The organism is Snodgrassella alvi, from assembly GCF_002777425.1.
Classification (GTDB): domain Bacteria; phylum Pseudomonadota; class Gammaproteobacteria; order Burkholderiales; family Neisseriaceae; genus Snodgrassella; species Snodgrassella alvi_B.
In genome coordinates this window covers 57,672-115,342 of the sequence record NZ_MDVC01000054.1, presented here as the reverse complement: position 1 = coordinate 115,342, position 57,671 = coordinate 57,672, and the positions used below count along the sequence as shown (strand labels likewise).

General features: G+C 44.7%; 48 protein-coding genes, 2 tRNA genes and 1 pseudogene (2 of these 51 cut by a window edge). 19 read left to right on the top strand and 32 right to left on the bottom strand.

The features are described from left to right. Positions 1-823 carry the 5' portion of a tRNA pseudouridine(55) synthase TruB gene (truB, locus tag BGI33_RS04240; protein WP_100090078.1) on the bottom strand. It extends 101 nt beyond the left edge of the window, so only the first 823 of its 924 coding nucleotides appear in the window; its start codon is at positions 821-823; its stop codon lies beyond the left edge, outside the window. Between the two features lie 583 nt (positions 824-1,406). Here truB and adhP point away from each other — a divergent pair. Then, positions 1,407-2,420 carry an alcohol dehydrogenase AdhP gene (gene adhP / locus BGI33_RS04235; RefSeq protein WP_100090077.1) on the top strand — a complete coding sequence of 338 codons (1,014 nt, stop codon included), beginning with the start codon at positions 1,407-1,409 and terminating at the stop codon, positions 2,418-2,420. A gap of 68 nt (positions 2,421-2,488) precedes the next feature. On the opposite strand, the gene nagZ is transcribed toward adhP, so the two are convergent. The 11 genes from nagZ to BGI33_RS04180 all read right to left on the bottom strand — a co-directional run bounded on the left by nagZ (position 2,489) and on the right by BGI33_RS04180 (position 14,738). Then, positions 2,489-3,586 (bottom strand): beta-N-acetylhexosaminidase, encoded by a 1,098-nt coding sequence (gene nagZ, locus BGI33_RS04230; RefSeq protein ID WP_257378961.1) that lies wholly within the window; start codon positions 3,584-3,586, stop codon positions 2,489-2,491. Between the two features lie 187 nt (positions 3,587-3,773). Next, entirely contained in the window at positions 3,774-5,246 is a 1,473-nt protein-coding gene (locus BGI33_RS04225; protein WP_373885195.1) for a DegQ family serine endoprotease, read from the bottom strand. Between the two features lie 86 nt (positions 5,247-5,332). Beyond that, the gene (gene nth / locus BGI33_RS04220) at positions 5,333-5,974 is read right to left on the bottom strand and encodes an endonuclease III (protein WP_100090076.1); all 642 of its coding nucleotides are present in this window, start codon (positions 5,972-5,974) and stop codon (positions 5,333-5,335) included. A gap of 9 nt (positions 5,975-5,983) precedes the next feature. After that, complete coding sequence (locus tag BGI33_RS04215; RefSeq protein WP_180297004.1) at positions 5,984-6,619, bottom strand: thermonuclease family protein; 636 nt, start codon at positions 6,617-6,619, stop codon at positions 5,984-5,986. A 202-nt stretch (positions 6,620-6,821) separates the two neighbouring features. Continuing rightward, on the bottom strand, positions 6,822-7,490 hold the full coding sequence (gene rpiA, locus BGI33_RS04210) for a ribose-5-phosphate isomerase RpiA (protein ID WP_100090074.1): 669 nt from the start codon (positions 7,488-7,490) through the stop codon (positions 6,822-6,824). Positions 7,491-7,572: 82 nt separating this feature from the next. Continuing rightward, on the bottom strand, positions 7,573-8,055 hold the full coding sequence (gene ispF / locus BGI33_RS04205) for a 2-C-methyl-D-erythritol 2,4-cyclodiphosphate synthase (protein ID WP_100090073.1): 483 nt from the start codon (positions 8,053-8,055) through the stop codon (positions 7,573-7,575). Further along, complete coding sequence (ispD, locus tag BGI33_RS04200) at positions 8,052-8,759, bottom strand: 2-C-methyl-D-erythritol 4-phosphate cytidylyltransferase (protein WP_100090072.1); 708 nt, start codon at positions 8,757-8,759, stop codon at positions 8,052-8,054. Before ispD ends, ispF begins: the two co-directional genes overlap by 4 nt. Then, positions 8,756-9,502 carry a DNA polymerase III subunit epsilon gene (dnaQ, locus tag BGI33_RS04195; protein ID WP_100090071.1) on the bottom strand — a complete coding sequence of 249 codons (747 nt, stop codon included), beginning with the start codon at positions 9,500-9,502 and terminating at the stop codon, positions 8,756-8,758. The genes ispD and dnaQ overlap by 4 nt, the downstream gene beginning before the upstream one ends. A 611-nt stretch (positions 9,503-10,113) precedes the next feature. Continuing rightward, positions 10,114-11,502: a TolC family protein gene (locus BGI33_RS04190; protein WP_100090114.1), complete on the bottom strand. Its 1,389-nt coding sequence runs from the start codon at positions 11,500-11,502 to the stop codon at positions 10,114-10,116. A 98-nt stretch (positions 11,503-11,600) separates the two neighbouring features. Further along, positions 11,601-13,538: a MacB family efflux pump subunit gene (locus BGI33_RS04185; protein ID WP_100090070.1), complete on the bottom strand. Its 1,938-nt coding sequence runs from the start codon at positions 13,536-13,538 to the stop codon at positions 11,601-11,603. 3 nt (positions 13,539-13,541) lie between these two features. Further along, a complete protein-coding gene (locus tag BGI33_RS04180) occupies positions 13,542-14,738 on the bottom strand; it encodes an efflux RND transporter periplasmic adaptor subunit (protein WP_373885186.1) in 1,197 nt (398 codons plus the stop codon). 366 nt (positions 14,739-15,104) lie between these two features. Here BGI33_RS04180 and coaD point away from each other — a divergent pair, with 366 nt between their 5' ends. Then, the gene (coaD, locus tag BGI33_RS04175) at positions 15,105-15,620 is read left to right on the top strand and encodes a pantetheine-phosphate adenylyltransferase (RefSeq protein ID WP_100090069.1); all 516 of its coding nucleotides are present in this window, start codon (positions 15,105-15,107) and stop codon (positions 15,618-15,620) included. Between the two features lie 539 nt (positions 15,621-16,159). Beyond that, positions 16,160-17,530 (top strand): NAD-dependent succinate-semialdehyde dehydrogenase, encoded by a 1,371-nt coding sequence (locus BGI33_RS04170; RefSeq protein ID WP_100090068.1) that lies wholly within the window; start codon positions 16,160-16,162, stop codon positions 17,528-17,530. A gap of 106 nt (positions 17,531-17,636) precedes the next feature. Here the strand turns inward: BGI33_RS04170 and BGI33_RS04165 are convergent, their stop codons facing one another. The 9 genes from BGI33_RS04165 to gluQRS all read right to left on the bottom strand — a co-directional run bounded on the left by BGI33_RS04165 (position 17,637) and on the right by gluQRS (position 26,916). Further along, positions 17,637-18,122 carry a hypothetical protein gene (locus BGI33_RS04165; RefSeq protein ID WP_143557264.1) on the bottom strand — a complete coding sequence of 162 codons (486 nt, stop codon included), beginning with the start codon at positions 18,120-18,122 and terminating at the stop codon, positions 17,637-17,639. A gap of 29 nt (positions 18,123-18,151) precedes the next feature. Further along, positions 18,152-18,514 (bottom strand): DUF423 domain-containing protein, encoded by a 363-nt coding sequence (locus tag BGI33_RS04160; RefSeq protein ID WP_100090066.1) that lies wholly within the window; start codon positions 18,512-18,514, stop codon positions 18,152-18,154. Positions 18,515-18,794: 280 nt separating this feature from the next. Next, on the bottom strand, positions 18,795-19,076 hold the full coding sequence (locus BGI33_RS04155) for a hypothetical protein (RefSeq protein ID WP_100090065.1): 282 nt from the start codon (positions 19,074-19,076) through the stop codon (positions 18,795-18,797). A 264-nt stretch (positions 19,077-19,340) separates the two neighbouring features. Further along, positions 19,341-19,457, bottom strand: coding sequence for a cytochrome bd-I oxidase subunit CydX (gene cydX, locus BGI33_RS04150; protein ID WP_100090112.1), 117 nt, complete (start codon positions 19,455-19,457; stop codon positions 19,341-19,343). 59 nt (positions 19,458-19,516) lie between these two features. After that, positions 19,517-20,665, bottom strand: a complete 1,149-nt coding sequence (gene cydB / locus BGI33_RS04145; RefSeq protein WP_100090064.1) for a cytochrome d ubiquinol oxidase subunit II — start codon at positions 20,663-20,665, stop codon at positions 19,517-19,519. A gap of 9 nt (positions 20,666-20,674) precedes the next feature. After that, a complete protein-coding gene (locus BGI33_RS04140; RefSeq protein WP_100090063.1) occupies positions 20,675-22,219 on the bottom strand; it encodes a cytochrome ubiquinol oxidase subunit I in 1,545 nt (514 codons plus the stop codon). A gap of 407 nt (positions 22,220-22,626) precedes the next feature. Beyond that, a complete protein-coding gene (locus BGI33_RS04135) occupies positions 22,627-24,279 on the bottom strand; it encodes an amino acid ABC transporter ATP-binding/permease protein (RefSeq protein WP_100090062.1) in 1,653 nt (550 codons plus the stop codon). Next, positions 24,276-25,976 carry a thiol reductant ABC exporter subunit CydD gene (gene cydD / locus BGI33_RS04130; RefSeq protein ID WP_100114229.1) on the bottom strand — a complete coding sequence of 567 codons (1,701 nt, stop codon included), beginning with the start codon at positions 25,974-25,976 and terminating at the stop codon, positions 24,276-24,278. Before cydD ends, BGI33_RS04135 begins: the two co-directional genes overlap by 4 nt. A 46-nt stretch (positions 25,977-26,022) precedes the next feature. Continuing rightward, positions 26,023-26,916: a tRNA glutamyl-Q(34) synthetase GluQRS gene (gluQRS, locus tag BGI33_RS04125; protein ID WP_100090111.1), complete on the bottom strand. Its 894-nt coding sequence runs from the start codon at positions 26,914-26,916 to the stop codon at positions 26,023-26,025. A 242-nt stretch (positions 26,917-27,158) separates the two neighbouring features. Here gluQRS and tsaB point away from each other — a divergent pair, with 242 nt between their 5' ends. The 8 genes from tsaB (at position 27,159) to BGI33_RS04085 (ending at position 33,610) form a co-directional block, all read left to right on the top strand. Next, the gene (tsaB, locus tag BGI33_RS04120) at positions 27,159-27,842 is read left to right on the top strand and encodes a tRNA (adenosine(37)-N6)-threonylcarbamoyltransferase complex dimerization subunit type 1 TsaB (protein WP_100090060.1); all 684 of its coding nucleotides are present in this window, start codon (positions 27,159-27,161) and stop codon (positions 27,840-27,842) included. After that, positions 27,839-28,270, top strand: a complete 432-nt coding sequence (gene rimI, locus BGI33_RS04115) for a ribosomal protein S18-alanine N-acetyltransferase (protein ID WP_100090059.1) — start codon at positions 27,839-27,841, stop codon at positions 28,268-28,270. Before tsaB ends, rimI begins: the two co-directional genes overlap by 4 nt. Further along, on the top strand, positions 28,264-29,133 hold the full coding sequence (locus tag BGI33_RS13715; RefSeq protein ID WP_306807414.1) for a uracil-DNA glycosylase: 870 nt from the start codon (positions 28,264-28,266) through the stop codon (positions 29,131-29,133). The genes rimI and BGI33_RS13715 overlap by 7 nt, the downstream gene beginning before the upstream one ends. A gap of 100 nt (positions 29,134-29,233) precedes the next feature. Beyond that, the gene (locus BGI33_RS04105) at positions 29,234-31,207 is read left to right on the top strand and encodes a cation:proton antiporter domain-containing protein (protein WP_180297629.1); all 1,974 of its coding nucleotides are present in this window, start codon (positions 29,234-29,236) and stop codon (positions 31,205-31,207) included. A gap of 65 nt (positions 31,208-31,272) precedes the next feature. Then, positions 31,273-31,348, top strand: a tRNA-Val gene (locus tag BGI33_RS04100). Between the two features lie 32 nt (positions 31,349-31,380). Beyond that, a tRNA-Asp gene (locus tag BGI33_RS04095) sits at positions 31,381-31,457 on the top strand. A 410-nt stretch (positions 31,458-31,867) separates the two neighbouring features. Further along, positions 31,868-32,806 carry an ABC transporter ATP-binding protein gene (locus tag BGI33_RS04090; RefSeq protein WP_100090057.1) on the top strand — a complete coding sequence of 313 codons (939 nt, stop codon included), beginning with the start codon at positions 31,868-31,870 and terminating at the stop codon, positions 32,804-32,806. 3 nt (positions 32,807-32,809) lie between these two features. Next, positions 32,810-33,610: an ABC transporter permease gene (locus BGI33_RS04085; protein ID WP_100090056.1), complete on the top strand. Its 801-nt coding sequence runs from the start codon at positions 32,810-32,812 to the stop codon at positions 33,608-33,610. 300 nt (positions 33,611-33,910) lie between these two features. On the opposite strand, the gene BGI33_RS04080 is transcribed toward BGI33_RS04085, so the two are convergent. Then, on the bottom strand, positions 33,911-38,824 hold the full coding sequence (locus BGI33_RS04080) for a DEAD/DEAH box helicase (RefSeq protein WP_100090055.1): 4,914 nt from the start codon (positions 38,822-38,824) through the stop codon (positions 33,911-33,913). A gap of 255 nt (positions 38,825-39,079) precedes the next feature. On the opposite strand from BGI33_RS04080, the gene BGI33_RS04075 reads away from it, so the two are divergent. The 3 genes and pseudogenes from BGI33_RS04075 to BGI33_RS04065 all read left to right on the top strand — a co-directional run. Then, the gene (locus BGI33_RS04075; protein ID WP_180297006.1) at positions 39,080-39,244 is read left to right on the top strand and encodes a LysR family transcriptional regulator; all 165 of its coding nucleotides are present in this window, start codon (positions 39,080-39,082) and stop codon (positions 39,242-39,244) included. An 87-nt stretch (positions 39,245-39,331) separates the two neighbouring features. Beyond that, a complete protein-coding gene (locus BGI33_RS04070; protein ID WP_100090053.1) occupies positions 39,332-39,967 on the top strand; it encodes a LysR substrate-binding domain-containing protein in 636 nt (211 codons plus the stop codon). Positions 39,968-40,066: 99 nt separating this feature from the next. Beyond that, positions 40,067-40,344: pseudogene (locus BGI33_RS04065) on the top strand (S24 family peptidase); the annotation flags it as partial. A gap of 339 nt (positions 40,345-40,683) precedes the next feature. Here the strand turns inward: BGI33_RS04065 and BGI33_RS04060 are convergent. The 4 genes from BGI33_RS04060 to BGI33_RS04045 form a co-directional block, all read right to left on the bottom strand. Further along, positions 40,684-41,337 (bottom strand): protein-L-isoaspartate(D-aspartate) O-methyltransferase, encoded by a 654-nt coding sequence (locus BGI33_RS04060; RefSeq protein WP_306807480.1) that lies wholly within the window; start codon positions 41,335-41,337, stop codon positions 40,684-40,686. Between the two features lie 17 nt (positions 41,338-41,354). Then, the gene (surE, locus tag BGI33_RS04055; RefSeq protein ID WP_100090109.1) at positions 41,355-42,107 is read right to left on the bottom strand and encodes a 5'/3'-nucleotidase SurE; all 753 of its coding nucleotides are present in this window, start codon (positions 42,105-42,107) and stop codon (positions 41,355-41,357) included. Positions 42,108-42,613: 506 nt separating this feature from the next. After that, positions 42,614-43,750 carry a polyamine ABC transporter substrate-binding protein gene (locus BGI33_RS04050; RefSeq protein ID WP_100090052.1) on the bottom strand — a complete coding sequence of 379 codons (1,137 nt, stop codon included), beginning with the start codon at positions 43,748-43,750 and terminating at the stop codon, positions 42,614-42,616. A 173-nt stretch (positions 43,751-43,923) separates the two neighbouring features. After that, positions 43,924-45,501 (bottom strand): inorganic phosphate transporter, encoded by a 1,578-nt coding sequence (locus BGI33_RS04045; RefSeq protein WP_100090051.1) that lies wholly within the window; start codon positions 45,499-45,501, stop codon positions 43,924-43,926. Between the two features lie 661 nt (positions 45,502-46,162). On the opposite strand from BGI33_RS04045, the gene BGI33_RS04040 reads away from it, so the two are divergent. After that, entirely contained in the window at positions 46,163-47,806 is a 1,644-nt protein-coding gene (locus BGI33_RS04040; RefSeq protein WP_100090050.1) for a lactate permease LctP family transporter, read from the top strand. 64 nt (positions 47,807-47,870) lie between these two features. On the opposite strand, the gene moaA is transcribed toward BGI33_RS04040, so the two are convergent. Then, the gene (gene moaA, locus BGI33_RS04035) at positions 47,871-48,845 is read right to left on the bottom strand and encodes a GTP 3',8-cyclase MoaA (protein WP_100090049.1); all 975 of its coding nucleotides are present in this window, start codon (positions 48,843-48,845) and stop codon (positions 47,871-47,873) included. Between the two features lie 196 nt (positions 48,846-49,041). Here moaA and BGI33_RS04030 point away from each other — a divergent pair, with 196 nt between their 5' ends. The 4 genes from BGI33_RS04030 to BGI33_RS04015 are packed head-to-tail and all read left to right on the top strand — an operon-like array spanning position 49,042 to position 51,542. Continuing rightward, positions 49,042-49,290, top strand: coding sequence for a MoaD/ThiS family protein (locus tag BGI33_RS04030; protein WP_037406207.1), 249 nt, complete (start codon positions 49,042-49,044; stop codon positions 49,288-49,290). A 1-nt stretch (position 49,291) separates the two neighbouring features. After that, positions 49,292-49,753, top strand: a complete 462-nt coding sequence (locus BGI33_RS04025) for a molybdenum cofactor biosynthesis protein MoaE (protein ID WP_100090047.1) — start codon at positions 49,292-49,294, stop codon at positions 49,751-49,753. Then, a complete protein-coding gene (gene mobA / locus BGI33_RS04020) occupies positions 49,744-50,355 on the top strand; it encodes a molybdenum cofactor guanylyltransferase (protein ID WP_180297007.1) in 612 nt (203 codons plus the stop codon). The genes BGI33_RS04025 and mobA overlap by 10 nt, the downstream gene beginning before the upstream one ends. Further along, positions 50,352-51,542 carry a molybdopterin molybdotransferase MoeA gene (locus BGI33_RS04015; protein WP_100090045.1) on the top strand — a complete coding sequence of 397 codons (1,191 nt, stop codon included), beginning with the start codon at positions 50,352-50,354 and terminating at the stop codon, positions 51,540-51,542. The genes mobA and BGI33_RS04015 overlap by 4 nt, the downstream gene beginning before the upstream one ends. Positions 51,543-51,582: 40 nt before the next feature. On the opposite strand, the gene BGI33_RS04010 is transcribed toward BGI33_RS04015, so the two are convergent. The 5 genes from BGI33_RS04010 to BGI33_RS03990 all read right to left on the bottom strand — a co-directional run. Continuing rightward, complete coding sequence (locus BGI33_RS04010; protein ID WP_100090044.1) at positions 51,583-51,768, bottom strand: hypothetical protein; 186 nt, start codon at positions 51,766-51,768, stop codon at positions 51,583-51,585. 66 nt (positions 51,769-51,834) lie between these two features. Then, positions 51,835-52,938, bottom strand: coding sequence for a hypothetical protein (locus BGI33_RS04005; RefSeq protein ID WP_100090043.1), 1,104 nt, complete (start codon positions 52,936-52,938; stop codon positions 51,835-51,837). 61 nt (positions 52,939-52,999) lie between these two features. Further along, positions 53,000-56,080 carry a type I restriction endonuclease subunit R gene (locus BGI33_RS04000; protein WP_100090042.1) on the bottom strand — a complete coding sequence of 1,027 codons (3,081 nt, stop codon included), beginning with the start codon at positions 56,078-56,080 and terminating at the stop codon, positions 53,000-53,002. A gap of 13 nt (positions 56,081-56,093) precedes the next feature. Continuing rightward, on the bottom strand, positions 56,094-57,296 hold the full coding sequence (locus BGI33_RS13050) for a restriction endonuclease subunit S (RefSeq protein ID WP_100135668.1): 1,203 nt from the start codon (positions 57,294-57,296) through the stop codon (positions 56,094-56,096). Continuing rightward, on the bottom strand, positions 57,293-57,671 hold the 3' portion of the coding sequence (locus tag BGI33_RS03990; protein ID WP_100090041.1) for a type I restriction-modification system subunit M. The gene runs 2,201 nt beyond the window's last position; only the last 379 of its 2,580 coding nucleotides appear in the window; its start codon lies beyond the right edge, outside the window; it ends in the stop codon at positions 57,293-57,295. Before BGI33_RS03990 ends, BGI33_RS13050 begins: the two co-directional genes overlap by 4 nt.

The following is a 57,671-nucleotide window of genomic DNA, read 5'->3' as shown; positions in this document are numbered from 1 at the left end:
TACGCAAGGGGCACATTGTGCCATAATTTTGCTCGGAATGCACGGCCACACCGTGCTGTAACTGCAAAATATCCTTATCTGTCAAGGTTACAGCCGGAAAATGTTGCACCAGTACATCACACGGTAACAGCCAGTTATCGCGCGCTATTTCATCCATGCTGCTGATGGCGGCCAGTGAATGTGTTTCTTCAATCGCAAAGCCGGCCGTTGCGGTACGCCGCAGTGCGGTCAGATGCGCTACTGTGCCCATGTGTTTGGCCATATCTTCGGCAAGGGTACGGATATAGGTACCCTTGCTGCAACGCACACTTATTATCAGTCTGGGAAAGGCAAATTCCAGAATATCTATCTGGTAAATAGTTACCTGCCGGCTTTTACGTTCGATGGTGATGCCGGCACGGGCATATTCATACAGGGGTTTACCCTGATGTTTGATGGCAGAGTACATGGGCGGGGTTTGGGTAATTTCACCGCTAAAGGCTGCGATTGCTGCCTGTACCTGCGCCAGCGTGATACTGGTATCAGCAGTGGCCACAATTTCACCCTCAGCATCGCCGGTACTGGTGGCTACTCCAAGCTGCAAAGTGGCTATATAAGCTTTGTCGGCATCCAGTAAATACTGGGCAAATTTGGTGGCTTCGCCAAAACATACGGGCAATAGGCCAGTAGCCAGCGGGTCGAGTACGCCGGTGTGCCCGGCCTTGGCGGCACCATATAGAAATCGCGCCCGCTGTAACGCGCTATTACTACTCATACCGCTGTCTTTATCCAGCAGCAGCACTCCATTAAGGGCGCGTTTGCGCCGGCTAATCTGAGTATTCATGATGATTCTGATGTAATCCGGTTTCAGAGTAATTAAGCGTGCGCATCATAACATGCTTTATATGGCTGTTTGTGCAGACGGGGATGATAGACGCTTCTTGTGCTTAGATTGGGTTAATTTTGCATATTGCCTTATTTTCTTAATTTTGGTGTAGCTCTCGTTATGCTGGTTCTAAACCATATTGGCTGATTTTTTACTTTGATGCGAATCAATTGGAAATGAATAATTGAAATTTATCATAAATTCGTGTGCACAAATTGGTTCCGGTAGTAATTAACTCTTACGTAAATGCTTTGTTAGCGTTACAATTATTTAAGTTTTACTGCTGGTATTGCACTAATACATCTGTCAGAATAACTGCCGGTGTATGACTGCACTCAATCCTGACTTAAACGACAATTAGCCTGTGTGATGGGAAGATTCACACTATTAAATAACCTATTTGTCATTTTTATTCGGGATGATGTTAACACTGGCATTGATTCTGGCCAGTGATTGATTTTTTGTTGTACCGGTCTGACTGTCTGATAACAGAAATAAACAGACCAAACACTTCTATCTTTACTGATGAAAAGGGTTCATTATGAAAGCAGCCGTAGTAACAAAAGATAAAAAAGTTGCCATTCAGGACAAAGCTGTACGTCCGCTGAAAGCCAATGAAGCGTTACTGAAAATGGAATGTTGCGGGGTTTGCCACACTGATTTGCATGTTAAAAATGCAGATTTTGGTGACGTTACCGGTGTCACTCTGGGGCATGAAGGTATCGGGGTGGTTACTGCTGTAGGTGAAGATGTTACTTCTTTAAAAGTAGGCGACCGCGCCAGTGTTGCCTGGTTCTTTGAAGGCTGCGGACATTGTGAATATTGTAATAGCGGCCGTGAAACGTTCTGCCGTGAGGTTAAAAATGCCGGTTATACCGTAGATGGTGGCATGGCAGAAGAATGTATTGTGGTTGCAGACTATGCAGTTAAGGTACCGGATGGTTTGAGTTCTGAGGCAGCCAGCAGTATTACCTGTGCCGGTGTAACTACATACAAGGCAATTAAGGTATCTCATATTCAGCCTGGCCAGTGGATTGCGATTTATGGCTTGGGCGGTTTGGGTAATCTGGCTTTGCAATACGCCAAGAATGTTTTCAATGCCAAAGTGATCGCCATTGATGTAAACGATAAACAGCTAGAGCTGGCACGGGAAATGGGTGCAGATATGACTCTGAATCCGGCCAAAGAAAAAGTTGAAGAAATCATTCAGGAAAAAGTGGGCGGTGCTTATGCTGCTGTGGTTACTGCGGTAGCCAAATCAGCTTTTAATTCTGCTGTAGCCGCTGTACGCGCTGGCGGACGTATTGTTGCTGTGGCTCTGCCAGTAGACACTATGGATCTGAATATTCCACGTCTGGTACTGGACGGTATTGAGGTGGTAGGTTCTCTGGTAGGTACACGTGAAGATTTGCGTGAAGCATTCCAGTTTGGTGCTGAAGGTAAAGTGGTACCGAAAGTAACCTTACGCCCTCTCGAAGACATCAATGATATTTTTGATGAAATGACTGCCGGTAAATTCACCGGCCGTATGGTGATTGATTTCAAAAATGCCTGATTTAAGCTAATCAACAAAAAAGCCATAGTTTTACTATGGCTTTTTTGTTAACAATAATTCAAATGAGATTAACAGGCTTCTCCTACCTGTACGCCGTTGAAAGTATCCTGCGCAGAGGCGAGACTGGCTACTAGCTGCTGTGCTGCCTGAAATTCGGGGGTTTGCATAGTGGCACAGTACTGTGCTGCTGTACCGCAGCCGGCAATCATTTGCCAGCGTTGTGCCAGCCGGCTGGTATCCGGCCAGACAAAACCATCCAGCAGGTTATCTACCCAGTCTGGCCTGTTACATACCAGCGCAATATCGCAACCAGCAGCAAAGGCATGTGCTGTGCGCTGTTGAATATTACCAGCGCTACTGGCACCTTCCATGGTAAGGTCATCAGAAAAAATTACGCCATCAAACTGCATTTTGTCGCGCAGAATTTCTTCTAGCCAGATAGTGGAGAATCCTGCCGGTTCGGTTGGGTCAATTCTCGGATACACCACATGTGCCGGCATCAGTGCCGGCATGCCATGATGAATCAAATCATTGAATGGCTGAATATCATCAGCCCATAATTCTTCCCAGCTGCGGTTATCCTCAGGCATAGTAAGATGGCTATCACCACTGGCCGCTCCATGTCCGGGAAAATGCTTACCACAGCAAGCCATGCCACCACGTGCCAGTCCGCGCTGCAAGGCAATCGCCAGAGCGCTGACCACGGCAGGCTGCTGATGAAAACTGCGATTACCGATAACGGGACACTCGCCCCAGTCAAGGTCCAGCACTGGGGTAAATGACAAATCTATACCACATGCACGTAATTCAATGGCCAGTACCCAGCCCACTGTTTCAGCCATTTTATCGGCCATTGCTGCGCCATGCTGTTCCCAGCACTGTCCTAGAGTACGCATTGCCGGTAATCGGGTAAATTCCGGAATAAAGCGTTGTACCCGCCCGCCCTCATGATCAACAGCTACAATTAGTTCTGGGGTTCGTAAAGCCTTGATTTCTGCAACCAGTCTGGTTAGCTGTGCACGGGACTGATAATTGCGCCGGAATAAAATGACTCCGCCGATTGCTGGATGGGATAAACGTTCACGTTCTGCGGCACTGAGCTGAAACGCTGCTACATCAGCCATAACTGGGCCACGTGCTAATGCTTTGGGTGGTGCTGACAACATAAATTTATTCCAGAAAAATATATAAATGAATTAACTGTCCAGCCAGATTAGGTGTTAATTTCTCACCATGATTGAATCATTTGAATACAGAAAGACCTGTATATTGATGTGAATTGACCGCCTGATTAAACCTGTAGCCAGACAGGCAATAAGACATTGCAACCAGATATCCATTTTATGCCGCATATCAGGGTAGCATCAGGGCAACAAACAGGGTGTTACTGGCACGTCTGATTAACAGTGGTACACTTTTACCACTGGCTGCTACCGCCTGTTCGAAATCATTTTCGTCATGCACCAGTTTTTGTCCGACTGCCACGATGATATCGCCACGGCGTAAATCTACCTGTGCAGCCAGTCCGCTGACTTCTTCTATCACCAACCCTTTGGTTGTTGCCTGTAAAGTCAGGCCTAGATTCTGCTCGGTAAAATTGGTGCCGTCGGTGGGAGTAACGGCACTGGCGGGAGTGGATGGATTAGTAATGGCCGGAGACATATTATCCAGTACGACTTTGATTTCTTCTTTTTTGCCTTTACGCCAGATACCCAGAACAATCTGTTTACCCGGTTGCAGCAAACCAACTCTAACTGGTAAATCACTGGAATTATCTAGCTGTTCACCATTCACGCTTTCCACAATATCGCCTATTAACAAACCGGCTTTGGCTGCCGGTCCGCCGGCAACAACCTGAGTAATCAGTGCTCCGTTGGCTTTATCCAAACCAAAAGATTTCGCCAGATTGTAGTTAACTTCCTGAATGACTACGCCCAGACGGCCGCGCTGTACTTTACCTGTTGTTTTCAACTGTTCAGCCACATTCATGGCTACATCAATCGGAATGGCAAAGGAAATGCCCATAAATCCGCCGCTGCGACTGTATATCTGTGAATTAATCCCGACTACCTGCCCTTTCAGATTAAACAGTGGCCCACCCGAATTGCCCGGATTGATGGCCACATCAGTCTGGATAAACGGGGTGTAATTTTCTTCTGGCAGGCTGCGCCCTTTAGCAGAAACGATACCGGCAGTCACGCTGTTATCAAAACCAAACGGTGCCCCGATTGCAGCCACCCATTCCCCTACTTTCAGGTCTTTGGGATTACCCGGCTGCACTACGGGTAATCCATTGGCACTGATTTTTAATAATGCAACATCAGACTGGGTATCAGCACCAATCAGTTTGGCCTGAAATTCACGTTTATCATTCAGTAATACCTTGATGTTGTTCATGCCATTGACGACATGGGTATTGGTGAGGATATAACCGTCTTTGCTGATGATGAAACCGGAACCAAAATTGAATTCATCATCATTTGCCTGCGGTGTTTGCGGCACCTTGGGTAAAAGATATTTGAAGTATTCGTAAAATGGGTCGTTATCAGGCAAAGCATCCGAGCTGATTTCGCTGTCACCATCAATATTACGATTGTCACGCGTTGCCTGAATATTCACTACCGCCGGCCCCTGCTGATCAACCAGCTGGGTAAAATCAGGCAATAACATGGCTACCTGATTACTGTTGCCATCAGCGCCAGCAGGTATTTCCTTCACAAAACCCTGATTAGTATTTTCTTTACCAAACCAGTGTTTGAGTCTGTCACAACCAGCTACCGCCAACAACATCAGCATAATTGCGGTCAACATATATTTGCGATTTATCCGCATCAACTTCCCTATCTTGTTTGTTTTCTTACACAAGCGGTTATCAATAATATTGTAGCGAAAAGAGCCGTTAAATTACACAATCAGACAGTTAAAGTTGTCTTTGCCGGATATTCGCACAAATCGTTAATCAAACAGCGCTCGCACATAGGTTTACGCGCTTTACATATGTAACGTCCATGTAAAATTAGCCAGTGGTGCGCATCTACCCTAAATTGTTTGGGTACTACCTGCATTAATTTATCCTCAACTTCACGCACGGTTTTGCCCGGTGCAAGGGCTGTGCGGTTACATACCCGGAAAATATGGGTATCAACTGCAATCGTTGGCTGGCCAAAAGCTGTATTGAGCACCACATTAGCGGTTTTGCGCCCCACACCGGGCAAGGCCTCCAGTTGTTCCCGGGTTTGCGGCACTTTACCATCATACTGCTGCACCAGAATCTGGCAGGTTTCCAGCACATGCTTGGCTTTGGTTTTGTATAAACCAATAGTGCGAATGCAATCCATGATTTTATCTATACCTAAGGCCAGCATGGCTTCTGCCGTTGGTGCCAGCTGAAACAGATGCACAGTGCATTTATTCACAGACACATCCGTGGCCTGAGCTGAGAGCATCACTGCAATTAATAATTCAAAGGGCGAGTGGTATATCAGCTCTGTGGTCGGATGCGGACAGGCCGCCTGCAAACGGGTAAAAATTTCCTTGCGTTTATGTGCATTCATGAGATTCGACTATGATCTGTTTTTTTGTTGCTGACGAAACTGCCAGGGTGCAATTGCTCGCGCATTGTGCCACAAACCAAGCCGTTTTTGGCGTGCCTGAAGCTGGGCATCCTGATAACGGCTAAAACCTAAGCGATCCTGCTGTTTTTTGGCAATCGAGGTGTAATGCCAGGCATACCCCTGTTGCACCATCCATAAATTAATATCCACATTATTCAGCATAATCTGGCCAACTTCACGCTGATACTGGTCGACGGCAACAACATTGACAACCACAGGCTGGCCTTCAATGCGTGCTTTTAAGGCATCACGACTGGCTATCCCGTAGGACTGTTTGATTTCCGGTGCATCTATATTAGCCAGACGTACCTTATGCATGTGTCCATCCTTATCCCTGATATGTACTGTATCTCCATCATGCACGCTATCAACGCTACCAGAATATTGTCCTTTACTGGCTGCTGCCCATTTTGTACCTCTGTTCCCTGCTGGTCTGCCATTGAAAATGTCCTGCACAGAACGCACTATGCTATCGGCTTTATGGATCCAGTTTTCTAGTGGCGCAATCATGCTGTCCGGTAACCAGACTTTAGCTATCGTCAGAATAACTGCTATCCACAATAGAATTTTACGCCATTTGGTCAAAATTTTTTGCCTTTTATGCATTTATCAGAAAACCATATCTTGAATATGTTTGGCCAGATTAACAGGCTGCCACCAGTTGTTGCCGACTATGCTGCCAACAGGACAGGCGCTTCAAACAACAGCAGCCAGTCACCCTTTTTAAGGCAACTGGCTGCGCAGATATTAATCCAAACTATTAGTACACACTTCTGCCGCAGCAAATTCAGACTTTGGCCGTTAATACCTGAACGCCACTGCTGCAACCAAGCACCAGCAAATCAGCTGCGTGATGGGTAAACAAACCATTGTCTACCACGCCAGGTATACCGTTAATCGCATCTTCCATTTTAATCGGTTCGTTCAGATTCAGATGAGCCACATCCAGAATCTGATTGCCATTATCGGTGGTAAAACCCAAACGCAACTCCGGCTCGCCGCCCAGTTTCAACAGTCTGCGTGCTACCAGTGAACGTGCATTTGGCCTGACCTCTACCGGCAGCGGAACATGACCAAGGCGGCTAGTGTACTTGCTTTCATCGGCAATACAAATGAATTTTTCAGCAGCGCTGGCCACAATTTTTTCATTTAACAATGCGCCACCGCCGCCTTTAATCATCTGCAATAAATGATTAATTTCGTCTGCGCCATCAACATACAAGGGCAAACCATTGACTTCATTCAGAGTTACTTCAGGAATGCCAAAGCTTTTCAGCGCTTCACTGGTCTGGACAGAAGTGGAAACCGCACCTTTGATTCTTTTTCTGCTTTGCGCCAGCGCTTCAATAAAGAAACGTACAGTCGAACCAGTACCCACCCCCAAATATTCGTTTTCCTGTACATATTCCACTGCTTTTTCAGCGGCCTGACGCTTCAGCTCATCTTGTGCTGTCATACTTACTGCTCCTTCTTTACTCTGTTCAATACTCAAACAATATTTATCTGCATAAAAAATTATAGCTCAAGCGCATACCAGATTAAACTGCTGTCAGTAAGACAATGGCCTGAGCTTCAATAGCTTCTTCCCGTCCCAGATAACCCAATTTCTCATTAGTTTTTCCCTTAATATTCACTGATTCAAGGGGCAGATTCAGGTCGGAAGCAATGTGCATTCGCATCTGATCTATATAAGGACGCAATTTTGGCTGCTGAGCAATCACCGTACTGTCGACATTGACTACCCGCCAGCCAGCAGCCTGCACAGCGGCATAAGCACCACGCAACAGCACGCGACTGTCTGCGTCTTTATTCGCAGCTGCGGTATCTGGATAAAGTTTACCGATATCACCTAAAGCCGCTGCACCCAGCAGCGCATCGGTAATGGCATGCAATAGCGCATCGGCATCAGAATGACCAAGCAAGCCTTTATCAAAGGGAATATTTACCCCGCCCAGTAACAGCGGCCTGCCAGCTACGAGCTGATGCACATCATAGCCCTGTCCGATTCTTATCGAATTCATTCAACGGTTTCCTGCTGTAAAAAATAGGTGGCTAATAAAGCATCCTGTGCGCTGGTTAATTTCAGATTACAGACATCGCCTGGTACCAGCAGCGGCGCCAGACCAAGTGCTTCCACAGCGGAAGATTCATCTGTTATCACATCCAGATCCGCCTGTGCCAGTGCTCTGGCCAGAATACCGGCACGGAACATTTGTGGTGTTTGCGCCTGCCACAAACCTGCTCTACTCACCGTACAGCATACATGCTGTGTTGCATCAGCCTGCTTCAGGGTATCGGCCACTGGCAGCGCCAGCAACCCGCCTACGGTATGATTGTGTACGGCTGCAAGCAGACGCTGTACCGAATCAGCACTCACACAACAACGTGCAGCATCATGTACCAGTAGCCAGTCATTATCCTGTAAGCCAAACTGCTGCTGTGCATGCGTAATACCATTACGCACAGTCTGCGCACGCGTAGCACCGCCACAACGCAGAATATGGACATTCGGCGGTAACGCTGCTGCTGGATAGATGGCATCGATATAAGCATCCTGTTCAGAGACCACAATCAGCAGTAAATCAATTGCACTGATTTGTGCCAGTCGCGACACGGTATGTTCTAAAACAGTTTTACCAGCCAGATTAACATACTGTTTCGGACACGCAGCACCAAAGCGTGCACCGATACCGGCGGCGGGAATCAGCACCACATGGCGAGTCATGCAGGTTTATCCTCAGTATCCTGCTGCCACTGCCGCCAGACACAGGGCGCGCCAACAATTTTGTCCAACTCCTGCAAATAGGCTTCATGCTCTGCCAGCTCTTCGCTGCTGGGTGTGACCACTGGTAGTGCCGCGTGTTTAATCTGATACTGGCTGCCGGCTGCCTGATTATTGCTGGCAGTGGTTGTAGCCATCAGTTCATCCACCAGACTGAACTGGCTACGCGTCATGGCCAGATAAACTTCACCCAGTAGTTCGCAGTCAATCAGTGCACCATGCAGTACACGCTTGCTGCGGTCAACTTCCAGACGCGTACACAATGCATCCAGCGAATTCTTCTGCCCCGGATATCTGTCCCGTGCCATTTTGAGGGTATCAGTGATATCGCTGGTAATACTTTCGACATCGGGCATGCCCAGATGGCTAAACTCCATGTTCAGAAAACCAACGTCAAACGTGGCATTATGAATAATCAGCTCGGCACCACGTATATAATCGGCAATCTGCTGTGCTACTTCAGCAAATACCGGTGCATTCATTTCGTGCAGCTTTTCCAGCGTAATCCCGTGCACAGCCACAGCTTCCTCCGGGATATCACGCTCAGGATTAACATATAGATGCAGGTTGTTACCCGTAAGACGCCGGTCTATCATTTCCACGCCGGCAAACTCAATCAGACGATCGCCATTGCTTGCCGACAGGCCAGTGGTTTCAGTATCGAGAATAATTTGACGCATATTGATGCTATAAGCGGTTGAATACCGCAGACCTAAAACAACGATAATACTAAAAATCTATTACTGCGCATACCTGCCAGTAACAGCCAGCAGCAGATTTACTTTTCGACCCAGCCGGACTTAGCGCAGTAACAGGCTGCATAATCACGAAAGTGAAATTTTAGCAGCATATGCAGGCAAAACCAGCGCATGTTCCAGATAAACGTCATATTAGCGGTTAACCAACAACCATAACACTATTTTTATTACCATTAAAATCAAATATATAAATATAAATCAGTGTTATTTTCATAAATAAAAATAACTATCATTTGCAATTAGAAGCTAATTTGTTTATGATGCACTTATGTTCACGCAACAACATAAATATTGACAGATAACGTGTTGAAGTAGCTGAACATGTAAACCGATTTTAAAATGAATTGTTACCATCGCAATGATTTATTATGGCAGTTAATTATTGGTAGTGGTTTGTGTTCCTTTTTGCGCCCCTTTGTTTTTCAGGGGCGATTTTTTTCTGACTATTTAATCAAATACAGAGCCCGATTAATCAGTAGCTGCGCAGTCATAGGCCAGCTTTCACAGCCAGCACATAAGCAGATAAATCAGCACCGGTATTACTGCGGCTGATAGCGCCCGGCCATGGCTTGATAAATCAGATTTTCATTCTGCAAAACATTATAACGGTTATTCAATACATTCTGTGCCGAAGAATATTGCGTATTCAATGCATCCAGCCAGTCACTGAGCGGATTGCTACCGTACTGATAGCGCGCATGGTAATAGCGGCTGTTTTTCAAATCGTACTGAAATTTCTGCTCAGTATTGGCCAGAGTGGCGCGGCTAAGCGTGTATTGCTGGTAATAGCGCGCCACTTCATTAAGCGCCGTAGTTAATGATTGTTCGAAAGTTAATTTCGCACTTTCAAAATCAGCCTTGGCCTGTTTATTTTGCCAGTAGAGGGTTTGCCAATCCAGAAACGGCAGATTCACATTAACACTTGCTGTACCGACAGGAAAATGCAAAGCTGAAGTAGCCGTATCAGAACGTGAATTAACCACAGTACTCAAGCTGATACCCGGATACCAGCTTCGCCGCGTAGCCTGTTGACTGGCATAGGCAGACTGTAAACGATACTCGGCCGCACGTAAATCAGGGCGATTGGCCAGTACAGATAACGGTACGTCCAGATTCACCTCACTAAAATGAATCTGATTTAATGGTGTCGGCCGGATATCTGTTGCTTCATTCGGGCGCTGATTCAGTAAATTATGCAAATTTTGCACGACTTCTACTCGGTTTTGTTGCAGTGAAGTCAGACTGTTTTCGGCATTGAGTAACGATTGTTTGGCATTGGTGGCATTGATACTACTCACCTTGCCCACTTGATACTGTGCCTGAGCAATACGCGCAATCTGCCGGTACTGCTCAATAGTGTCTTTAGTAAGGCTGATGGCACCATCGATATAAGCCAGATGAAAATAGTTATCCACTACACTGTTAATCAGCGACAGCCGACTGGCGGCCATATCCTGCTCACTGGCATGATAACGCCAGATGGCCGCATTGGTATTGGCTCGCATTTTCTGCCACACATCCAGTTCATAGCTCAAGCCAAGCTGTCCGCTAAAGTTACGGCTGGACTCACCGCCATGTTTCAGGTCTTTAGAGCTGCTGGCACCAAGTGAACCATTGGCTTTGGGAAATAAATCCACGCCAGTCAGCCGGGCACTGTAGCGTGCTTTTTCTGCGGTTAACGCCGCCTGACGTAAATCAGTATTATTGGCCAGCGCCGTGCTGATCAACTGATTCAATGTGGCATCCTGATAGATTTCCCACCAGTTTGCATTAACCTGATATTGCGCAGCAATTTCTGCACTGCTTAGCATTCCGGCTTTACGCAGGCTTTGCTGCGGATAGGAAGTATGCGTAGCACAGCTAGCCAACAGTACGCTTAAACTGAGCACCAATACAGCGGTGCTGCTTTTCACAGAAATATTTTTCATCATGGTTACTTTAAATTCTAGCGGCCACCGAACCCAGCCCGATAATTCCAGCCACCGCAAACATCCACCTACAACTGCCACTGTCGGAAAAAGCAGACTTAATCACGAGACAATGCATCAATCGGATTCAGTTGCGAAGCCCGTTTGGCCGGCATAAAACCAAACAATACCCCAATCACAGTGGAACACAGTACCGCCATTACAATAGAAAGCGTTGAAAACGACATGGCAAAATCGGTGGCCACAAGATTAAACAGCATACTGATGGCAAAAGAAAACAATACGCCTACCACCCCGCCAATCAGACAAATCAGCACCGCCTCAATCAGAAACTGCTCAAGAATATTGTGCTGACGCGCCCCGATGGCCATACGGATACCAATTTCCTTTACCCGCTCAGTTACCGACACCAGCATGATATTCATCACCCCGATACCACCCACTACCAGTGAAATCAGGGCAATACTGGAAATCAGTAAAGTCATGGTACCGGTGGTGCTTTCAATGGTTTGCTTGATGGTATCGCTGTTACGGGTAAAAAAGTCTTCCGTACCATGACGGGCTTTCAGCAACTCAATAATGCCTTTTTCGGCCGTTTGCGAATTAACATTATCTTTTACCTTTACCGTTACCGAAGTAATGTATTTCGAGCCGGAAATCCGATTCATCAGCGTAGTATAGGGGGTATAGAGTTGCAAACTGTCACTATCCATAAAGCTATTATTGTTCGGTGCCGTCACCCCTATCACCCGTAATGGCCGTTTATTAAACAAAATCACCTGCCCCAGTGGATTAGTGCCATCAGCAAACAGCTTGTTTTTGGTGTTGTTATCAATCACCACCACCTGACCATTCTGAGTAACATCATCTTCATTAAACAGGCTGCCAACAGCAATTTTAATACCGCGTACATCGAAATACTGGTCACCGACTCCATATAGCTGCGCAGAAAGTGACTGATTATCATATGTTAACGTGCCACTGGTACTTACTCCCGGAGTAACACTGTCAACATAATCCTGCTGTTTCAATGTTTCCGCATCGCCCACAGTCAGGGTTTTAATCCGGGATGAACGGCGATCGCCAAATCCATAGCCCGGATAAACCGTAACCGTATTTGTGCCCATAGCATTAATGTTTTCCAGAATTTTTGCCTGCGAGCCTCGTCCCAGCGCCACCACTGAAACCACCGAAGCAATACCGATGATAATCCCGAGCATGGTGAGAAAGGAACGCATCTTATGCGCCATAATTGCCTGAATGGACATGCGAAACGACTCAAATAGCTGGTCGCGGTAAAAATGCCAGGAGTTATGCTCTGCAATACTTTCAACGTTGCTGGGGGGAATGCTTGTATTTTTGCTGTGGTCGGCAATAATGCGCCCATCGCGTATTTCAATCACCCGATTGGCATTGGCAGCGATAGTTGGATCATGGGTTACCATTACAATGGTATGGCCTGCATCATGCAGTTTATGCAGAATTTCCATCACATTTTGCCCGCTGCCGGTATCCAGTGCACCGGTAGGTTCATCCGCCAGGATGATTTCACCACCATTCATCAGCGCCCGGGCAATACTAACCCGCTGCTGCTGACCACCAGAAAGTTCGCTGGGGCGATTTTCTTCCTTACCGGCCAGTCCGAGCTGCGCCAGCAATTCATCTGCCCGTTTCAGCCGCTCGCCATGTTCCATACCCGCATACACAGCAGGCAAGGCTACATTTTCGCGGGCAGTTAACGAACTGAGCAGGTTATAACGCTGAAAAATAAAACCAAAGCTACGACGGCGCAAAGCGGCCTGCTCGTCCGCAGTCATGGTCGCGGTTTCCACGCCATCAATCCTGTATGAACCGCTGGATGGCACATCCAGACAACCAATGATATTCATCAGAGTAGATTTACCGGAACCAGACTGGCCGATAATGGCCACAAAATCGCCTTTTTCGATACTCAGGTTGATATCCTTAAGCACCTGTACCCGGTTTTCACCATGGCCAAACCAGCGATTGATGGCCTTAATTTCCAATAAACTCATGACTTACATTCTCGAGCCGCGCATTTTCGGGTCTCTGCTAACGCCATTTCTGGCTTCAGCACTGCTTAGTGCCGATAACACCACCTGATCACCTGCATTCAAACCAGATTTCACTTCCGTACGCATCCCATCAGTAATACCGGTCTGAATCTGTTTTTCCTGTACCTGCTGGTCATTGCCCAATACCTGCACTACTTTTTTGCCTCGTCGATGCTTGATAGCCTGATTGGATACTGTGAGCACATTAGTGGCAGATTTCACCAGTATATTATTCTGAGTAGTCATACCAATATGCAGCGCACCGTCATCATTCGGAACCAGTGCGCGGGCATAGTAATAAATAGCCGTATCGGTGGTGTCAGTACTGGTGTTGTAACCGCCTTGCGACATTTTGGTTAAGCCCGGGTCTACTGCTTCGAGCGTAGCATTACGCACCTTACTGTTATCCGCCAGCGTAGTGAAAGTTAAATGCATGCCCGCTTTAACCTTGTTCATGTCTCCCTCTGCAATCTGCATTTTATTCAGCATTTTGCTCAAATCGGCCAGCTGAACAATAGTCGGCGTATTCTGGCTGGAATTTACCGTTTGCCCTTCTTCTACCGGAATGGAAACCACTGTGCCATCCATCGGCGCAGTAATACGCGTATAGCCCAAATCTGCTTCGGAAGTATTAATCGCAATCTGGGTTTGCCGAATCTGAGATTTCAGCTCGGCCACATTGGCGCGTGCCGCGGCCAGATTGTCTTGCGCATTATCAAAGTCTGCTTTGGATGTAGCATCCTGAGCCATTAGAGCCTGTTCGCGCTCAAATGCCCGCTTCTTCATCTTCAAGGCGATTTCAGCCGATACCAGCTGTGCCCGGTAAGTATCCAGCTTGGCTTTATTGGTGTTGAGCGTGTTTAACTGAGTAGTTGAATCGATATCCGCAATCAAATCACCCTTTTTCACCTGCTGCCCCAATTTGACATACAATTTTTTAATCTGGCCTGACGCCTGTGCACCCACGTCAACTAGCTGAGCTGCGGCAATTTCACCGGTAGCATTGACCGTCTGGCTTATATCACTGCGGCGCACCTCATCAGTAACAAAATTCATCTGGTTTTTAGGTTTGAAAAACAGGCTCCACAATACTGCGGCCAGCAGCACCAAAACCAGTAACCACACTACCCTTTTAACCCATTTTTTTTTCATCTGCTTCATTATCCGTATAACACTCAAGCATTTTTGCCCTAATTAATACATGGTGGCAAAAGATTAAAATTGTAAAGGATGCAAACCATTCTCATCAACATATCTTTCAGATATAACCATAAGTCTGCTATAAGACAGATAAAATACAGTGTTTATTAACCATTATTTACCTTAGCCGAAATTTTTCTCATTCTGCACAGAATTAAAACCTATTATGCTTTGACAACGCCAGCACAACTGATTAAGCTGCGCAGCTTTGTGTTCATAGTATTGAAAAAAAGCACTAACGGTTTACAATCAAAACAATAATGTGAGCATCAGCGTGCCGATAAATCATTCTGGCACCCACAAGAAAGCAGTTTGGAACATACCATAATGACTAATTCAACCATTCGCCGGGCAGTGTATGCTGGCAGTTTTGACCCGCCCACCAATGGCCATTTATGGATGATTCGTGAAGCCCAGCCATTGTTTGATGAACTGACTGTTGCTATCGGGGTTAATCCGGAAAAAACCACGACGTATTCAATCGAAGAACGCAAGCAAATGCTGCGGGCAATTACTGCCAATTTTCCCAATGTGAAAATCTCCTGCTTTGAGAACCAGTATCTGGTTAATTATGCGCGCAGTATAGGGGCGGATTTCATCGTGCGCGGCATTCGTACCGCCTCAGACTATGAATATGAGCGCTCTATGCGCCACATCAATCATGATTTACAGCCGGATATATCCACTATTTTTCTGATGCCGCCACGTGAATATGCCGAGGTTTCCTCAACCATGGTTAAAGGCATGGTAGGCCCGCAAAACTGGCAAGCAATGATACGCCGCTATGTACCTGATGCTGTTTATGAAAAAATCATGCAGGATCATATGTACCATGAGCGTTGAACATTGCCCTACCATCAAAATTCATAACCATCAGAACCACAAAACCATAGCTTAAATGCTGGCTTAGCATTTGGTTCCTATAATATACAGAGCTTTAATAATGGCTTCTAATCCAGAGAAGGAGCCATTATTCGCAGACAGGATTTTTCATAACATTGCTTTCTGCCCATCTATTTTCCATGTAAGTGGGGCAACCGTGCTGTACGCACTAGCTGAAAAATGCTATCGTGCCAAATCCACATTCTGTTGTTACCTTTAAGTGTATTAATATAGCTGTAATGCAGTGGCTTAACACCAACTATGCGGAATATCATCAATACACGTACTATATTTTCGCCCCGTTCGGCTCATAGTCGGGTTATAAAATCAGTGCGCCACTTTACAAAATCTTTACCGCTACCGTACAATCATTTTAGTATCTGATTCTATTCCTTATTTCGTTACAGTCGTACAAACCTGAACCGTATGACAAGTTTCTTCTGTCTTACGTATTAGCAGATAAATATTCTTACCATCACATCTATAAGGAGTAGCAGCACATGGCTTACCAATCTATTAATCCGTTTAATAACGAACTCATAAAAACCTTCACCAATCACACTGATGCTGAAGTAGAAAGCGCACTGACGCAGGCCTATGCCTTGTATCAGTCTGCATGGGCACAACCAGAAAACATTGCCGACAGACAGGCCTTACTGCGCCGTCTGGCTGATGTCATGACCATGCATCAGGACAAAATTGCCCGTACCATCACACTGGATATGGGTAAACGTCTGGCTGAAAGCCGCAATGAAGTTGCCTGTTGCATTGACATAGTACAGTACTATGCAAAACAGGCTGCCGAACTACTTAAACCAGTAGCCTATCCTAGCAAACTGGGCAAGGGCTGGGTAGAACATCATCCTATTGGCATTATTCTGGCTATCGAACCGTGGAACTTTCCGATTTATCAACTGATTCGCGTGATTGCTCCGGCAATAGCAGTGGGTAATCCGGTAATGGCCAAACATGCCAGCAATGTACCGCAGTGTGCGCAGCTGGTAGAAGATTTACTGCGCGAAGCCAATGCACCGGCTGGCGCCTATACCAATCTGTTTGTCAGCCCAGACCAGATTGCCACCATCATCAGCGACAAACGGGTACAGGGTGTTGCTCTTACCGGTTCCGAAGGTGCCGGCAGCGTTGTGGCCGGACAGGCCGGCAGCAAGCTGAAAAAAGCCACCATGGAACTGGGCGGCAATGATGTATTCGTGGTTACAGATGATGCAGATGTGGTAGCTGCTGCACATACCGCAGTAGGCGGCCGACTGTATAACGCCGGACAGGTATGCACTGCGGCAAAACGTTATATCGTGCACGAAAAAGTGGCGCAGCAGTTTATTCAAATTGTTCAGGACGACTTTGCCAAAGTAATAATGGGCGATCCACTGGATGAAAATACTACTCTGGCTCCGCTTTCCTCACGTAAAAGCAAAGAAAATTTGCAGAAACAGCTTGATGCAGCCATTACCCATGGTGCTAAAGTATTGTGTGGTAATCAGCCAGCCGATGGCAACTTCTTCACTCCTACCCTGATTACCGATATCAGCCGTGATAATCCAGCTTATTTTGAAGAATTTTTTGGCCCAGTAGCTCAGTTATATGTGGTTAAAAATGACGATGAAGCCATTGCACTGGCTAATGATTCCAACTTTGGCCTGGGTGGCACCGTTTACTCAAAAGATATTGAACGGGCGAAAAAAATAGCTTCCCGAATTGAAACCGGGATGGTATTTATCAACCGCTTTGGCGATTCAGTAGCTGAATTACCATTTGGCGGAGTAAAGCGCTCCGGTTTTGGGCGTGAGCTGAGTGATTTAGGTATAAAAGAGTTTGTTAATCACAAACTGGTAGTTATTGGTCAGGAATAATTTTTCCTGTTTGCCTGTTAAAAAAGCAGTCTGGAACCTCAGACTGCTTTTTAGCAAATGAAAATACTGCTTTATCATAACCAGCAGCAACAGCCATGCCGGCTAATCACTTCTGTATATTGAATTCCACCTGCTCAGGTAAACCTTTTGGCACAATCAATAATACAAACGGGCGCATCTGATAGCCCAGCACCGCGCCAGAGCGGATACGCAGATTTAATATCAACCTGTCCTGCACACGGTTTAGTGCCAATGGCATAATATCCAGTTGCTGCTGCACTATTCCTGCATCAAATACCAATACATCCTGAGTGGTAAAATCGATTGGTGTTGGATTTCCGGCTTTACCCATGGTAGCAGCCATAGCAAAATAACGGGCAAACTCTTCTGCGGAGGTAATATGCCGTGGTACTGACTTGGTTACCGTATTTTTAATAAAGTAATTTTTGGCCTGCTGGTAAGAAACCGGTATGGCTAATTGATTCCGTACCTGAGCAGAAGCATTGGCTGCCATGGCCGTTGAATAACTACAACCACTCAGCGAGCCAGCCAGCAACAGACCAAACAACATAGAGTAAACATGACAACGCACGGCATACCTCCTGTCAGGTTCAGTAAAAACTACTGCTGCTTAAAGGCCAGCCATGCCAGAATCAGCCAGCCAATAATCATCAACACCCCGCCCACCGGCGTAATTGCACCCAGCCAGCGTGGCAAGCCCAAAGCCATCAGATACAGCGAGCCACAAAAAATAATCAGTCCCAACTGTAACAGGCAAAACGGTATTTTTACCGCAAAAGACGGCACAGCTTTTGCCAGCACACCCAGCGCCAGCAAACCGAGTGCATGCCAGAAAAAATATTGTGTGGCCGTATGCCACCATTGCAGTTGCTGCTCACTGGCCATGTGTTTTAACCCATGTGCACCAAATGCACCCAACATTACCGCCACAGCCAGATTAAACGCTGCCATACCTAACCACATAAATATCTCCCATCATTAACATAACCAGTAAGTCTGTTCAGCTTACTGCTGATTAGCTGTACAGCCACATTATTCAACCAGACAATCACAGTATAAAGGCCACAATTTCGGATAACAAATCACTTTACCAGCCAGCTCCTAAATCATTCAGCAACAGCCACTGCAAATCAGTACTATTCATAGCCGCTTTCAGATTGTCTTAACAACCAATAAAAAAACTGACCAATCTACCAGATTAGTCAGTTTTCAGCATTCAAACTTACATTAACTTTTTATCATATTATTTACAGCTGATACCAGCAATTTGCGGCGCTTTCGCCGTACCTACCTTAATGACACAGCTAGTAGTGCCGCTGCCAGATACAGTCAGATTACCGGCAGCCAGATTCATATTCAAAGGTTCTTTCACACCCATTTTCACCGCAGTGCTGGCCAGCTTCTGCACATCTTCCGGCTCATAAGCAGTATTATTGGCCGCTATCTTGATATCCTTGGCACCAGCACTTACCGCTACCAGCAGCCCTAAAGAAAGCATCAGGCCATTACGTATCAATTTATTCATCGGACTCCTTTCCGAAGAGAAAATCCACTAAACATACTAAAACAAAAGCGTAAGATTTTCCAGTAAAATTATTGTAACTTACCTCAAGCAAACAGCAATTAGCTTACTGCGACAATAAATGTTCTGGTTAATACCAGTATTATCACTCTGGCTACAAATAAAAAGGCTGTATACCCAACTTGCAGTATACAGCTAACTAAAGAAACTTTTAAATCAAATAAATAGTGTATATCGGCGCAAACCAAATCAGCATACTATTCTCTGTTAGTGTGATTGATGGTCTAGTGCATCTCTGTCCTGCTGATATTCACCCCACAAAGCATTTACCACTCCCAACAGTATGGCAAAACCAATTCCTAAACACCAGGCAAAATACCACATAAATACTCCTTGATTTGTGCTTTTCCTGCCAGCCACAGCGCCGGCAGGAAAAGCCATTTTTAATATGCACTGTGATCGTTCTTGCGAATCAGCTCACTAGTTACCTTGCCGCGCATTACCCGATAACACCAGCTGGTATAAAACAAAACAATCGGCACAAAAATAATTGCTGCTACCAACATCACGGTTAAGGTAAATTCACTGGAACTGGCATCCCACACCGTCAGGCTGGAACGCAGATCAGTACTGGACGGCATGATAAAGGGAAACATCGCCACACCGGCTGTACCGATTACCCCGGCCAGCCCCAGTGCAGACGACCAGAATGCTACAAAATTTTTGCCATTCTTGGCCAGCAACCACGCCAGAATAAAGCCTACATACGCCAGTACCGGAATCAGCAATAACAGCGGGTATTGCTGAAAATTATGCATCCATGCACCAGCAGCAGTCACCACCTGCTTATGCAATGGATCAGGAGAAGCAGCCGGTAAATAGCTTCCAGCCACAAGGCTATAACCCTTGATGCCCAAATCAATCCAAATACCGGCCAACGAAAACGTTATTACTACCACAATCAACGCAATTGTACTGGCTCGCAGCGCACGTTCTCTCACCACATCCTCAGTACGCAAAGCCAGATAAATTGCACCATGGAAAATAATCATCGCCGCAGATACCACACCACACAACAGACTGAACGGGTTGAGTAGCGCCCAGAATGTGCCGGTATAGAAAGAACGCAAATCATCATCAAAATGAAACGGCACCCCCAGCAGCAAATTGCCAAAAGCTACACCAAAAATCAGCGGTGGCACAAAACTGCCGACAAACAATAACCAGTCCCAACTGGAACGCCACAGAGAATTATTGATTTTACTGCGATAATCAAAACCTACTGGACGAAAGAACAAGGCCCACAACACGGCCATCATTGCCCAGTAAAAACCAGAAAAGGCTGTTGCATAGGCATAAGGCCAAGCTGCAAAAATAGCCCCGCCACCGGTAATAAACCATACCTGATTTCCATCCCAGTGCGGGCCTACCGTATTAATAATCACACGGCGTTCATTATCGCTTCTGCCTACAAACGGAAGCAGAGCACCTACGCCCAAATCTTGTCCGTCCATAATGGCAAAACCAATCAGCAAAACACCCAGCAACAGCCACCAAATGAATTTCAATACCGGATAATCTAAGAATTCCATGGTCTACTCCTAATGCTCTGCTTCATTGGCATAACGTCCCGTGCCCAGCGAGCCCGGCCCCTGACGCGAAAATCGTACCATCAGATATACTTCGACAATCAGCAATATCGTGTACAGCGTCACAAACCCAAAAATCGATCCCCAGATATTGGCTGCAGTTAACGAAGAAACAGAAAGATTGGTTGGCAGTACCCCATATACCGTCCATGGCTGGCGGCCATATTCCGCCACAAACCATCCGGCTTCACAAGCTAGCCAAGGTAATGGCAAACTCCAGAAAGTCCACTTGAGCAGCCAACGTTTTTCAGCAAAATTATTTTTAACCGAAGCATAAAAGGTCACAGCCATCAACAACAGCATCAGAAAACCACACAGTACCATGATGCGGAAACTCCAGAACATTGGTGTCACACGCGGAATGGTTTCTCGTGCTGCATGTGCAATATCCATTTCTGTAGCCTGACGCACATCCGGTACATAAGATTTCAGCAACAAACCAAAACCCAAATCATTACCATATTCTTTTAGAGTGGCCTGTGCCTGTGCATCAGTACGATTTTTCCGCAATGCTTCCAACGCAATTACCGCTTCACGACCATTGTGGATACGCTCAATATTTTCGGCAATAATTTCTTTAATCCCTGGAATCTGCTTATCCAGCGACCGAGTACCAATTAATCCCATTGCCCACGGAATTTTTACCGCAAAATCATTTTTCATTGCCTGCTCATTTGGTATAGCAATCAGATTAAATGAAGCCGGAGCCGGTTCGGTTTCCCACATGGCTTCCAGCGTAGCCATTTTGGTTTGTTGCGATTTACCAACTGTATAGCCAGACTCATCACCGAGCACAATCACCGACAGAATCGAAGCCATACCAAAAGCAACAGCAATACGGAAACTTTTCTTGGCAAATTCCACATCCTGACGTTTTAACAGATACCAAGCAGAAATAGACATCACAAAAATCGCACCGGTTACATAACCCGCAGAAACCGTATGTACAAACTTGTTCTGCGCCACCTCATTGAGAAAAATATCCGCAAAACTAGTCATTTCCATACGCATGGATTCAAAATTGAAATGTGCACCTATCGGTTCTTGCATCCAGCCATTAGCCACCAGAATCCATAATGCAGACAGATTAGTGCCCAAAGCCATCAGCACGGTAACCATAAGATGGCCGGGGCGACTTAGTCTCTCCCAACCAAAAAAGAACAAACCCACAAAGGAGGATTCCAGAAAAAAAGCCATCAGCCCTTCAATCGCCAACGGCGCACCGAATATATCACCCACATAATGAGAGTAATACGACCAGTTAGTGCCAAACTGGAATTCCATCGTAATTCCTGTGGTTACCCCCAGAGCAAAGTTGATACCGAATAACTTACCCCAGAAGCGCGTCATATCCTTATAAATCTGTTTGCCAGTTAACACATAAACCGATTCCATAATTACCAGAATCCAAGTCAGCCCTAGTGTCAGCGGCACAAACAAAAAATGATAAAGCGCAACCAGCGCAAACTGCAGTCTTGACAGTTCTACCAAATCCATAGCTTTGTTCCCTGTTCTATATTAAAAACTTTTATTCAGTTATTACACTTGCAGTGGCAATTACCAAATCATCCTAGTTTAATATAACAAAATGCTCTATCTAAATCGGGAAGATTAAACTTGGAATAAAAATTTCCTCATACAAATCTATATTCAAGCTTACAGCAAAAAAGCAAAAATCAAAATAAACACAACACCTATTGCCTATAGATAACTAATTTTTTACATTAACAATACAAATACCACATACATATAAGTATAAATTATAAAACAACGAGTTTCTTAATATTTATCCATACATAATTAACTTGATTTAAATCAAACTACACTCTCTTTTTCAAAAAAAAACAGCCACAATGTGGCTGTCAGAAAAATTAAATCAGCTAAACAGTTTATCAGGGTTAACTTCAACCCACATCCAACACCTGCGCATCCGGCCATGGATTCACCTGATGGCTGGCCACAATCAGAATCCCATGCTGCTGATGTCGCCTCAGCATTGCAGCCAGCGCCGTTTGAGTCTCTTCATCAATACCGGCAAAAGGTTCATCCAGAATCATCAGCGCATAAGGCCGCAACAACAGACGCGCCAGTGCAATCCGCCGTGCCTGCCCGCCAGACACCGCCGCACCATATTCACCCAAGGGCGTATCCAGCTTTTCAGGCTGATTTTCAGCCCATGCTGCCAGCCCGACACTGGCTAATACCGCCCATAACTCATCCTCAGTGGCCTCAGCCTTACCCAAACGCAGATTTTCAGCCAAAGTTAAATCAAATATATCAAGCTGCTGCGCCAGGTAGGCTACCTGTCCCTGCCATTGCCAAGCCGCAAATGGCTGCTGATTGCAGTACAGCTCACCACTTTCAGGTTGCAGCTCATCTGCCAAAACCGCCAATAGCGTTGATTTCCCCGCACCCGATGCTCCCTGTAACAGCAGAATATCGCCATTAATCACCTCAAAACTGATATTTTCGGCACCATTCAACGCACCTGGCCAGCGCGCGCATATTCCCCGCGCCTGCAAATGTAGTACTACCGGCAAGGCTGGTTTGGCAAATTCCGGTAATACCTGAGCTGGCACAAGAGCATTCAGACGCGCACAGGCTGCTCGACACAAGCCATATGTCATCATATTCATACCCAATAGCAGTACCAGTTCCGCAAACCCAAACACAGCCAGCAACAAAGCCAATAACATCGCTACTGATAAGCCGCCATGACCTAACTGCACACTTCCCTGCCACAACAGAATTGCCGCCGCTACAGCCAGACATACTTGCTGTAACAGCACTACCTTACCTGCCAGCCGCTGCTGGCGTAACTGGCCACTGACATAAATCCCGTCTTCAGCAAAAAAAGCAGTAGCAAAACGCGGCCATTGCTGCCACTGCAACAGTGCGGTTAACACTTCCAGTGGTTGCAGCAAAGCTGCACGTCGCTGCTCAGCCTGTGCAGCCTGCTGCCTGCCCCAGTTTTGTCCGCACCAAGCGGCCACGGCGGGAATAACGACTGTGGCCAGTAATAAGGGAACGCCCAGATACAATGCCAGCAACCCATTGGCTACAATCGCGGTCAGGTCAAGAATGCACAGCAGCACAATTAGTGCCCATAACCATGGCAGTACCACATTCAGCGGCCAGTTATTAAGAAGTTCAATATCACTGAGCAAACGATGCATCTGGCGAACAGATGCCGATTGCTGCTTACCTGCTGCCAGACGGGCAAACAGGCCACTGCGCAAATCAGCCAGCAAACCCAGTACCGCATCATGCGACCCCAGACGCTCCCCATAGCGGCCGGCAGTACGCACAATGGCCAGCAAACGGATAATCCCTGCCGGCGTAAAATAATTAAATGTATAGGCTGTAGCCAGACTCAGCAGCCCGGCCAGTCCGGCAGCAGTAATAAACCAGCCGGATAAAGCCAGCAAAGCAATACTGGCAATAGCCGTTGCCTGCCCTAACACCCACGCCAGTATCCAGGCGCCCTTGCGGCTCAATAAAAGATTCGATAATTTTAACTGCTGACCCGCCCACAACAAATGGTAACTCTTCATCATAATTGCTCCTGCTGGCCAGACAACACAATCTCTCGATCTACCCACCTCGCATAACTAACATCATGACTCACCAGCAACACCGTTTTGCCGATACTCAAGCGCGCCAGCAACTGCATAATATCTGCCGCAGTCTGTGCATCCAGATGAGCCGTTGGTTCGTCCAGCAGCCACAATGGCGCATTGCGCAACAGCATTTGTGCCAGTGCCAACCGCTGTAATTGCCCCCCAGACAAGCCCCGGCCGCGCTCCCCCAGTAACGTGGACATCTGTTTGGGTAAACGCTGTACCAGTTCCCACAGCCCTACCTGCTGCAACACCTGCTGCAACTGCTCATCAGTAGCAGCAGCACAGGCCAGACGCAGATTTTCCGCAATCGATAACGGCAGAATCGGCGGCGTTTGTGCCAGATAAGCTACTGACTGCCGCAACAGCGGCAAATTCAGATCAGCATAATTATGCTGATTAATCCACAAAGTACCCGAGTAAGGCGCAAACCCCAGCAAAGCCTGCAACAGACTGGACTTACCACTGCCACTTGCTCCGCTAAGCAGAACACGTTCGCCAGCTTGTACACTGAAACTGAATTGTGGCACACGAATACGCTTATCCCGTCCATACACCACTAAACATTCTGCCCGCAAGCACGGTGGAGTCTGTAACACAAAATCCACCTCAGCAGAAACGGCAGCCACATTATTTGCCACCTCACACAACGGAATTAATGCTTCTGCCGCCGCCTCAGCTTTGGCCTTATCATGATAATCTGCCCCAAGCTGGCGCAGCGGAGCATAAAATTCCGGTGCAAGCAATAGAATAAACAGTGCGCCCTGATAAGGTACCGGTATCTGACCATTGGCCCACGGCAACACCCCCAGCAGCCCTAGCCCCAGATAAACCGCCACCAGCGCAATCGCCAGCGCTGCAAACAATTCCAGCACCGCAGTAGACAGAAAAGCCAGACGTAACACCGTCATAGTGCGCACCCGATAAGACTCGGCAGCCGAATCAATGGCCTGCTGAGCCTGTCGCTGCGCCCCTAAACGGCGTAATGTCGGCAAACCGCGTAACAAATCCAGAAAACGCCCGCTTAAAGCTGCCAGAGCAGACAACTGCGCCCGGTTTTTACGTGCCGCAGCCTGCCCCAGCAAAATCATGAAAACCGGCACCAGCGGCGCAGTCAGCAGCAACAGAGCAGCAGCAAACGGACTATAAAAACATGTTGCCGCAGCAATCAATAACGGCATCAATGCCGCCAGCTGCTGTTGCAGCACATAACGGCTGAAATAGCCATCCAGAGCATCCACCTGTTCCAACACCAGCGTTGACAGTGCACCATCACTACCATACTGGCTGCGTTCCGGCCCCAGAAAAGCCAGTGCTTTTAATAATTGGCTGCGCAACTGCAACCGTATTGCTACACTGGCGCGCAACAGCAGCCGCTCCCGGACATAATTCAACAACGGCCGCAACAACCAACAAGCAAGCAGATAGGGTAAAAACTGCCGTAATGCCGCAGCCACCTGCTCACCATTGAGCCACAAAGCAAACAGATTGGCCAAAAGTGCACTTTGCACAATAATCAGTATCGCCACTGTAATCATCAGAACCCATGCCAGCCGAAACGAACGACGTTGCTGCTTTTGCCATAAACGCAGATAAAACCGTGGCGTGGATGGGTATAAATTCTGTCTAGCCAATCTGTTTGCCCCCTTACATAAAACCTTCAAAACATTTTGTCCAAAACTATGCAGTCACAATCGCCTGCGGTGAAACGCGCCCAAGCTGCCAGTGCTGCACTGCCCAGCCAAGCAAATCAGCCAGACTATCCACTTGCGGAGCCTGCGGTAGCCCCAGATAAACCAGAACCTGCCGCAATAAGGCCTCGCGTTTGCGCAGATCTAATGCTGGCGCCTGCGTCTGTTTCGACCATTTCTGTCCCAGCGCATTGGTTAACAGTGGCAAATGGGCATAGTTGGGCTGAGGCAAACCCAGTAACTGCTGTAAATAAATCTGACGCGGTGTAGACACCAGTAAATCCTGCCCGCGCACCACATGATTAACACCTTGCGCAGCATCATCCACCACCACAGCCAACTGATAAGCCCAAAAACCATCAGCCCGTAACAACACAAAATCACCCACATCACCGGCCAGATACTGCTGCTGCCAGCCCTGTATCGCGTCCTGAAAACTGATTAACTTTGCCCCAACCCGCAAGCGCCAAGCCGGTATCTTATTAGTACACAAATGTGTATCTGCTCCCAGTGAGGCACAACGCCCACTGTAAATAACACCATCCACACCCATACCCTGTGCTTCAGCCTGCACTATTTTACGGCTGCAATAACACGGATAGACCAGCTCATGTGCACGCAACTGTGCTAGAGCCGCCTCATACAAATGATGACGTTTACTCTGATACACCACTTCACCATCCCAATGCAGGGCAAAAGCTTCCAGCGTGGCCAGAATGGCGGTGGACGCACCGGGCATTTCCCGTGGCGGATCCAAATCTTCCATACGCACTAGCCAACGGCCATGCTGGCTGCGCGCATCCAAATACGAAGCTACCGCTGTTAACAGCGAACCAATATGCAATAAACCCGTAGGACTGGGAGCAAAACGCCCTACATACAACTCAGCCACAGACAACATCCATTCTTATACAGCCAGCACAACAAATAACTTAACATTACCCCCGCAAAAGTACAAACTGACATGTACCATCAGCGACTACCTTAACAATAAAAATTACTTATCAAAAATTTACCTCAAATCAGCATCTATCATTTTCACCTTTGCTATTAAACCAGTACCAGACTAAAAAAGAGGAACCATAAAAAGGTATAATTAAACCTATCTAAACATATTGGCACACCATGATTAGCTCCGAATCGCGCCTGCTTATTATCGATACAAGCACCAACTATCTGTCATTAGGAATCCATCAAAATGGATATACCCACAGCATTTACGAAGCAGTGGGCGCAAAACAGTCCGAACTGATATTACCGCGTATCCAACAATTGCTAGACACAGCCAGCCTGACACTGGCGCAGCTAGATGCCATAGTATACGCACAAGGGCCGGGCGCCTTTACCGGATTACGTATCGGGTTGGGCGTGGCTACCGGTCTGGCACTGCCAAACAACCTGCCTCTGATTGGCATTCCCTGTCTGGATGCCGTCGCTGCGCTGGCACCCAGCCAACCATGTGTACTGGCCGCAACCGATGCACGCATGAACGAACTGTTCTTTGCCTGGTACGACACCCAAAATCATAAACGTTTGAGCGATTATCTGGTCGGTTCTGCCAGCAGCATCCAGCTTCCGGCCGACCAGCATACTGCTATCGGCATTGGCAACGCCTACGCTCTGGATATCATCTTACCAGTTTCAGGACAGAATCTTATGCCTGGCGCACAGGAATATGCCCAACTGGCCTTATCCGGCCGTTATATTCCTACCAATGCTGCTCATGCCAGTTTGCATTACGTACGCAACAAAATTGCGCTAACCGCTGCCGAGCAGGCAGCCAGACGTGCTGCGGGTCAGACAGCATGAATATCCGTGCCGCTACCCTTGCCGACATCCCCGCTTTGCATGCCATGGAACAACAGTGCAACCCCTCGCCATGGTCAGCAGCGCAACTCACCAGCAGCATCAATGCACCACAGCCCGTATGGATAATCGACTTGCCCGAACACGGAGTGGTCGCCATGCTGGTCTGGCAAAAACTACCGGACGAGGTAGAAATCCATCTGCTCAATACCCATCCGGTACACAGACGACAAGGGTATGCACAACAATTACTTGAACATTTATTTCAGTGGGCACAACAGCAACACATCAGCCGTATACTGCTCGAAGTCCGTGCCAATAATTGCGGCGCATTACAGTTGTATGAACACAATGGTTTCAAACGTTGCGGCCTGCGCAGAAACTATTATCAAAATGGCGACGATGCCGTGCTAATGGAAAAACTATGCTAGACAGCCGCTACCTCTACTTACACGAAGCAATGGGCTTGGGCCCCATGTGGTTATCACAGGCTGCTCATCTAATCATTCCAGATTCAGCCGAAAAAAATACCACAGTAGACAACAGCACTGCACCCACTCGCCAGCCTGCACCCGCCAGAACTGGCAAGCAGCAATCCATAGCTGCTGTCAAGACCGCGCCAGCACACAAATCTTTCCCGCAGCCAACCAACCGTCACCGCGCTGCCTTACAACAAATTATCGGCCAGCGCCCTTCTACAAACCTACCAGAAGTACAAACAGCAGTAGACACCAGCATCAATACCAGCAGCCACAAATCCATAGCAGGCGAATTAAATATCAGCTTTGAGGCCATACCTACCACACTGATAACCTGCACCCGCTGCAACCTGCATCAGGAACGCTGCACCCCTCTGCCCGGCTACGGTGCAGTCAACGCACGCCTGCTGGTAGTCAGCTCCAATCCGGCACCACCAGACGACAGCAGCCAGCAACTTTTCAGCGGTGAAGTCGGCAAACTGCTCAACAACATGCTGGCCGCCATCAATATCAGTACCGAAGAAGTTTTCTATACCAGTCAGGTAAAGTGTGCGCCCAACATCAGCCTGCGCATCACCGCCGAACATCTTCACGCATGTTTGCCCTACCTGAGTGCACAAATCGAGCACATCAGGCCACAGGCTATCCTGCTACTTGGTCAAATATTCAGTCAGCTCGACCAGAATACACTGGCGCAGAATCTGCATAACGTCCCATATGTCATATCACCTCATCCGGCACGATTATTGCGGCAAAGCCACTTAAAGGCCACAGCATGGGCGGCATTGAAACAATTGCGTAATTATTTACAATAATCTGTCTCAAAAAAGCAGTCTTACTAAGGATAAGTACGCACAAGCCAAAATATCTATGTTAAAATATGATAATAAAATTTTAAATAAATAAAATCAACATATTATGCATATTTCTCTTGGTCCTGTCGTGATGATCCTATTGGTGGCCGTTTTGGCCGCCATCATCTGCCGACGTCTGCACATTCCCGCCATGCTCGGCTACCTTGTGGTTGGCTTTATTGCCGGCCCAGGCTGGCTGCATTTAATCAACCAGAATCATGCCACCGAATTTATCGGCGAAATCGGCATTACCTTCCTCATGTTCAGCATCGGGCTGGAGTTTTCCATTGGCAAACTTAAAGCCATGCGCCGGCTGGTGCTCGGACTGGGTGGATTACAGGTTGCACTTACCCTGACTGCCCTCTTTATCATACTTGGCATCATGGGCATCCAGCTCACCTGGGCATTTACCCTTGCCGCCGCCATGACTATGTCGTCTACCGCCATCGTCAGCCGCATCATGGTAGAGAAAAACGAACTGGGGCAACACTACGGCCACATGATTATGGGCGTATTGCTGATGCAAGACATCGCCGTCGTACCGTTGATGATCCTGTTTCCCGCACTGGCACATAGCAGTGACGGCCTGATACTACAAATGGGCAAAGCCCTGCTCACCATGGCAGTGGCACTTGGCCTGCTGCTGGTAGTCGGCAGCAAAATCATGCCGATATGGTTTCGCCTGATTGCACGTACCAAATCTAGCGAACTATTCATGATAAACGTATTGCTGGTTACACTGGGCGTTGCCTATCTCACCCAGCTGGCCGGCCTGTCGCTGGCACTGGGCGCATTCGTGGCTGGTATGCTCATTTCAGAAACAGAATACCGCTATCAGGTAGAAGACGACATCCGCCCTTTCCGCGACATCCTGCTCGGCTTTTTCTTCATTACCATCGGCATGAAACTCAACATACAGGTATTGCAGTCAAGTTGGTTATTGATACTGGCACTATGTGCACTACTTGTCATCCTCAAAGCACTGGTACTGTATGGCATTAGCCGCTATATGAAAGAAAATACCGGCGACAGCCTCAAAACTGCACTGTATCTAGCGCAGGGCGGTGAATTCGGCTTCGTCATACTAGCCATCAGCGGTGCTCTCAAACTCATCTCACTCGAATTGCAACAGGCAGCCATTGCAGCCGTCCTGCTTTCCATGATATTGGCGCCCTTTATCATGAAAAGTGCCGACATAATCGCCAAACTATTAGTTAAACGCAGCTGGGATGAACAGGCAGTTGACTTGCAGAGCATACTGGTTGACACCATGAACAAATCCGACCATATCCTCATCATCGGCTTTGGTCGCTGTGGCCAGAGTATCGCCCGCGTCTTGCAACAGGAAGATACCCCCTACTACGCCATCGATCTGGATGCCGAGCGCGTGGCTACCGCCAAGGCAGCCGGTGAACCGGTTACCTTCGGAGACGCCAAAAGGCAGGAAGTATTACAAGCAGCCGGATTAAAACGTGCTAATACCGTACTCATCACCATCAACAACATGACCGAGGCCAAACATATCCTCAGCAACATCATGCTAGTTGCCCCCACCATGCCCGTAATCGTGCGCGTCACCAGCGACGACAACATCCCCGTCCTCACCAATATAGGCGCCGATGACATCGTTTCTGATGAAAAAGAATCCAGCCTTACGCTAGCCAGCCAAGCACTATTAAGCTCAGGTAAACCATTCGATGAAGTTTATCAAATCATGCAGCGTATCCGCCAAGACCGCTATCAGGCACTAGAAGGCTTGTTCGCAGGCAGTGATGACGAAATTTCCGATGAAAGTATTCATTACTTCCGTCAGGCTTTCACCCTGCCACCGGATGCCTTTCTAGTAGGTAAAAGCATCAACGACTTGCCACTAGACAAACTGAATATAAAACTGCTTTCCGTGCGTCGCAATGCTCACCAGCTACGCGAGTTTAATCCAGACTTCCGCTTCAAAGCCTCAGACACCCTGGTAGTACTCGGCCTCAGAGACAAAGTAATTCTCTTTGAAAACTGGTCACTACAAGGAACAAGCTAATTTTTTCACAATCAGCACTTGCCATAAGGAAACATATCTGGTTTAATACGGACTTTCCCAAGCACGGGTGATTAGCTCAGTTGGTAGAGCGTCTGCCTTACAAGCAGAATGTCGGCGGTTCGACTCCGTCATCACCCACCAGTTTTCTATTTTATGCATAGCATAAAATATGCGCGGTGGTAGCTCAGTTGGTTAGAGTACCGGCCTGTCACGCCGGGGGTCGCGGGTTCGAGCCCCGTCCGCCGCGCCAAAAAAATAAAAAAAGCACAGCTTCTGCTGTGCTTTTTTTATTATCATCTCAAATCAAGTATTTCAAATTGGCCTTGCAGTTAAAGCGTTCAAACCTACCATCAATAAAACCAGCCATCTTAAATATGTATCTTCCCTATTCAGCTACAGCACAGTTACACAGATAATATACATACCTATCATAATAGAATTATCTATTCAAAATGCTCAACCTGAACTAACCAATACCATCATCACCCCAAACACAAGATTATGCTGCATAATTGTTAAATTTTGTTTAATATACTATTATTCATCGTATTATTAATAGAAAAAACATACTTCCTTTTTTTCTATTCAGAGGTAGGCATGCATTCAATCACACAACAACTGAACGATTTACATCAAACCACAAAATGAGAAAGGTTTATCGTGGGAAATACCGATTATCTGATTGAAGTAAAAAATGTTTCCAAAAAGATCAAAGGCCGGCAAATTTTGGATAACATTTCATTCAAAATTGCACCTGGCCGAATTATGGGTTTCATCGGCCCCAATGGTGCCGGCAAAACCACCATGCTGAAAATGCTCACAGGTTTAATGTTTCCCACTTCAGGAGAGATTAAAATCTGTGGCCATGATATTCAGCAAGACTACGAGCAAGCCGCACTTAATCTGGGTACCATAATTGAAAACCCTGAATTTTATAATTATATGTCTGGTTTTAATAATCTACAGGTATTTGCTGATATGAGCCGCCAGCCAATCAGCAAAAACGAAATAATGCAAACCTTAGCCACTACCGGCCTCAAAGGGGCTGAGCAGCAAAAAGTTAAAGGCTATTCTTTAGGCATGCGGCAAAGATTGGGCGTAGCAAACGCCACCATCCATCAGCCCAAAGTATTAATACTGGATGAGCCCATGAATGGCCTCGACCCTGAGGGAATGAAAGACTTCCGCAACCTGATGAAAAATTTTGTCCGCAACGGAAATAGCATCATTATTTCCAGCCATCTTCTCGCCGAGTTACAGGAAATTGTTAACGATATCTTTATTGTTAACCATGGCAGACAAATATACGCAGGTACAATGACTGATTTCCTCAGTAAATCCAATAATATTGTTCACGTAGAAGTGGGCGGAAATGTATTAGTGGCAGAAAAAATACTACAAGAAAAAGGATATCAGGTTACCAACCAGCTCAATAGTCTTGAAATCACAATTAACCAGAATGATCACGACCCACGTGCGGAAATTGCCAAACTGCTGGTTGAAAACAATATACCCTTAATCGGCTTAAAACTAACACACTACTCTCTGGAAGACTCATTCCTCAATACCATTAACAGCGATAATCAAAAAAGAGGTTAACCAATGAAATTACTGATTAATGAATGGCGTAAATACCTTCGCAACGTTCGCAGCGCGATTATCATACCTTTAATATTATTAGTCGTATTAATCATTTATTTTTGCACTATAGGTTTTATATTTTCGAAGACAACGCACTCACTTTCCGTTGCAGATTGTAACAAGGCATTTTTTTATGGCATAAGTATTTGCTACTATTTTATCAATTTTATCGCTATTATTTATGCTTCCAATATTCTGAGCTCAGAAATATCCAGGGGTACAATTAAATTTATCCTCACACGTCCTTATCAACGTTACAAAATACTACTGGCAAAAATTGGAGCAATAACAATATTAATGCCAGTGATGCTGATTATATTTGTAATCATCACTTTATTATTACAGTTACTAACACTACACCATTTGCCAGAACTTAGTATAATAATAAAATATACTAAAATATGTAGCCTATACATATTAGGGGTTACAGTATTTTTTACTGCATTTGCACTAATGCTTTCTTCTCTGACCAGCAGCCCTGCCTTTGTTACCGGTTGCTGTATTGTGTATTATTTCTTTGCTGCTGGTCTGTGGGCGTTAATCAATTTAATTTATCTTGACCTACCAACAGACGGATGGTTATATAAATTATGTCCTTTAAATGTAAAGAGCTATTTATTTGATTTAATGAAAGATGCAATCGAAAATCCTATTCATAATGAATTCTATATCGCCTTACTGGCCGATATTGTTTATGCGTGCATTTTCTTCCTGATAGCTGTGCTGGTATTCCGACGGCGTGATATCTCATTAGCCAATTAACAGTGACTTTACTGAAGCCATATAACAGGCCAGATTCTAAAAATCTTTTGGAAAATAATTAACACCAAAACCACCTTTTTCCAATCTGGCCTTATCATTTCCAGTCTGGAATACTTTTAGTTAAACCAGCAAATATAAAATACCACCAATCAAGCATATTTAATACTAAAAAACCAGTAATGATCATACTGATTAAGATATTTCCGGTTTCAATGCAAATTGCTTAACCACAATTTATCAAACTGTCTAAACAAAAAAGAGACCCGCTAATTCAGGCCTCTTATCCATAAACACCCAAAATTAAATATCCAGCTTAGGCAAATTATTGACTATTTTCAGCGTTTCCAGACTGACTGTAATTACTCTCTGGAATAATTCCAGCGGATATCTGGCATTATGCATAGTCTCCATTGCCCAGTCATTAACATCATTCACAATACCGCTATTTTTATGCGTACTCACGCCTTGCCTTTCCATCACCCATTCCAGCGCAGATTTGCCATTAACGATATAGCTATACGCCTCCAGCGGAATATCCCTGATGGTAATAAAATTATTATAAATTACCGTAGCTTTTTCACCTTTTTTGGCAAACTTCATTTTGCTCACGTAGAAATCGTTGTTACTTAATTCATTTAACTTCCTTTTACCAGTATCTAAGGTTACCGCATACAACGGCTGGCTTTCATAGTTCAGATGTAAATCTGCCAGATTACGCCCTGCCTGACTGAAAGCGGTAAAATCAGCATAGCTTTTCACACACGGAATCCGTGGCAATTCTTTAATCAGATTATCTGCGTACCGCTCTTTATATTCTTCACTATGCAGTAAACCATAAACATAGTAGAAAATATCTTCCTTACTGATATTTTCATGCGGATAAGCTGCCTGAAAGTGTTCCAAACCAGCATCACTGATACCGTCTTTACGAATATACTTATCTGCCCCGCTTTCTGCATTTTCATCAGTAAACATATCCTTTGTGGAATCACCAGTCTGCTTAATATTTTCTTCTTTTTCATAGAGATAAAGAGGAAAACATTGACCTTTTGAAATCATTTCAAGGTCAGGAATATAATTGGTAATAAATCCACAAAACTCTTTGGTTGATCCTCTACCGGTTACACAAATAACCAAATTTTCAGTTGTTTTATTCGGAAACATTTTTGGTATTTGATAAATACTATTATTTAATATTTTATTAAAATAAAAATAGTTTTTTGTAAAAGGCCTATATAACGAATAAGTTATATCCAATTGATTCAAAACATATATCTTTCCTTTTTCTAAATCCCTTTTATTTGCAATATCCCAACTAAAAAATTTTGAATCTAATCTTATAAAATCTTCCACTTTAGTGGGTTTCATTGGCGTTGCTAAATATCGATTAACTTCATCATTATAAAAATTAATCGATTTTTGAACGTTATTAATTAATTTTTGTTTGGAAGCATTATAAACCCATGCATCTCTATTAGTTTTAACACCATTGGAATAATTATTAAATACAGCTATTACTTTCTTATCTTTTTTATTCCCTAAGCTGATGTAGTTATTAAAACTATTATCTCTTTGATTGAGCCAATCATTATGTTGATCGGGAATAATCTGTTGCCAACCATTAATGGCTGTAATGCCATTAATACTAGCAAGCTCGGCAATTTTTTCAAGCTTTTGTTCACGCGTCAGATAATCACCGATATCATGAAAGTAAATCTTTCCATGCTCTTTTGAGCCTGGATTTTTAATTAGTAGGCTAATGGCAATAGGTGCGCGGCTACCACTACCAAAAATTTTACCACCTTCTTTACGAGAGCGCTCCCCAGAAGTTCGTTGATTACCCCTTAAATGAAATATATAAATCGAACTAAACTCCTCTGCCAGACATTTTCTTAATCCAGCAGCGGCATTGCCATCAATGAAACCACCATTAGATACAAATCCTATTACACCAGCATCATTAATCCTGTCACTTGCCCAGCGAATAGCCCTAATATAGGAATCATAAAGTGAAATTTTTAAGGTTGCTGTTGATTTATTAGCATAAGTTGCCGTAATTCTTGAATCCAAATGTGGATATTTGAAATTGGCATTATTATCATTGGCACTTTCCTGCCCGACTGAATAAGGTGGATTGCCCATAATTACCTTGATATCCAATCCTTGCTGCCTCTTTCTGCGCGCGCTATTGTCTACTAGTATCTGGTCAATTAAATCTTCCTTTTCATACATCTGGAAGGTATCGGTTAAACAAATGCCTTCAAATGGCTGATAATCACCTCCTATCAGTTCATGATAGGTTGCTTCTATATTAATGGCGGCAATATAGTAAGCGAGCAAAACCAGCTCATTGGCATGGATTTCTTTCTGATATTTATCCGGTAGCCTATCCAGCGGGATTAAGCCGCTCTGCAACAAGCGGGTAATAAAGGTGCCGGTGCCGGTAAACGGGTCGAGGATATGTACATTTTCGTCAGCCAGACTTTGCCCAAATTCATTTTTCAGCACGTCATTAATGCTATGAATAATAAAATCTACTACTTCAACAGGTGTATACACAATTCCCAGCCGTTCGGTCAGTTTGGGGAAAGCGCTACGGAAGAATTTATCGTACAGCTCCACTACTATTTTTTGTTTGCCCTGAGCGGTCTGTACATTAGCCGCCCGACGTTGCACGCTCTGGTAAAATTTTTCCAGCGAGTCGGCTTCCTTATCCAGCCGGTGCTCCTGTAACTTGTCCAATATCTTCTGCATTGCCTGCGACATCGGATTATATTGAGTAAAACTGTAATCTTGGAATAATGCATCAAATACTGGTTTGGTAATCAGGTGTTGTGCCAGCATCTCAATAATTTCTTCATTGCTGATGGCGTCGTTGAGGTCGTCTCGCAATTCATTGGCAAATTCATTAAACAGGGCAATTTCTTCGCTATTAGCGGAGTTGGCTAAAATTCCTTGAATACGACTAATATGGGTATTGGCTATTTTGCCAATGTCTTTTGCCCAGTCTTCCCAGTACTCGCGCCGCCCACATATTTTCACTACCTTGTCGTAAATAGCCCGTTCCAGCTCATCTACTTTAAAGTGCAGGTCAAATTGCTCGCTAATTTGCGGCGGGGTTTCTGCTGTACCAATACTGTGTTTGCCGCGACCTGCATTTTCATTGCTGATGCCGGCCGTTTTGCGCTGGCGCTTGCTCAGTTTATCGGTAATGACGATAACTTCCATTTTTGATTTATCAGCACCATCAAACTGCATTTTATTTACCATGCTTTCAAAGGTATCATCATGCGCCCTTAATGCCTGCAATACCTGCCAAACCACTTTATAGGTTTTGTTATCATTCAGCGCTTCATGTGGTTCCATGCCGGCAGGAATCACTACCGGTAATATTACGTAACCACGCTTTTTACCTTCGGCCTTGCGCATTACCCGCCCAACAGATTGCACGACATCTACCTGTGAATTGCGTGGGGAAAGAAACATCACTGCATCCAGTGCCGGCACATCTACTCCTTCTGACAGGCAGCGTACATTGCTGAGAATCCGGCAGTGATTACCAGCAATATCGGCTTTTAACCAATCTATTTTGTCTTCTTTTTCACTGGCATTCATACTGCCATCGATATGTTCTGCTTCACAGGTGAGCTGTAATGCAGGGTTACAGGCTAAATCTTTTTCCTGTGACTGATAGGCTTCTACTACATGCTGAAAATTATCTGCTATGGTTTTGGAGCTGACTTTATGATTGCCGGATTTACCTCTTGCTGTTGGTTCAATTACCCTACAGAAAGCTACAGCTCTGCGCATCGGTTCTGGGTCGTCCTGCATATCCAGATAGCTGCCGAATTTGGATAATGCTTTCCAGCAACCAATAATTTTAGCTGCATCATCAACTTTAAGATCATTATCCGGCGAACTTAGCAGCTCTTGTAAACGCTGACTGACATGCTTTTCTTCGATACTGAGCACAATTACCTTGTAGTCTACCAGCAATCCCTGCTGCACTGCCTCTGAGAAATTAATGACAAATAACTCTTTACCATATAGTTGTTCATCATCCATGGAGCACAGCGTTACGTTGTCCTTTTCGGCACTGGCTTTGGCAGTGTTTGCATAGATACGTGGTGTAGCGGTCATATACAGCCGTTTGCTGGCAACGATGTATTTATTGTTATGTACTTTGACAAAACTGGATTCATCATCATTGCCAAAGGTGGCGCCAGTGGTGCGGTGTGCTTCATCACAAATAATCAGATCAAACGATTCTAAACCAGCAAGCTGCGCCTTATGAATAACGTCGATGGAATGATAGGTAGCAAACACAACGCTCATGTGGTCATTATCATGTCGCTTGCGCATTTCCTCTGCCAGCCGCTGGGCATTAGTAGTAGCAGGAAAACGCAGCTCATGGGTAAGCAGCTGCACTTCATCATCATTATTGTTTTTTTTCTTGCCAGTAGTACTGTCTGAACATACGGCAAAACTATGCAGCAGGGTGGTTGATTGTTGTGTCCATTCAGTTAATGTCTGTGACAATAATGACAGACTTGGCACCATAAACAATACTCTTTTGCCCTTACCCGCCAGCTTTTCCGCTATTTTGAGGCTGGTAAAGGTTTTGCCGGTGCCACAGGCCATAATCAGCTTGCCGCGTTCGGCAGTGGCCAACCCCTTTTCAACTGCTGCTAAAGCTCGTTTCTGATGATTCCTTAATTCTTTTTTGTTTTTTAACACCGGTCTGCTATCAGGCTGGTATTGTGTCCAGTCTATCTGGCTATTTTCCAGATCATGCAGGTCGATAACGCTAACGGGAATCTGTTGGTTATTCAATGCATCTTCGGCATTTTTACTCCAATAACTGCTGGTACTGACAATAATCCTGTGAGCAAAGTCTGATTTGCCAGAAGCAGTAAAAAAACTGTCGATGTCTTTTTTCTGAATACAGTGGCCTTCATCATAGAATTTGCATTGAATAGCATGCAATTCATTAGTGCCTCTAGTTCTTGCGATCAGATCGATACCGGTGTCCACTTCTCGCTTACCCTGTTCGCGCGCCCATTGAGCATAGGTATAAATTTCACTATACAGGTCTTTGTAGGTTGCTTCATTTTTTAGATATTGCACAATCAATTGTTCGAAATAAGTCCCTTTTTCTCTTTCGGTCTGAGAATTAGTGCGAAATGTGGCTAATAGTTGTTTTAGTGGAGACATGGCTTCTATGCTATGGAATTAATTATGAAGAAGAATAACTTTAATGCTGAATTCGTTATTTTAATACTGAACAGATAAGCGATAAACTACTATATGTATACAATTTATAAAGCCCAAATAGTTTATACTGTTTAGCCATTAAATTAGTATAAAGTATCAAGCAGGGGAAATATATGTAATCAACTACCGGTTGAGCCGGAATATAAGCTGGATAATTCGGCTATTTACAGCCGGCATCTGCCCACGATTAAGCAGTTGCAATATTTTCTGGCAGTGTGTAAAGAAGGCAATTTTCGCAAGGCTGCCAGCAGGCTGGGGATAAGCCAGCCACCGCTATCCATGCAAATCAAGGCACTGGAAGAGAAACTGCAAACCACGCTGTTCGTGCGCAATACCCGTTATGTGGTGCTTACTGCATAGGGCAGACAGTTTCGGGATAAAGCCAGAAACTGGCTAGAAGATTTATCGCTGGCAATAAGCAATGTTAATCATCACTCTACCGAATAGATAACCATTGGTATTACTAAAATTCTGGGGTTTAATTTAGTTCCGCTTTTCAATGAATTTATCAGCCGCTTCCAGCAACATATCGACCTGTTGCAGCAAGACTATTCTTCCAAAAAGCTGCTGGCTGAATTCAATAAAAGCAATATTGATTTGGTGATTATTTCTGATTATAAGCACAATAGTCATCAGGCCAATAGTTTATTGGCCTACCAGGAAATAATGCTATTAGCATTAGTAGAGTATCATCCGGCCTGCGCACAGGAAAAGGTAGATTTGAATACAGTGGTGGATTTGCCTCTGTACTGGTGCAAACCTTATCAGAATCCGGCGTTGTATGACCGGCTGCAAAAGATAATCAGCCAATTACCAACCCCGCTGACTTTGCAGCAGAAACTACCTAACTTCTTAACTATGCTGATGGTAATAGCTATGGGCAGAGGTATGCTGTTGCTGCCAGCATCAATAGCGCAGGCACAGATGCAAGGAGTGGTGTATAAAAGGCCGACTGCAAAATATGTGCGGCAGCTATCTATGAATATGCATCTGCTCTGGCATAAGTCGGCGGCGGAAAACACCATAATCAATGAGATGATTGGGTACTTTAAGCTTCACAATACAGCTTCTGTATCCGTATAAAAACTTTGTATCCTGCTATCCTAAAAAGGACACAATAGATTGATATATTTTTTATATCAATGATTTTGTATTTCTATTCTCAAGTTTAATTATTTACTATTAAGCGTAATTGCAGTTAAGGGCGATTCAATGGAAAGTGTACTAAATGACGGTGATACTATTTTAGTCAATCATGCCAAGAATAAGCCCAGTTCAGACCTTTATGTTATGCGTATCGGTGAGGATTAATTGTAAAACGTATGCAATCTCTACCAGGCAGACGGCTTCTTGTAATGTCAGCCAATGAAGCCTATGTACCTTTCGAAATTGATACATCATCACCTGCAAGTGATGTATCAATTATCGGCAAGGTTGAATGGTTTGGCCGACACATTTAATAATATGCAAAAAATGAATATGGAAACTTCAAATTAGTACTAAAAGCCTAAGCAAAAATTTTATGTCTAAGTGTTTGCTTACTTTCTCAGAATTTAGACAAATTTTTTACTGTATAGTAGTTATTGACTCAAAAAATAATTGTTGCAGCAAAATTCCTATTCTAATGTGAGCAATCGTACCACTTATCGATTGATTTTAAAAAATGGATTATGGAAGATTGATAATTTCCGTGTATTGGGCTATTTACGTAAAACCTGATGTCCTTACTGTCCGTGTTTGGTACACCATTGATTTAAGCAGCTACTTTGATATATGCCCGCTGGGATTGCGATTAATATTCAATTGTCATTTATCAGTGGCACAAATAAAGTCTGCTGTACACAGGTTTCCTGAAAACCTTCAGCAGTTTTATCGATTACCCACAAAAACTGTACCCCGCCCTCATCCAGTGGCAGTACCATGCGACCACCTATTGACAGTTGCTGCAATAAAGGCAATGGTACTTCTTTCGGGGCGGCCGTGAGAATAATGCCATCAAAAGGTGCCTCCTGCGGCAAACCCAGATAACCATCACCACACACCAGCCGTGCATGAGCCAGTAAGCGTACTGCACGCAGATTCTGTTTGGCACGTTCATGCAGCGGACGCAGACGCTCGATTGAATAGATTTCATTTAAACCCAGCGCTTGCAAAATCGCTGTCTGATAACCACAACCCGTTCCAATTTCCAGAATACGCAACTTATTACTTATCGGTCGGTTGCTAAACAGTAACTGTGTCATCACCGCTACGGTATAGGGCTGGGAGATAGTCTGCCCCAGACCTAGCGGCAAAGACATATCATCATAAGCATGAGAGCGCAGTGCTTCTTCAACAAACACATGTCGCGGTACGGCAGACATGGCAGACAGCACTTCAGCACGGGTGATACCCATCTGCCGCAGCCTTTCCACCATCCGTGCACGCCGAAATTCATACCCTGTCCAGCTCACGCCCTGTCCCACTGCTATCACCACTGTATATCTTGCAAAAATGTGTTTACTGCACCCATTTGCTGATAGTTGGTTAAATCAAGTGTCAGCGGAGTAATGGTGACAAAACCGGCTTCGTTGGCGCTAAAATCGGTATCCTGACAGCTGGTATCAGCAGCGCCCACACCCCCGATCCAGTACATGGTTTCTCCACGCGGGCTATCAAATGGCACGATACACTGTTCATGATGTCGTCGTCCCAGTTTTGCTACCTGATAGCCTTGCACCGCATCTGCATTGACTGCAGGAATATTGATATTCCATAAAACGGTTTCCACTGCTGGCTGCGCACACACCTTAGCTAATACGGTATGCACTGCTTTTTCGGCTGTAGCCCAGTACTGGCCACTGCGATCGTTAATAGAAAATGCCAGAGCAGGAATACCCATTAAAAAAGCTTCGGTAGCAGCGGCTACGGTACCGGAATACAAAACATCATCGCCCATATTGGCACCATGATTGATACCAGACAGAACTAAATCAGGTTTAAAATCAGCCATGGTATGTAAGGCTACATGAATACAGTCGGTTGGTGTGCCATTAACATAATAGAAGCCATTCGAGGCTTTTTTAATAGACAAGGGGCGATTCAAGGTAAAAGAGTTACTCACTCCACTCTGATCGCTTTCCGGTGCCACTACTCTTACCTCAGCAAACTGTGCTGCAACCTTAGCCAATAAGGCAATCCCCGCTGACAAATAGCCGTCATCATTGCAAATTAAAATTTTCATAACCATCCAATTCAAAATTTCTGTCCTGCTGCTTTTATACTTTCAGGCCTATTTATCTTGTCGTAACCAGCCAATCCCATTTATTTACCAGAAATCATGGATAGCAGTTAGTACACAAATCAGCCTGTGCAAAACAGGTATTATTACAGCCAGTATGCCGATTCACTATTTGCTATCTGAATATTATTTTTGTGTACCTACAATTGCAGCAATCTGTATACACTCAGCATCTTGTCCGATTGCTAATTATAAGGGTTTGCATTCATTCTAGCAGCTATATCTGCGATTTTTACCCTCTTATCCCTGTATCCGGTACAGGTATTGAGCTGCAAATCAAGTATTGTAAACAGTACTAACAAGCAAATCAGCCCATATAGTACAGCTATATTATTGTATACAGCATAAATATAAAAACGAACCAGAACGGTTCGTTTTCTACTTAAATTAGTACCGGCACAGCAAATAATTTTATGTAGTAAAAGCCAGAAGCAGTATATAACACACTATTACTGCCCAGCTTTTACCTGCTGAAACAGACGTACAGCCAAACGGACAGCATCCTGCGATTTGGGCGATACCACGAAACTTTTATCCAGCACTTCCTTTGTAGGGAATATGCTCGGATCGTTACTGATTTCATTGTTCATCAGTGCCCGTGCCGGTTTGCTGGCTGGGGCAAACGTAACATAGTTACCATTTTTTACCGCTACCTTGGGATCGAGTGTGTAATTGATGTATTTCAAGGCATTGGCTACATTCTGAGCATCTTTGGGAATCATAAACGAATCAATCCAAATCCCAACACCCTCTTTCGGAGCCAATACTTGCAAATGCACGCCACTTTTGGCATCTTCCGCCCGTTTTTTGGCAATATTCAGATCACCACCGTAACCAGTAGCCACACACAAGTCTCCGCGAGCCATATCATCAATATAGCCGGAAGAACTGAAGCGCTTCACATCATTGCGCACGGATTTAATCAGATTGGTAGCGGCACGAATATCCTCCGGCTCACTGCTGTTCGGGTCTTTACCCAGATAATGTAAAGCCAGTGGATAGAGTTCGGTAGGGCTGTCAAACAGGGAAATACCGCAGCTTTTCAGCTTATGTGTGTATTCAGGATTAAATACCAGATCCCATAAATTATCCGGCAGTTTGCCATCCAGTGCTTTTTCAACTAGTGTGGTATTAATCCCGATAGTATTCATACCCCAGAAATACGGCACTGCATATTTATTACCCGGATCTACCTTATCCATCATTTTCAGCAGATCGGGATCAATGTTGTTGTAATAAGATAGCTGGCTTTTGTTTATCGGCTGGTAAGCACCCGCCTTGATTTCACGGCCGACATTGGCAATAGATGGTACCACCAGATCATAGCCGGAACGGCCAATCAGGATTTTGGCCTCAAGAGTTTCGTTACTATCGTAATAATCATAACGAACCTTAATTTTATTTTCTTTCTCAAAGGCTTTAACTGTATCCGGATCAACATAATCCGACCAGTTATAGATATTAAGCTGGTCAGTTGAATTCATGACTGCGTTATTGGAAGCAGCATTTTTATTTGTTGTACCGGCATCCGAGCAGGCAGTCATCAGCACACTTACGATGGCTGACAATACCAGTGATTTTTTCATACACGATTTCCAATTTGTATGCCCGTTGTAACGGGGAAGCAAGTATCCATGACGTGCACCAGCACAGCCACCACTAAACCGACATTAAACTGTGAAATACCGTACCTTGCAAGAGCATTTGGCAAATTATTACAGAGTAGCAGCCCGTAAGGATACAAAACTGCAATTCGCACTCAAAAAATCAGACGGAAAAACCAGAATAATCCTCCGGCCAGCACAATGGATACTGGCAAGGTAAGTACCCAAGCTATCACCAGATTTCGAATAGTGGATTTCTGCAATCCACTTTTATTTGCACTCATGGTACCGGCAATTCCCGAAGTCAGCACATGCGTAGTGCTCACTGGCAGACCAAAACGGTCAGCAGCCAAAATCAGTGTGGCAGTTACCAGCTCGGCAGAAGCACCCTGCGCATAAGACAAATGAGTTTTACCGATTTTTTCGCCTACGGTAACCACAATACGCTTCCAGCCAACCAGTGTGCCCAGCCCCAGCGCCAGTGCTACCAGTACCTTTACCCATGCCGGAATATATTTCGTAGCATGATCAATCGAAATGTGATATGCATTTAATCTATCCAACTGGACTGCGTTCAGATTATATTGGCGATGCAAGGTATTTTTTTGCAATAACGTTAAAGATTCGGAAACCAAATACATATCATTACGGATATTACCTACCTGTTCAGGCGGTAAATTACTCAAGCTGGCGCTTTTACTTACATCATGCTTAATGATTTGTATTAATTGCGCCAGTGCAGCCAGTTGCTCCGGCGTACCCTGCTTGTCTTCCACCAAAGCCGTTACCTTAGCTCGCGCATCAGTATCTGTATGCAATACTAGCCCCGGAGGCAGCAAATCTTCAATGGTTTTCTGCGCTGCCAGTGAATTGGCTGAAAACTTCGCCCATTCCTCTTTTGGCACGGCATGATTGAGTGCATATGCCATTGGCACTGTACCAATCAATATTAGCATAATCAGCCCCATGCCTTTTTGTCCGTCATTTGAACCATGAGCAAAGCTCACTGTAGTACAGGTAAAAATCAGCAACAAACGAATCGGCCACGGTGGCGGTGTATCGTTTTCCGGCGCTTTGTATAATGCCGGGATACGCAACAGCTTTTTCGATAAAATCAACAATAACCCCGCCAGAATAAAGCCGAGTAGTGGCGAAAATAATAATGACTCGCCCACATTAATTACCTGACACCAGCTCACACCACTGGTATTCCGATGTGCCGACATCAGCTGATTAGCCACGCCCACCCCGATAATTGAACCAATCAGCGTGTGTGAACTGGAAGCTGGCAATCCCAGCCACCAAGTGCTCAAATTCCAGATAATAGCAGCGCAAAGCAAAGCAAAAATCATTGCATAGCCAACATCACTACCCATGTGCAGTATCAATTCCACCGGTAGCAGAGAAATTATCCCATAGGCCACTGCACCGGTGGACAGCATCACACCGAGAAAATTAAAGGCCCCTGACCAGATTACTGCTGTATTGGGTTTGAGTGAGTGTGTATAGATCACACTGGCCACTGCATTGGCTGTGTCATGAAAGCCATTCACAAACTCAAATGCCAGCGCAATCAGCAACGCTACTGTTAATAATGCGTATACCAGTAGCGAAGAACTGGGCACGCCCTGCAAATCACGGTAAATACAAACACCAGCATAAGCCAGCCCGCCCAGCAGTATCAGTAGAAACAGAATTTTACTTACTTTACCAGTTTTCCCGGATGCAGACATAATTGCCCCAGACGACGAAGTCGCAGAAGAAGCAGACACAGTTTTTTCCTATTACCAGATACTATCCTGACTTATTGTAAAAGACCAATATGACAATTTTGTGACAAACACAAATTTATTGCCAATCAAACGAAATTCTTCTTGTTAGTCCATTCTCAATCACTGGTAATCTGATTACAAAAAGCCACACATCTGTGCCAGCATAACACTAAGTTTTTATTAACACTGCGGCACTGAATTTCCGCATACACATTGTCCAGCCACTTCAGTATACAGACAGAGGTTAAACTCTGCTATTACTGGCTTATAATAAATAAACAAATACGTTATGAATGTATATTAAAATCAGGTCTTGGATAATAATATTTACACTTTTCCGATGACTGAGAAAAGAAACATAAAAATTACATATTTATATTATATATTTAAATAAATATCCAGCTAAAACAACTTCATTTAGCCTGCTTAATCATAATTACAATTATTAAAATTAAAAACACAAACATTGACGTTAACATTTTTATTTTTTAAAGTTACAAGCTACATAGCAACCTAAGCTTTCGGTATTTAAAATTAATAACACTCACTCTTTATCACACAACAACCGCATACATATCACCAAACTTATTGCAAACAGACTGATACATCGAGGAGGAATTACATGCACACATGGGTACAAAGTTACTCCGCATTAGGCAACAGCATTTATCTCACCCTGCTGGCTGCCCTGTTACCTATCATCTTTTTCTTTGTGGCGCTTACAGTTTTGCGCATGAAAGGCCATATTGCTGGTGCCATTACCCTGATTCTAGCCATTATTGTGGCTGTTACTGCTTACAAAATGCCATTTACGCTGGCTTTATCTTCCGCCCTGTATGGGTTTTGCTATGGCTTGTGGCCAATTGCCTGGATTATTATTACCGCCGTTTTTCTCTACAACCTCACCGTCAAAAGTGGCCAGTTTGACGTTATTCGTGCTTCCATTCTTTCCATCACCGAAGACCAGCGTCTGCAACTGTTGCTTATTGGCTTTTGCTTTGGTTCTTTTCTGGAAGGTGCGGCCGGATTTGGTGCACCTGTTGCCATTAGTGCAGCTTTGCTAGTAGGACTGGGCTTCAAACCTTTATATGCAGCTGGCTTGTGCCTGATTGCCGATACTGCACCGGTAGCCTTTGGTGCACTGGGTATTCCGATTCTAGTGGGCGGACAAGTATCCGGCATCGACCCGTTCCATATCGGCCAGCTTGCCGGCCGGCAATTACCCATGATGTCTATTGTCATCCCGTTCTATCTGATATTTATCATGGACGGAATGCGCGGTATTCGCCAAACCTGGCCAGCGTTGCTGGTTTCCGGTGTTTCTTTCGCCACTACGCAATTTATCACCGCCAATTTTATCGGGCCTGAATTGCCAGATGTTACCTCAGCATTGGTAAGCTTGGTATGCCTGGCACTATTTTTGCAAAAATGGCAGCCAGAACAGATATTTACATTTAATGGCATGCAGCAGCCGAGTAAACAGTGCAAACCAAAAGAATATAACACCAAACAAATTGCTCTGGCATGGTCACCCTTTATTATTCTGACTATCTGTGTTGCCGTGTGGACCATCAAACCTCTACAAGCCTGGTTTAACTCATTTAGCCTAATCAAAATTCACTGGCCAATGCTGGATAATCTGGTGATTAAAACCACACCTATCATCGCGGAAAATACCCCCCTCGCCGCCGAATTCAAGCTAAATCTGATAGGTGCAGTAGGCACATCCATTTTATTGGCAGCCATCATTTCCATATTAATCCTGAAAATAAAACCGCGTCTGGCTGTCGATACCTTCAAACATACACTATACGATTTACGCTATCCGATACTGTCGATTGGGCTGGTACTGGCGTTTGCCTACGTAGTTAATTACTCCGGTCTGTCATCAACCCTTGCATTAGCGCTGGCCGATACCGGTAAAGCCTTCCCGTTTTTCTCACCATTTCTTGGCTGGGTAGGTGTTTTCCTCACTGGCTCGGACACCTCTGCCAATGCACTGTTTGGCGCTTTGCAAGCCAATACTGCCATGCAGGTAGGCATGGATCCCGTACTTGCCGTTGCTGCTAATTCAGTTGGCGGGGTGACCGGTAAAATGATTTCACCACAATCTATTGCTATTGCTTGTGCTGCGGTGGGACTGGCTGGCAAAGAATCCGACCTGTTTCGCTTCACCGTGCGTCACAGCCTGTTCTTCTGTGTGATTGCCGGCCTGTTTACCTTTGTACAAACTTATCTGTTTCCATGGACACTAACCTTGTTTTAATTGTCTATTGCACAAAAGCCCGCTCAACAAAGCGGGCTTTTGTTTGGTAGCAGCAACATCTATTTTAACCACCGGTTTTCGCCATAATGCGTACGATTTTGTCTGGCTGCTCATTAAACTCATGTTTTTCCGGTTTCAAATCCACCGCCTGCTGAATCGCAGCTTCCAGCTGTGCATCCGAACAATTTGCCGCCAATAATGGCTTTAATGCCATACTCTGCTCCTGCCCCAGACACAGATACAAAGTCCCATCCACAGACATGCGTACGCGATTACAGGTAGCACAGAAATGCTGCGAACGCGGTGTAATTAGCCCCAAAGTAAAGCGACCATCTACACTTTCCCAATATTTGGCCGGCCCGCCCCCGTATACACGCCTGCTTTCATGCAGCTGATACTTCGGACGCAGATTTTCAATCAGCTCCAGCAAATTAAAATATTCCAGTTTCCGCCCGCTTACACCCATCGGCATTACCTCAATCAGGCGCAGGATAAAACCATTGGCAATACAGAACGCCACCATATCCTCAATATCACCGGTGTTCACTCCCGGCAGCGGCACCATATTAATTTTAATCTGCTCAAAGCCTGCATCCCGTGCTGCCTGCAAACTGTCAATGACTTTATCAAAGCTATCTTTGCCGGAAATTTCCTGCACACATTCACGTCGCAATGAATCCAGACTCACATTCAGCCGGTTCAGCCCTGCCCTACGTAAATCTTGGGCAAAACGCTTCAGCTGCGTACCATTGGTGGTTAACGACAAATCTTCTACTCCTGGCAAAGCTGCCAGCCGTGCCACCAGCTCCGGCAGATTCTTGCGCAATAGCGGCTCGCCGCCGGTTAGCCGAAATCGAGACACACCCAAGCGTGCAAAAGCCCCGGCAACACGCTCAATGTCTGCAAACGACAGCCAGTTAGCCGGCTTTTCAAATTCAGTAAACCCTTGCGGAATACAATAAGTACAGCGTAAATCGCATTTATCCGTTACCGAAATGCGTAAATAATCAATACGTCTGTTGAAGCGGTCAATCAGCATGAGAAAAGTAAGCGCCTGTAAGAAGGAAAATCATTTCAGAAATAAAAAACAAGACAAATAGTTGGAATAATTAAAAAAAAGGCTGCATTCTATCCCATTTTACTCCTTAAATCCAATTGCATCAGCAACAGCCATCTGCCACAGAAAGAAAAAACACGGCATAATAAACGATTATTGATTGACCTATGTTTTTATCATGATTACCGTGATTTATCTGGCACGCTTTGCCGAAGAACTTGGCCTGACTCAGGAACAGCTCTCTCCAAACTTTACCGACAGCGATGCCCTTTTAGCCTACCTGCGCCAACGTGGTGCCCCATTTAGTGAAGTGCTGGCTGCCGGCAAAGTATACAAAATTGCCGTCAATAATATTATTCAGCATGGCTGCGCTGCCCTTAAAGACGGTGACAGCATAGCCCTGTTACCACCGGTAACCGGAGGCTAAAATGCAAACTCGGATACAAGTACAAAGCGAAGATTTCGACCTCAACCACGAACTGGCGCTGGCTGAAGCCAGCGCACCAGATTGTGGTGCCGTAGTCAGCTTTATTGGCAAAGTGCGCGGCAACGATAATCCGCAGCAGCCACTCAGCCACCTTCACCTTACCCATATGCCTGAAGTAACTGAACATGAAATCAGCAAAATCATCGCTCAGGCCGCAGAGCGCTGGTCACTACCCTATGCCTGCGTCATTCACCGCGTAGGCAAGCTGCCGGTAGGCGCACAAATCGTACTGGTACTCACCGCCAGCGGTCACCGCGAACACGCCTATCAGGCCAATCATTTCATTATGGACTATCTGAAAACCGAAGCACCATTCTGGAAAAAAGAATGCTTTGCCAACGGTCAACAGCACTGGGTAGAAATGAAACACAGCGACCAGCAGCGCACCCAGTCATGGCAATAGATGCACAGCTTGGCCTGATTGTCCTTGCCGGTGGCCTCGGTACTCGCGTTGGCGGTGCCAACAAAGCCTTGCTGCCGCTTAACGGCCAGCCGCTGCTGGCACATATTCTGCACCAGCTTGGCCATTGCAGCGACCACATCATTATCAGCGCCAATCGCGATATCAAACAAATACAGAATTATGGCTACCCGGTTTGCCCCGACCTGCCTGCATATGCGCAGATGGGGCCACTGGCTGGTATTGTCAGCGCAGCACAAGTCTTACCGAAACACATCGAATATCTGCAAATCGTCCCGTGCGATCTGCCACTATTAAATGCAGATATCATCACGCGCCTGTATCAGAAGCTGCATAAGCAGCCCGGTCTGGATATCGTTTGCGCCGCCGATGCCGGCAATCTGCACCCTATCGTCTGTCAGATGCGCCGGCACCACTTGCAGCATATCCAGCAACAACTTAACAGCAGCGGCAAACATAGCGTACGCTCAATTATTCAGCCTTATCGCCACGCCATTGTTACTTTTGCCGATAGTGCCCCGTTTACCAACTATAACAGCAGCGCAATGTTTACCAGCACGCGCAGTGGAGCAACAACCTCATGATGGATTTTTATCAGGGACAAGAAACCCTACTACAACAGACCAGCCGTATAGTCGACAGCGAAACCGTACCCCTTAATCAGGCTGCCGGCCGCATTCTTGCCCAGCCGCTTATTGCTACTGCCGATGCCCCTGCATTCGACAACAGTGCTATGGATGGCTACGCCATCTGCGGACTGGACTGCACCGCATGGCAGCTTATCGGTACCGCGGCTGCCGGAGACACCCAGCAGCTCACCCTGCAACACGGACAGGCCGTACGCATTTACACCGGCGCCGGCATTCCAAAAAATACCGATGCCGTAATCATGCAGGAAAACACCAGCGCGAACGGCGACACCCTTAGCAGCACCCGTGCACCTGCCGCTGGTGACAATATCCGCCGCCGGGGTGAAGAGCTGAAACAGGGTGCTACCCTACTGGAAAAAGGTGCCTTGCTAAATGCACAGGCGATCGGGCTGGCTGCCTCACAAGGCGTGAGCGAATTGCAGGTGTATCAGAAACTGCGCGTAAGTGTATTTACTACTGGTGATGAACTGGTAAGCGGCAATAACCAGCTACAACAGCACCAGATATACGACAGCAACCGTCCCATGCTGCTGGCCAGCCTGAGCGAATATGCGTTTATTGAAATTATTGATGGGGGCATCCTGCCAGATAAGCTCGACATCATCACCGATACCCTCGCCAAGGCCGCAGACAGTAGCCACAGCATTATTATTTCCGGCGGCGCCTCAGTGGGCGACCGCGATTTAGTTAAGCCGGCACTGCAACAGCTAGGCAATATCGAACACTGGAAACTTGCGATAAAACCGGGCAAACCTTTTGGCTGGGGCAATATTAAACAATGCCGTGTTATGCTGCTGCCCGGCAATCCCGTCGCCAGCTTTGTTACCTTCAAACTGCTGGGATTACCGGCACTGCAAACCGCAGCCGGCCACCATATCCTGCAAGCACTACCCGAATGCTATCAGGCCAAAGCTGCCTTTAGCATTATGCCCAATCAGCAGAAACGGCGCGAATTCCTGCGTGGTACCATCCGCTTTACCAATAACGGCCCCGAAGTACAGCCATTGGCCAAGCAGGGATCACATATGCTTTCCGGCTGCGTCGAAGCACAGGTATTAATCGATATTCCCGCGCAAACCGATATTCAGCAAGGGCAATGGTTGACGGTTTATCCCATATAAACAGTTGGTTTATCCAGTAAAGCAAATAAAAAAGCCTATGTTAAACATAGGCTTTTTTGCGGCATAAAGCAGATGGTGTCAAATCATATTCCCGCACCAATTCACTGCGCCATTTCCCTTGCCGATACAGCTTAACCATTTGCCATTTATAAGCAACACCAAAAATCCGACTATTTTTTCTTAATACTTTCTCTTGTGTCTTTAGTATTAAGTTTACCTTACTCATAAAAAGTTACATGCATTAGTGTAGCCTATCTATTTTTTAAACATATACGACTTCTATAGAAGTCTACTATTCTTCATGCTCAGTATAATCCTCTAATACTGCATCAGTCATACGGTCTAAATGTTTGACTTTGCTCAAGGCTTTTAAATTGCGGTAGGGAATATAACTGCAACGTTCTGATAGTGGCCCGCTTTCCAGCAAGGAAAATACCGGGCGGCGGATTTCTTGAAATACTTTTTCCTGCCGGCTATCTGGAGCGACAATATATAGATTAATATTCATATTAGGTTGCAAAGCGAGTAAATCCGCCATCCGTAAAATACCAGAGTAAACCGAAGTAGTATGTTCTACTTCAAACGCACGGGTAATAGATCGCCCTTTCAACCAAATCACATCGATTTGTTCAATGGTGCTTAAAGTGGTTTCGTCATAATTAAGTGGTAATGTATCTAATAATGCCTCAGTGCCTTTTTTCCACTCTTTTAATACGCGGCTGCGATCGGCTTTAGGTAGCCAAATCCTCATCCCCATACACGCGCCAATCTGAGCGAGTAAGGCCTGCATTTTGATGGATTCACGCACTTCTGGATTTTGGGTTGGCGCATCTTCATCAACCAGCTCACTATCACTGGGTACTGATACCTCAACGACTTTATCTGTTCGATTCACAGTATGATTTTTTAATTTCTTTTGATCCTGCTCATTCAAAGGATAAGCGGTGGCTGTTTTATTTTGCTGTAATAAACAATGTGTTAATAATTTCCCATCTTTTTCATTGATTTTATTCAAATTATTACGCAGCAATCCGGTCCAGCCTCTACTGTTTTTCTCAATTGTTTGGGTAAAAGAAAGATGTTGCCAAATTTGGTCAATATGAATCGGAATGGCTTGGGTTAATGGTAACCATACTTTAGGTTCAACCCGAAAACGAATCGTAAACGGATCATCTGAAGGTAAAAAAAGTGGCGTACCATCTTCATAAGGACCATCAACCACTTCAAGCAGACCACACCAGCGAGATAGTCGGGTAATATAACAAATAAAAATATCACCAGCTTTTATTTTTTCGGCCAGTGCTTTTTGCCGAACACGAAAGCCCGTTACTTTTCGCGTTGACTGGCTAAACGCCTCATGTGTTTCTGGCGAGAATAAATGAACATAGTAAGCCATAAATAATCATCCGATTTTATTTAGCATTATTCCTAATTATTTGATTTTATCGAAAAATCGCTCAGCTAAATTGTTGTTTAATATCTCTAAGCCAACGTGAAAGTGCATCACTTAAAGCAAGATTATGCGTCAGTAAATCATCATCACCTTTATTGATTCGATTTAAGTCAACACTTTGAATAATTTCAGCGAAATAAGGTACAACATCTGATTGTGCCAAATCAAATTCAAACAGCGCTTGTGTTAACAGCTTGCTATCAATACCCCATTCATTGGCAAAATCGCTAGCGGCATGTTTGATTCTATCGTTTTTCCAATCGGTAAAGGCCTGATCAAAATGGACCTGGCTGGATAAACGGCCGGCTAATAATTCAGTATCAACAAACTCCTTTAATATTTTTGCTTGCTGATCTTCGCCCATTTGACTTAACTCTTGAATTTGTTCATAGATGATGCGTCTGGTTTCATCATCAACAGTTTGTATACCATCGACATGAGTAATTTTAGAACCAATCAAACTAAGAATATGCGCAGCATCAATAACCTGTGTGCCAGCTAACTTGGTCTTACCGATTAAGGCAGGAGCAATGATTGGCGATTTTGGGCGGTTTTCTTTAAAAGTTAAATTTTTATATGCGCCGACATATTGCAACCAGCAATGCTCAGTTATACCAAATTTGTCGTTATCCCATTGATATTCATAATATTGTTGAACGGTATTAAGCTGCTTGGCAGCCGCCTTAAATGCTTTGATAAATTCAGTCCGTTCTTTAAGTTTATGTTGAATGCCCTTCCATTCGGCTGGGTCGGCTAAGGTTAAACCTAATTGTTCTAAATCGTTAGCTAAGATTCGCACGGCATCGGCGTAGCTTTTCACAAGCGCTTTGCTGCTTTTACCGCCACTTCCATACAGCTTAAGGGCTTGATTGACCATTTGTTCGGTGAGGCGTGGAGTTTGGAAATTAATAATTGTGCCAAACTCTTTGCTGGAATCAAACACGCGATTGGTACGCGAATAAGCCTGAATTAAGCTCTGTAGTTCTAAAGTACGGTCAACATACAGCGTATTTAATCGTTTCGAATCATAGCCGGTTAATAGCTGATCAGCGACAATCACTAAATCGATATTCTTGCAATTACGGCCACTCCCGCCACGGGTAGCGCGCTCAACCACATCCTCAAAATAGGCTTTTTCGCCATGTTTTTTATCCCCAGCCACAAACTTGATGCCGGTAAACTCAGCATAATCATTAAACATAGCATTGATAATAGCGGGATCCACTTTATCCGGATCATTTTCGTTACCAAAACTAAAAGTCATGGCAATATTGATTTTTTGCTGATGGTTTGCCAGTTGCTTTTTAAATTCCTGATAATAGGCAATCACCCGTTCCTTATAAGCCACAGTTAAAATAGCATTAAATTGTTGCTGTTGGGATTGACGTTCCCAACGGTTTAAAATCTCTTCAACCACGCGCGGTATATGGGTTTCATCATAATAAGCGAATAACCTATTATCCATGGCCTGCTTTTCTACTTCGGCTTCTGTCCACTGTCTCACTAAGCGCTCAATCTCGCGCTCGGATTGTTCTGGTTGATCGTGTTTAATTTGCTCAATCAATTGATCGCGTAAATCTTCATAACTACTAAATTCACCGGTATTAATATAATCAACGTTGAATCCGAGTACGTTACCATCGGCAATGGCCTCATCAATGGTGTATTGATGTAATTTAGGACCAAATAGCTTTTCGGTAGTGTTAATCACTTCACTGTCTTCATTTATTTTGCCTTTAACCTTGTTTTCATTAAACAGTGGCGTACCAGTAAACCCGAAAAATAGCCCGTTTTTTCTAAAATGATTTTTTATCACCCCCATCATACTGCCCATAGTAGTACGGTGAGCTTCATCAACAATAAACACTATTTTTTTATCAGCTAAACGGCTATCTTTGGCCTTCTCGAGGGTTTGAACCAGATTATGCAGTTTAAAAGTCGTGGTTACCACAATGCCATTTTTGGCAGTATTAAGGTGCTTTCTTAGTTGCGAAGTGCTGTGCGTATCATCAACTGTAACCGGCTCAAAAGCAGCGTAGGCTTTGAAGTTTTCACTGGTACGACTATCCAGTTCGCGCCGGTCAACCAGAAACACCACTTTATCAAAACCGACACGAGTTGATAAAAATAAGGCGGTTTTAAAACTGGTGATGGTTTTACCGGAACCTGTAGTATGCCAAACAAATCCACCATGTGGTTTATTGGCGAGATTATCCCAACCAAATGCCGCGCCCTCCACCGCTTGTAAAGCAAATACCTGATAAGGGCGCATTAATATATGGCGGCGATTTTCCTCTTCTTTGGCTTCATCAATAACTAAGTAGTCCCCCACCATTTGATGCGCCATGGGAATCATCAGAAAGTGCTCAATCACTTGCTGCCAATGATTGATCGGTTTATTGAATTTATTTGCCCAATGAAAAACAAAACTGGGATTAAAGTCATTGATTGATTTAGGCGTGGCAAAATAACGGGTTTCGATTTCGCTGGTGATCACCATCATCTGCGAAAAAGCCATAAAATTGTTGCTATATTCTCCCTGACTATAATAGCGCTTAAATTGTCCAAATGCTTCATCAAGGCTTTTATCAGTGCGTTTCTGTTCAATATTGATTAATGGTAAACCATTAATTAACAGCACCAAATCAAAACGATTGCCGTTAGCGGTTTGCACCTCACGGGCGATACGATAACTTGAATCACCACCACGCACTTCGGCTTTTTTAAAGATAGTTAAGGTAATTTGCTTACGTGTGATAAGCGGGTTATCATCACGATAGATGCCATCAATTTTGCCTTTTGATTCTTCCATCGCCAGCAGTTTTGCCGCTTGATAGCTGTTTTCCAGTTGATTAACCTTCGCCATCACTTGGCTAAATTCATTATCGGTTAATTCAACACCTTCAAGCTGATCGGCATTCAGGCGATTAAGCTCCCCCCGCCAATGCATGATTAAATCATCAACAGTAACTTTACGTTGATTGCCATTCAGAAAATCTGGCGCCTGCCATTTATATTTTTCTAATTCCCGGACAAAGTTTTCCTGAAAAGTTTTTTCTGCGGCATCTTTCTCAACCCGGCTCATTTTTTAATTCCTTTTATACAAACATTTCATTTAAATAAGCTTGTTTGATATTTTTTAATTTATCTAGTTTTTTTTGTTCTAATGCAATTTTATCATCGAGTAATTTAAAGAAATTACCGATTTTGGTTTGTTCTGTGATATTAGTTAACAGAACGGTAAAAGTTTCGACTTCTTTCTTTGATACTGAAGGTATATTTGCAGCCTGTTGATTTTGTGTAAAAAAATGTTGATTTCTTTTCAATGAATAAAAAAGATAGTCAATTGATAATAACGTATTATTTATTATGTTTATAGAATAACAACTATTTCCTGCCCAATATCTATTCCTAACAATATTTATAAAACCAGCATTTGCACCTCTTGCACTTATAACTATTTTGTTAGCCTCATTATTAAACTCATCATAGAACCCCGTATACGAAATACCTCCATTATAAACAGGATAAGGACTATTTGGGTTTTGTTTAGTTTTAATAACAAACTCCCCAATAGTTGTTTTAGTTATTTCTTCTAATTTTTTTTCTTTCCAACTAATATTAAATCCAGTAAACCGCAATCTAGGCTTTAATTCCCCCTCATTCGGAAACATTTCCCTCAGATAGGCAGATTTTAGGGTTTTGGTTTTTTCTAATTTTTTTTGTTGAGTGCTAATAAGATTATCAAGCTTTTTAAAAAATTCGCCTATTTGGGTTTGTTCATCCACTTCAGGTGTATTGAACTTAAATTCTGTCATATCAGCCTGAAATAAATGGGGTATACTACTTCCAGATACTTTTAACCTAACAAGATTTTCAAATTGGCTACTCAACATTACTTGATAAAAAAATATTGAACTAATATTCTTTTTTAATCTAACCAACATCATTGTAGAGTTAATAGTTGCTAAACTATTTAAGTTTGTTATTAACGCAGGATTACCCAAAGAACCATCTTTTGAAAAAATTATATCCCCGTTTTTTAACATAATTTCAGGTGATTCGTCATAACGCCATTGTGGAATATGATCAACTTTATTCCAGTTGATTATACCTTCAGTAATATGTTTACCTGCTATCATGCTTGGTCCGTGGTCTACATATTCCTCCTGTTTTAAACTTTTCCATCCTAATCTTCCTTTAATAATAGCATGATCACCAAGTCTAAGTTTTTCCCACATTTGAGCACCCTCAAACTCCTTAAACCGTCGTCTAGGAATTAATTTTTTACTTTCACTCATTGCGTTACCACCAGATCTTGCATCATTGCTTGTAGCTCGGTTTCGAGTTGTTCGATCTCTTTATCAATCGAAGTTAAGGTATCTTGATAACGTTCGTTTAACATTTGTAGGGTTTTTAATTCAGCTTTAATCGGTTTTTCGATTAATTCACTGAGTAACGCAATGGTATTGCCAAACCATTTTTTGTACATTAGCCTGTCAATTTCTTCATTAGTTAAGCTTAAAATCCGTTCTTGTACCGCTTCTTTTAATGCCAATTCGTCCGCTTTAACTTGTTTACTTAATGTCGATTTTTGGCTGATTAATTTATCGACTTTTTTAAGTATTAAATACGCTTCAGTATCTTTTGGTGTTTCTTTTAACTCTTGTTTGAGT

Bases quoted from the DNA above. Each gene is read 5' to 3' on its own strand.
- adhP (WP_100090077.1), top strand. From the start codon at position 1,407: ATGAAAGCAGCCGTAGTAACAAAAGATAAAAAAGTTGCCATTCAGGAC.
- nagZ (WP_257378961.1), bottom strand. From the start codon at position 3,586: ATGTTGTCAGCACCACCCAAAGCATTAGCACGTGGCCCAGTTATGGCT.
- nth (WP_100090076.1), bottom strand. From the start codon at position 5,974: ATGAATGCACATAAACGCAAGGAAATTTTTACCCGTTTGCAGGCGGCC.
- rpiA (WP_100090074.1), bottom strand. From the start codon at position 7,490: ATGACAGCACAAGATGAGCTGAAGCGTCAGGCCGCTGAAAAAGCAGTG.
- ispF (WP_100090073.1), bottom strand. From the start codon at position 8,055: ATGAATTCGATAAGAATCGGACAGGGCTATGATGTGCATCAGCTCGTA.
- ispD (WP_100090072.1), bottom strand. From the start codon at position 8,759: ATGACTCGCCATGTGGTGCTGATTCCCGCCGCCGGTATCGGTGCACGC.
- BGI33_RS04190 (WP_100090114.1), bottom strand. From the start codon at position 11,502: ATGAAAAATATTTCTGTGAAAAGCAGCACCGCTGTATTGGTGCTCAGT.
- BGI33_RS04185 (WP_100090070.1), bottom strand. From the start codon at position 13,538: ATGAGTTTATTGGAAATTAAGGCCATCAATCGCTGGTTTGGCCATGGT.
- BGI33_RS04180 (WP_373885186.1), bottom strand. From the start codon at position 14,738: ATGAAGCAGATGAAAAAAAAATGGGTTAAAAGGGTAGTGTGGTTACTG.
- coaD (WP_100090069.1), top strand. From the start codon at position 15,105: ATGACTAATTCAACCATTCGCCGGGCAGTGTATGCTGGCAGTTTTGAC.
- BGI33_RS04170 (WP_100090068.1), top strand. From the start codon at position 16,160: ATGGCTTACCAATCTATTAATCCGTTTAATAACGAACTCATAAAAACC.
- BGI33_RS04160 (WP_100090066.1), bottom strand. From the start codon at position 18,514: ATGTGGTTAGGTATGGCAGCGTTTAATCTGGCTGTGGCGGTAATGTTG.
- BGI33_RS04155 (WP_100090065.1), bottom strand. From the start codon at position 19,076: ATGAATAAATTGATACGTAATGGCCTGATGCTTTCTTTAGGGCTGCTG.
- cydX (WP_100090112.1), bottom strand. From the start codon at position 19,457: ATGTGGTATTTTGCCTGGTGTTTAGGAATTGGTTTTGCCATACTGTTG.
- cydB (WP_100090064.1), bottom strand. From the start codon at position 20,665: ATGGAATTCTTAGATTATCCGGTATTGAAATTCATTTGGTGGCTGTTG.
- BGI33_RS04140 (WP_100090063.1), bottom strand. From the start codon at position 22,219: ATGGATTTGGTAGAACTGTCAAGACTGCAGTTTGCGCTGGTTGCGCTT.
- BGI33_RS04135 (WP_100090062.1), bottom strand. From the start codon at position 24,279: ATGATGAAGAGTTACCATTTGTTGTGGGCGGGTCAGCAGTTAAAATTA.
- tsaB (WP_100090060.1), top strand. From the start codon at position 27,159: ATGATTAGCTCCGAATCGCGCCTGCTTATTATCGATACAAGCACCAAC.
- rimI (WP_100090059.1), top strand. From the start codon at position 27,839: ATGAATATCCGTGCCGCTACCCTTGCCGACATCCCCGCTTTGCATGCC.
- BGI33_RS13715 (WP_306807414.1), top strand. From the start codon at position 28,264: ATGCTAGACAGCCGCTACCTCTACTTACACGAAGCAATGGGCTTGGGC.
- BGI33_RS04085 (WP_100090056.1), top strand. From the start codon at position 32,810: ATGAAATTACTGATTAATGAATGGCGTAAATACCTTCGCAACGTTCGC.
- BGI33_RS04080 (WP_100090055.1), bottom strand. From the start codon at position 38,824: ATGTCTCCACTAAAACAACTATTAGCCACATTTCGCACTAATTCTCAG.
- surE (WP_100090109.1), bottom strand. From the start codon at position 42,107: ATGAAAATTTTAATTTGCAATGATGACGGCTATTTGTCAGCGGGGATT.
- BGI33_RS04050 (WP_100090052.1), bottom strand. From the start codon at position 43,750: ATGAAAAAATCACTGGTATTGTCAGCCATCGTAAGTGTGCTGATGACT.
- BGI33_RS04045 (WP_100090051.1), bottom strand. From the start codon at position 45,501: ATGTCTGCATCCGGGAAAACTGGTAAAGTAAGTAAAATTCTGTTTCTA.
- BGI33_RS04040 (WP_100090050.1), top strand. From the start codon at position 46,163: ATGCACACATGGGTACAAAGTTACTCCGCATTAGGCAACAGCATTTAT.
- moaA (WP_100090049.1), bottom strand. From the start codon at position 48,845: ATGCTGATTGACCGCTTCAACAGACGTATTGATTATTTACGCATTTCG.
- BGI33_RS04030 (WP_037406207.1), top strand. From the start codon at position 49,042: ATGATTACCGTGATTTATCTGGCACGCTTTGCCGAAGAACTTGGCCTG.
- BGI33_RS04025 (WP_100090047.1), top strand. From the start codon at position 49,292: ATGCAAACTCGGATACAAGTACAAAGCGAAGATTTCGACCTCAACCAC.
- mobA (WP_180297007.1), top strand. From the start codon at position 49,744: ATGGCAATAGATGCACAGCTTGGCCTGATTGTCCTTGCCGGTGGCCTC.
- BGI33_RS04015 (WP_100090045.1), top strand. From the start codon at position 50,352: ATGATGGATTTTTATCAGGGACAAGAAACCCTACTACAACAGACCAGC.
- BGI33_RS04010 (WP_100090044.1), bottom strand. From the start codon at position 51,768: ATGAGTAAGGTAAACTTAATACTAAAGACACAAGAGAAAGTATTAAGA.
- BGI33_RS04005 (WP_100090043.1), bottom strand. From the start codon at position 52,938: ATGGCTTACTATGTTCATTTATTCTCGCCAGAAACACATGAGGCGTTT.
- BGI33_RS04000 (WP_100090042.1), bottom strand. From the start codon at position 56,080: ATGAGCCGGGTTGAGAAAGATGCCGCAGAAAAAACTTTTCAGGAAAAC.
- BGI33_RS13050 (WP_100135668.1), bottom strand. From the start codon at position 57,296: ATGAGTGAAAGTAAAAAATTAATTCCTAGACGACGGTTTAAGGAGTTT.